57 protein-coding genes (2 of these 57 cut by a window edge) are annotated in these 57,671 nt (G+C 49.7%); 4 read left to right on the top strand and 53 right to left on the bottom strand.

Annotated features, from left to right (window positions below):
* The 4 genes from FKP33_RS05550 to FKP33_RS05530 form a co-directional block, all read right to left on the bottom strand.
* A protein-coding gene (locus tag FKP33_RS05550; RefSeq protein ID WP_141334118.1) for a ring-cleaving dioxygenase crosses the window boundary here: on the bottom strand, window positions 1–84 show its start. Its footprint begins 867 nt before the window's first position; 84 of the gene's 951 nt are visible here — the first part of the coding sequence; its start codon is at window positions 82–84; its stop codon lies off the left edge, out of view.
* 75 nt (window positions 85–159) lie between these two features.
* On the bottom strand, window positions 160–558 hold the full coding sequence (locus FKP33_RS05545; RefSeq protein ID WP_054799119.1) for a DoxX family protein: 399 nt from the start codon (window positions 556–558) through the stop codon (window positions 160–162).
* A gap of 76 nt (window positions 559–634) precedes the next feature.
* On the bottom strand, window positions 635–1,084 hold the full coding sequence (locus FKP33_RS05540) for a MarR family winged helix-turn-helix transcriptional regulator (protein ID WP_127606730.1): 450 nt from the start codon (window positions 1,082–1,084) through the stop codon (window positions 635–637).
* 525 nt (window positions 1,085–1,609) lie between these two features.
* Entirely contained in the window at window positions 1,610–2,911 is a 1,302-nt protein-coding gene (locus FKP33_RS05530) for an IS110 family RNA-guided transposase (RefSeq protein WP_141334116.1), read from the bottom strand.
* Window positions 2,912–3,734: 823 nt separating this feature from the next.
* Here FKP33_RS05530 and FKP33_RS05520 point away from each other — a divergent pair.
* Window positions 3,735–4,064, top strand: a complete 330-nt coding sequence (locus tag FKP33_RS05520) for an alpha-helical endospore appendage domain-containing protein (protein ID WP_054795758.1) — start codon at window positions 3,735–3,737, stop codon at window positions 4,062–4,064.
* Window positions 4,065–4,155: 91 nt separating this feature from the next.
* Here the strand turns inward: FKP33_RS05520 and FKP33_RS05515 are convergent, their stop codons facing one another.
* The 21 genes from FKP33_RS05515 to FKP33_RS05415 form a co-directional block, all read right to left on the bottom strand.
* Window positions 4,156–4,692 carry a hypothetical protein gene (locus tag FKP33_RS05515; RefSeq protein ID WP_054795757.1) on the bottom strand — a complete coding sequence of 179 codons (537 nt, stop codon included), beginning with the start codon at window positions 4,690–4,692 and terminating at the stop codon, window positions 4,156–4,158.
* A gap of 14 nt (window positions 4,693–4,706) precedes the next feature.
* The gene (locus FKP33_RS05510; protein ID WP_230876189.1) at window positions 4,707–5,009 is read right to left on the bottom strand and encodes an alpha-helical endospore appendage domain-containing protein; all 303 of its coding nucleotides are present in this window, start codon (window positions 5,007–5,009) and stop codon (window positions 4,707–4,709) included.
* Window positions 5,010–5,113: 104 nt separating this feature from the next.
* Entirely contained in the window at window positions 5,114–5,497 is a 384-nt protein-coding gene (locus FKP33_RS05505; protein WP_127606722.1) for a hypothetical protein, read from the bottom strand.
* A 65-nt stretch (window positions 5,498–5,562) separates the two neighbouring features.
* Window positions 5,563–6,528, bottom strand: coding sequence for an anti sigma factor C-terminal domain-containing protein (locus FKP33_RS05500; RefSeq protein WP_141334114.1), 966 nt, complete (start codon window positions 6,526–6,528; stop codon window positions 5,563–5,565).
* Complete coding sequence (locus tag FKP33_RS05495; protein ID WP_155615001.1) at window positions 6,515–7,012, bottom strand: RNA polymerase sigma factor; 498 nt, start codon at window positions 7,010–7,012, stop codon at window positions 6,515–6,517. The genes FKP33_RS05500 and FKP33_RS05495 overlap by 14 nt, the downstream gene beginning before the upstream one ends.
* Before the next feature lie 205 nt (window positions 7,013–7,217).
* Window positions 7,218–7,646 carry a threonine/serine exporter family protein gene (locus FKP33_RS05490; RefSeq protein ID WP_141334112.1) on the bottom strand — a complete coding sequence of 143 codons (429 nt, stop codon included), beginning with the start codon at window positions 7,644–7,646 and terminating at the stop codon, window positions 7,218–7,220.
* Window positions 7,643–8,419, bottom strand: coding sequence for a threonine/serine exporter family protein (locus FKP33_RS05485; RefSeq protein WP_127606716.1), 777 nt, complete (start codon window positions 8,417–8,419; stop codon window positions 7,643–7,645). Before FKP33_RS05485 ends, FKP33_RS05490 begins: the two co-directional genes overlap by 4 nt.
* Complete coding sequence (locus FKP33_RS05480) at window positions 8,391–9,443, bottom strand: ATP-binding protein (protein ID WP_141334111.1); 1,053 nt, start codon at window positions 9,441–9,443, stop codon at window positions 8,391–8,393. Before FKP33_RS05480 ends, FKP33_RS05485 begins: the two co-directional genes overlap by 29 nt.
* 341 nt (window positions 9,444–9,784) lie before the next feature.
* Window positions 9,785–11,515 (bottom strand): methyl-accepting chemotaxis protein, encoded by a 1,731-nt coding sequence (locus FKP33_RS05475; RefSeq protein ID WP_141334110.1) that lies wholly within the window; start codon window positions 11,513–11,515, stop codon window positions 9,785–9,787.
* 86 nt (window positions 11,516–11,601) lie between these two features.
* The gene (locus FKP33_RS05470) at window positions 11,602–12,876 is read right to left on the bottom strand and encodes a TRAP transporter large permease (protein WP_141334109.1); all 1,275 of its coding nucleotides are present in this window, start codon (window positions 12,874–12,876) and stop codon (window positions 11,602–11,604) included.
* Entirely contained in the window at window positions 12,873–13,343 is a 471-nt protein-coding gene (locus FKP33_RS05465) for a TRAP transporter small permease (protein ID WP_141334108.1), read from the bottom strand. The genes FKP33_RS05470 and FKP33_RS05465 overlap by 4 nt, the downstream gene beginning before the upstream one ends.
* An 85-nt stretch (window positions 13,344–13,428) precedes the next feature.
* Window positions 13,429–14,472, bottom strand: coding sequence for a TRAP transporter substrate-binding protein (locus tag FKP33_RS05460; RefSeq protein ID WP_127606706.1), 1,044 nt, complete (start codon window positions 14,470–14,472; stop codon window positions 13,429–13,431).
* 36 nt (window positions 14,473–14,508) lie between these two features.
* Window positions 14,509–15,291: a carbon-nitrogen family hydrolase gene (locus FKP33_RS05455; RefSeq protein WP_127606704.1), complete on the bottom strand. Its 783-nt coding sequence runs from the start codon at window positions 15,289–15,291 to the stop codon at window positions 14,509–14,511.
* A gap of 3 nt (window positions 15,292–15,294) precedes the next feature.
* On the bottom strand, window positions 15,295–15,978 hold the full coding sequence (locus FKP33_RS05450; protein ID WP_054799116.1) for a DUF2848 family protein: 684 nt from the start codon (window positions 15,976–15,978) through the stop codon (window positions 15,295–15,297).
* A complete protein-coding gene (locus tag FKP33_RS05445; protein WP_141334107.1) occupies window positions 15,978–16,646 on the bottom strand; it encodes a GntR family transcriptional regulator in 669 nt (222 codons plus the stop codon). Before FKP33_RS05445 ends, FKP33_RS05450 begins: the two co-directional genes overlap by 1 nt.
* 317 nt (window positions 16,647–16,963) lie before the next feature.
* Complete coding sequence (locus tag FKP33_RS05440) at window positions 16,964–17,308, bottom strand: cupin domain-containing protein (protein ID WP_054795747.1); 345 nt, start codon at window positions 17,306–17,308, stop codon at window positions 16,964–16,966.
* A 338-nt stretch (window positions 17,309–17,646) separates the two neighbouring features.
* Window positions 17,647–18,000 carry a Rieske (2Fe-2S) protein gene (locus tag FKP33_RS05435; RefSeq protein WP_054795746.1) on the bottom strand — a complete coding sequence of 118 codons (354 nt, stop codon included), beginning with the start codon at window positions 17,998–18,000 and terminating at the stop codon, window positions 17,647–17,649.
* Window positions 17,997–19,100 (bottom strand): amidohydrolase family protein, encoded by a 1,104-nt coding sequence (locus FKP33_RS05430; RefSeq protein WP_127606700.1) that lies wholly within the window; start codon window positions 19,098–19,100, stop codon window positions 17,997–17,999. Before FKP33_RS05430 ends, FKP33_RS05435 begins: the two co-directional genes overlap by 4 nt.
* Window positions 19,101–19,129: 29 nt before the next feature.
* Window positions 19,130–19,621 carry an aconitase X swivel domain-containing protein gene (locus FKP33_RS05425; RefSeq protein WP_141334106.1) on the bottom strand — a complete coding sequence of 164 codons (492 nt, stop codon included), beginning with the start codon at window positions 19,619–19,621 and terminating at the stop codon, window positions 19,130–19,132.
* Complete coding sequence (locus FKP33_RS05420) at window positions 19,618–20,898, bottom strand: aconitase X (protein ID WP_127606696.1); 1,281 nt, start codon at window positions 20,896–20,898, stop codon at window positions 19,618–19,620. The genes FKP33_RS05425 and FKP33_RS05420 overlap by 4 nt, the downstream gene beginning before the upstream one ends.
* Window positions 20,899–20,960: 62 nt before the next feature.
* Complete coding sequence (locus FKP33_RS05415) at window positions 20,961–22,292, bottom strand: FAD-dependent oxidoreductase (RefSeq protein ID WP_127606694.1); 1,332 nt, start codon at window positions 22,290–22,292, stop codon at window positions 20,961–20,963.
* A 326-nt stretch (window positions 22,293–22,618) separates the two neighbouring features.
* Here FKP33_RS05415 and FKP33_RS05410 point away from each other — a divergent pair, with 326 nt between their 5' ends.
* Window positions 22,619–23,518, top strand: a complete 900-nt coding sequence (locus tag FKP33_RS05410) for a LysR family transcriptional regulator (protein WP_141334105.1) — start codon at window positions 22,619–22,621, stop codon at window positions 23,516–23,518.
* Window positions 23,519–23,630: 112 nt separating this feature from the next.
* Here FKP33_RS05410 and FKP33_RS05405 read toward each other — a convergent pair whose 3' ends face one another.
* The 9 genes from FKP33_RS05405 to FKP33_RS05365 all read right to left on the bottom strand — a co-directional run bounded on the left by FKP33_RS05405 (window position 23,631) and on the right by FKP33_RS05365 (window position 32,082).
* A complete protein-coding gene (locus FKP33_RS05405; RefSeq protein ID WP_054795742.1) occupies window positions 23,631–24,452 on the bottom strand; it encodes an ABC transporter permease in 822 nt (273 codons plus the stop codon).
* The gene (locus FKP33_RS05400) at window positions 24,452–25,231 is read right to left on the bottom strand and encodes an ABC transporter ATP-binding protein (RefSeq protein ID WP_127606688.1); all 780 of its coding nucleotides are present in this window, start codon (window positions 25,229–25,231) and stop codon (window positions 24,452–24,454) included. Before FKP33_RS05400 ends, FKP33_RS05405 begins: the two co-directional genes overlap by 1 nt.
* A 24-nt stretch (window positions 25,232–25,255) precedes the next feature.
* The gene (locus tag FKP33_RS05395) at window positions 25,256–25,645 is read right to left on the bottom strand and encodes a VOC family protein (RefSeq protein ID WP_054795741.1); all 390 of its coding nucleotides are present in this window, start codon (window positions 25,643–25,645) and stop codon (window positions 25,256–25,258) included.
* Window positions 25,646–25,675: 30 nt separating this feature from the next.
* Entirely contained in the window at window positions 25,676–26,491 is an 816-nt protein-coding gene (locus FKP33_RS05390; protein WP_141334104.1) for an ABC transporter permease, read from the bottom strand.
* 77 nt (window positions 26,492–26,568) lie between these two features.
* Window positions 26,569–27,636 carry an ABC transporter substrate-binding protein gene (locus FKP33_RS05385; RefSeq protein WP_141334103.1) on the bottom strand — a complete coding sequence of 356 codons (1,068 nt, stop codon included), beginning with the start codon at window positions 27,634–27,636 and terminating at the stop codon, window positions 26,569–26,571.
* Window positions 27,637–27,750: 114 nt separating this feature from the next.
* Window positions 27,751–28,830 carry an ABC transporter substrate-binding protein gene (locus FKP33_RS05380; RefSeq protein WP_141334102.1) on the bottom strand — a complete coding sequence of 360 codons (1,080 nt, stop codon included), beginning with the start codon at window positions 28,828–28,830 and terminating at the stop codon, window positions 27,751–27,753.
* A gap of 338 nt (window positions 28,831–29,168) precedes the next feature.
* Window positions 29,169–30,341 carry a hypothetical protein gene (locus tag FKP33_RS05375; RefSeq protein ID WP_141334101.1) on the bottom strand — a complete coding sequence of 391 codons (1,173 nt, stop codon included), beginning with the start codon at window positions 30,339–30,341 and terminating at the stop codon, window positions 29,169–29,171.
* On the bottom strand, window positions 30,338–30,628 hold the full coding sequence (locus tag FKP33_RS05370) for a hypothetical protein (protein ID WP_141334100.1): 291 nt from the start codon (window positions 30,626–30,628) through the stop codon (window positions 30,338–30,340). The genes FKP33_RS05375 and FKP33_RS05370 overlap by 4 nt, the downstream gene beginning before the upstream one ends.
* Window positions 30,629–30,630: 2 nt before the next feature.
* Complete coding sequence (locus FKP33_RS05365) at window positions 30,631–32,082, bottom strand: hypothetical protein (protein WP_181410049.1); 1,452 nt, start codon at window positions 32,080–32,082, stop codon at window positions 30,631–30,633.
* A 318-nt stretch (window positions 32,083–32,400) separates the two neighbouring features.
* Here FKP33_RS05365 and FKP33_RS05360 point away from each other — a divergent pair, with 318 nt between their 5' ends.
* Entirely contained in the window at window positions 32,401–32,784 is a 384-nt protein-coding gene (locus FKP33_RS05360) for a hypothetical protein (protein WP_141334098.1), read from the top strand.
* A gap of 71 nt (window positions 32,785–32,855) precedes the next feature.
* Window positions 32,856–33,062, top strand: a complete 207-nt coding sequence (locus tag FKP33_RS05355; RefSeq protein WP_174817568.1) for a hypothetical protein — start codon at window positions 32,856–32,858, stop codon at window positions 33,060–33,062.
* A 154-nt stretch (window positions 33,063–33,216) separates the two neighbouring features.
* Here FKP33_RS05355 and pgmB read toward each other — a convergent pair whose 3' ends face one another.
* The 19 genes from pgmB to FKP33_RS05265 all read right to left on the bottom strand — a co-directional run.
* The gene (pgmB, locus tag FKP33_RS05350) at window positions 33,217–36,186 is read right to left on the bottom strand and encodes a beta-phosphoglucomutase (protein ID WP_141334097.1); all 2,970 of its coding nucleotides are present in this window, start codon (window positions 36,184–36,186) and stop codon (window positions 33,217–33,219) included.
* A gap of 31 nt (window positions 36,187–36,217) precedes the next feature.
* A complete protein-coding gene (locus FKP33_RS05345; protein ID WP_127606676.1) occupies window positions 36,218–37,558 on the bottom strand; it encodes an FAD-dependent oxidoreductase in 1,341 nt (446 codons plus the stop codon).
* Window positions 37,559–37,584: 26 nt separating this feature from the next.
* Window positions 37,585–38,427, bottom strand: coding sequence for a carbohydrate ABC transporter permease (locus FKP33_RS05340; RefSeq protein ID WP_127606674.1), 843 nt, complete (start codon window positions 38,425–38,427; stop codon window positions 37,585–37,587).
* A 36-nt stretch (window positions 38,428–38,463) separates the two neighbouring features.
* Window positions 38,464–39,366, bottom strand: coding sequence for a carbohydrate ABC transporter permease (locus FKP33_RS05335; RefSeq protein ID WP_127606672.1), 903 nt, complete (start codon window positions 39,364–39,366; stop codon window positions 38,464–38,466).
* Between the two features lie 163 nt (window positions 39,367–39,529).
* Window positions 39,530–40,858, bottom strand: coding sequence for an ABC transporter substrate-binding protein (locus FKP33_RS05330; RefSeq protein ID WP_127606670.1), 1,329 nt, complete (start codon window positions 40,856–40,858; stop codon window positions 39,530–39,532).
* Window positions 40,859–40,972: 114 nt separating this feature from the next.
* Window positions 40,973–42,571: a response regulator gene (locus FKP33_RS05325; RefSeq protein WP_141334096.1), complete on the bottom strand. Its 1,599-nt coding sequence runs from the start codon at window positions 42,569–42,571 to the stop codon at window positions 40,973–40,975.
* Entirely contained in the window at window positions 42,564–44,372 is a 1,809-nt protein-coding gene (locus tag FKP33_RS05320) for a sensor histidine kinase (RefSeq protein ID WP_141334095.1), read from the bottom strand. Before FKP33_RS05320 ends, FKP33_RS05325 begins: the two co-directional genes overlap by 8 nt.
* A gap of 220 nt (window positions 44,373–44,592) precedes the next feature.
* A complete protein-coding gene (locus tag FKP33_RS05315; protein WP_141334094.1) occupies window positions 44,593–46,164 on the bottom strand; it encodes a phospholipase D-like domain-containing protein in 1,572 nt (523 codons plus the stop codon).
* Between the two features lie 23 nt (window positions 46,165–46,187).
* Entirely contained in the window at window positions 46,188–46,349 is a 162-nt protein-coding gene (locus FKP33_RS05310; RefSeq protein ID WP_141334093.1) for a hypothetical protein, read from the bottom strand.
* Between the two features lie 253 nt (window positions 46,350–46,602).
* The gene (locus FKP33_RS05305; protein WP_141334092.1) at window positions 46,603–47,580 is read right to left on the bottom strand and encodes a LacI family DNA-binding transcriptional regulator; all 978 of its coding nucleotides are present in this window, start codon (window positions 47,578–47,580) and stop codon (window positions 46,603–46,605) included.
* A 96-nt stretch (window positions 47,581–47,676) separates the two neighbouring features.
* Window positions 47,677–48,600, bottom strand: coding sequence for a phytanoyl-CoA dioxygenase family protein (locus tag FKP33_RS05300; RefSeq protein ID WP_127606650.1), 924 nt, complete (start codon window positions 48,598–48,600; stop codon window positions 47,677–47,679).
* 433 nt (window positions 48,601–49,033) lie between these two features.
* On the bottom strand, window positions 49,034–49,921 hold the full coding sequence (locus tag FKP33_RS05295) for a carbohydrate ABC transporter permease (RefSeq protein ID WP_141334091.1): 888 nt from the start codon (window positions 49,919–49,921) through the stop codon (window positions 49,034–49,036).
* A complete protein-coding gene (locus tag FKP33_RS05290; RefSeq protein ID WP_127606648.1) occupies window positions 49,852–50,724 on the bottom strand; it encodes a carbohydrate ABC transporter permease in 873 nt (290 codons plus the stop codon). Before FKP33_RS05290 ends, FKP33_RS05295 begins: the two co-directional genes overlap by 70 nt.
* Entirely contained in the window at window positions 50,721–52,061 is a 1,341-nt protein-coding gene (locus FKP33_RS05285) for an ABC transporter substrate-binding protein (RefSeq protein WP_127606646.1), read from the bottom strand. Before FKP33_RS05285 ends, FKP33_RS05290 begins: the two co-directional genes overlap by 4 nt.
* A gap of 172 nt (window positions 52,062–52,233) precedes the next feature.
* Complete coding sequence (locus FKP33_RS05280) at window positions 52,234–53,157, bottom strand: phytanoyl-CoA dioxygenase family protein (protein WP_127606644.1); 924 nt, start codon at window positions 53,155–53,157, stop codon at window positions 52,234–52,236.
* A gap of 124 nt (window positions 53,158–53,281) precedes the next feature.
* A complete protein-coding gene (locus FKP33_RS05275) occupies window positions 53,282–54,232 on the bottom strand; it encodes an aldo/keto reductase (protein ID WP_164751772.1) in 951 nt (316 codons plus the stop codon).
* Window positions 54,233–54,427: 195 nt separating this feature from the next.
* Entirely contained in the window at window positions 54,428–55,918 is a 1,491-nt protein-coding gene (locus tag FKP33_RS05270; protein ID WP_258313381.1) for an ABC transporter ATP-binding protein, read from the bottom strand.
* Window positions 55,843–56,226, bottom strand: coding sequence for a 6TM ABC transporter family protein (locus FKP33_RS27600; RefSeq protein WP_258313378.1), 384 nt, complete (start codon window positions 56,224–56,226; stop codon window positions 55,843–55,845). Before FKP33_RS27600 ends, FKP33_RS05270 begins: the two co-directional genes overlap by 76 nt.
* Before the next feature lie 526 nt (window positions 56,227–56,752).
* Window positions 56,753–57,671, bottom strand: the 3' portion of a protein-coding gene (locus tag FKP33_RS05265; RefSeq protein WP_127606638.1) for a DJ-1/PfpI family protein. 467 nt of this gene lie beyond the right edge of the window; 919 of the gene's 1,386 nt are visible here — the last part of the coding sequence; its start codon lies beyond the right edge, outside the window; it ends in the stop codon at window positions 56,753–56,755.

Genomic DNA, 57,671 nt, shown 5'->3' with positions numbered 1-57,671 from the left:
AACACCCGCGTAGAAATCGACGTTCGCCTGCGGATTGCTTGCAAATGCGGTAATGTGATGAATGCCAGCCGTTCTTAGCGTCATGTAAAGTCCTCCCTTAATTCATTAATTTCCCCTACTTGTTCCTATCCATCCATAGGCCGTACCCATCATGCCGGTTTAGTTCAGAAGTGCATCCAAAGAATACGAGCCCGCGCCAGTCAAGGCGACTGCGATGGCGACCGCAATCAGAACGAGCGGGTATTCATAACCGTTGGTTGTCGACCAAACGCCGTTCTTGCCGTGTACTTTGACAATCGCGCCAAGCATAGTCACGGTAATGAGCGCAGCGGCCAGCGGAGTAAACAGTCCTGCAGCAAGCAGTGCGCCTCCAAGCAGCTCCATCAGCCCGGCCAACACGGCCATCGTAACTCCCGGCTTAATTCCTACCGATTCCATCCATCCGCCCGTTCCTTTCGGGCCGTAACCGCCGAACCAGCCGAACAACTTCTGGGCTCCATGCCCGATAAACAATAATCCAACGACCAGACGAACCACTAATAATCCAAGAGACAACATGACAATGACCCTCCATATATTTTAATTTCAATAATCTTTAATTTAAGATATTAGGCAAAACTATCGAGCCACGCGTCTAGCCATCCTCCGCCCCTTTTCCCAGCTTCTTGAGCAGTTCGATCGCGGCTTGCTTTTCATCGGGCGACAGAGCCTTCATGAAGGAGTCGATCACCGCGGCATGCTTGGGAAAAATACGGTCAAACCATGCATTCCCCTCCTCCGTAATTTCCGCATAAATGACCCTTCGGTCCTCCTTGCACGGTACGCGTTTCAATAGTCCCTTCTTCTCCAGCTTGTCGATATTGTAGGTTATGCTTCCGCTTGTAATTAATATTTTTTCCCCGATTTGCTGTAAAGGAACTTTCCCCTTCGTATACAACAATTCAAGAATCGTAAATTCGGAAGAGGACAACCCGTATTGCTTCATATCTTTGACAGCCCGGTCCATAACGGTCTTGTATGCTTTGGAAAGTACAACGAACAGCTTCAGGGATCTCAAACTGGAATCATCCAGATGAATCGTCATTGAAATCACCTCCCCTTAATATCTTAATTTAAATTATCTTTAATTAAAGATATATGATTATTCCAATCATGTCAATACGTTCAGCAGAAGATTTTTGGACAGCAGCAGCGGAACACCTTCACTCCCACTATAAAGTATCGTTTTCTCCTGTTTCCTCACTCATTCTCAGTATTTCAACTTTGACAGCCTAAGAGATAGTAGTGGAGAATGTACTCTGCACCTCGATTTCCGTAAGAGCGTAGGCGGGAACAGAGCTTAGGAATGACCTTCTTCCAAAACTGTGGATAATTGGTATGATCGCACAGTGGATCTCCATATTCACCCTCGGGGTTTACCCTCCCATGTCACACTGGGTCTATGCCCTTACATTCCTTCGTTCTACCTCTCAAGGGGTGGAGGCCGATTCTTGCTCCTTTACGGGGTCGTTGCCCTTACTGAATGTAGTACTTCGGCTTCTCCGTGCTTTCGTTGTCTAAGTTGTACACATGTGAATAAGTTGATCTGCAGGCCGTTTGTTTCCTTGCTTTAAGCAGCTTCTTGCTGGATCTGGAACTGCCTTACTGGACCCATAACATCGATTGCACTGTACTCTCTTTGCTTTGTCCCCAGCGTATGCAGGACTCGAATCAGTTTTCCACATAACGCGATGATCGATTGTTTCTTCTTCAGTGGATTCTGGCTCCTCGTCGTGTAATGCTTATGAAGCGTCTTGAACTCTTCGTTCTTCGCTACCATGGGCATCACCGCTCGGAACAGCAGCGCTCGTAAACGTGACCGTCCGCGCTTGCTAATCCCGGTCTTACCCTTCCGCTTTCCCGAACTATTCTCTTTGAGATTTAGCCCGGCAAGCCGGATAATCTGCTGGCCATGATCGTAGTTGTTCAAGTCACCGATCTCGGCCAGAAATCCAGCTACAGTAATTGCCCCAACCCCGGGTACGGTAAGCATTTCCTTCGTTCCTGGGATGTGTTCAAGGATCTCCAGCACTTTATCCATAATCTCTTCCAATTGCTTACTAAATAGATCATATTGACCCAGCAACGTGCTTAATTCCATTCGAGCCGCCATACAACCTTCCGTCAACCCAATGGAGACCGTTGCAGCGGCTACTAACTTCTCCGCGCGCTTGATGCCCACACCGCGTTTCACTTCCGTCTTCCAGTGTACTAGGACGTCTCTAGCCCCCTTGCCGACGATGTCCGCTGGCATCGGGAACGCCCGCATGGTCATGAGCGATGCCTTGCCCTCCCATTTCTTGAATACGCAAGCATACTCGGGGAAGAACCGGTCGAACCAGTTGCTGATTCGGCCTTTCACTTGCGTCAGGCTGGCTGATACCTTCTCCCGCAGATTCATCAGGATTCGCAGTTCCGCGTATTCCTTCGTCGGCAGTTTCGGTTCTGAGTATTTTCCATTCCGAATGAGATCCGCAATGACCTTTGCATCTTTGTAGTCGCTCTTCGTCTGCGAGTTATCCTCAAGCTCTTTCGTCTTGTTTACGTGATGCGGATTAACGACGACGACCTGGATTTGTTGTTGTTCCTGCAGATAGGCAGCTAACGGAAACCAGTAGTGTCCGGTAGGCTCGATGCCAAACACAATGTTCGTCTTCCCGTGTGCTTGACCAAGCTCCTTCATCCACGTTGCCAGCTTCGATAGTCCTTCCTGATCGTTGTGAAATACACAGTCCTTCCCAAGTTCAATGCCTCGGAAATCTACGGCACGTGCGACGTGAACCTTCTTCGCGATATCTGCACCGACCACCAGTGTCGATTCGGTAATTCGTGTAATCCGTTGATTCTGCTTTTGTTTCAGTTTATACTTCATATTGAGCGTCCTCCTTCAAATTAGGGCAGTGAATGGCCACCATTCCAAGACCCAGCATACAGGAGGCGCTTTTTGTTTTCAAAGAGCAAATTACTTCATTACAGGAATGGCTCCTTTTAACCGTACAACTCTTTTATTATGCGAAGCGCGCCAATGGTTTGTGTATATAGGTCCTGCTGGGCATCAGCCCAATCCGAAGAATTCATTCCTACATATACTGCTTTAGCCTAATTTAGAAAAGGAGTGAAATCGAATGGCGTTTATGCCTCCGCCTGGACCACCACCTGGATCGACTGGACAACAGGGACCAGTATTCCCCCCTCCACCTTTTGAACCACCCATTTCTGCTTTTGCTGTTGACCCCAGAGCGATTTCCCGTTGCTTGCATCGAAACACTTTTGTTTGGCTTACTAATGGGAACCGCTTCTGGTTTTATCCAATTTTTGTGGGAGGTTTTTCGGTTACTGGTTATTGGTGGACCGGTAGGTTTTGGATGCCCTTGGCACTTGGCTTTAGAGAAATTAGCTCATTTTCATGCTTTTAAATTTTCCTAACTTCTGCATTCTGTCCGTTTTGATTTGTAAAAACGATAAGTAACCTCTCCAATCAAGGAGCCGCGTGGCAGTAGCTGCTCCTTTTGGCTTGCTCACAAAAACTTTTGCACTTCATATTTTTCCCCGATTTGCCGCAAAGGAACTTTCCCCGTCCTATGCCTTGTACACTTATCTGAACGAAACAAATCCTTGGCGACTAAGGCATACGCCCGTGTCCAGATTGGAAATCCACCATATATATGTATTAACCTATAGAAAGAGGTGAGACCATGTCTCAGGCTGCTATTCCTAACCACACGATGACCTTGGATCAAACGGTACCTCTCTTGCTGGCTTCCATTGCTCAGGAGGAGTTTGCGCTTGCGTATATTATGAATGCAGAGGCAGAAAGATCGCAATTCCTAGTAGGAACTTTAACAACCAAGGCGGATGGCGCTGGCGCCAGCTTCTCGCCGACCGCTGTATCTTTATCCGACCTGCTAGCATTGAATGCCAGCGTGCGCAAAACCTTGCAGGATGTCATCAACAAAGACATGCTTCTGCACTACCGATTTGAGAATGTATTAAATCTCATTCAGGCAACGCCTAAAAATCGCTAATCGGGACATAACCAGCCAACCTATCGAATAGGAGGACACCCGGACCGGTTACCCTGAATGACTACAATACGTAATCTTGAGCATCCTGTCATCAGTCAACAACCGGTGCCTCTGTCCTGCTCTTCCTGTTATCGATCGGACTTCGCCAAACCTCTTCACTCTCGGTCATCCACGGACTCGCGGAAGGGGCATGACCGGGAGCGAAAGCTGTAAGCAGCTTGCGCTTCTTTTCGTAGTAGCCCATAAGCTGAGTCATGGTGTACACCAGATATTCCTGCCGGGAATTACCGGGGGCTATATGGGGGATCAGGCTGCGCACATTCCCTTGAAGCATCTTTTCTTTGTCCGCATCCCATCGCAGCCCGTCTTCGCCAAACTCCGATTGATGCCGCAACAGAACATGGAGCTTCCGGTACAGTATGCCCTGAAGATCAGTTACAACATGCAGCAAGAAGGCTGAGGTAGCCTCCAATGTATTGATGCTGCTGGATTCAGGGCTTTGGAACTTTCGCTCCCCGGACACTTTCGCCAGCAAGGCGGCGGCGCCGAGCATGTGGAATACGGCATCTTCCATGGAAAGATGCGAACGGCAGCAGCTTTTGAAGCTATTCTGTATGCTGTTCAGCAACGCACTCGTCCCCTTTACTCTTCATCCCATTCTTCCTGAACTTCAATCTGCAAGACATCCTCCAGTTTCTTAAGCAGCAGCCATTCCTTCATGACAATCGTTTCCATCATGCGGTTAACGGATTGGTTGACGGCTACTATTTCTTTGCTTGAAATAAAAGAACTATCTTTATATTGCCCGACGAACATCTGTATTTTTTCAGCCTCGGCATGAATTAAATGCGATAATGCCGTTTCTTCTAATGCAATAGATGCCAACAGATCGATTACGACTTCTTCAAGCGAGGGCCTGAACTTTTCTTCAGGAATTTGCGGCATACTCACAGCAGTCATCCTCCTTGCATCATATGATTCAGTGTATGATGAAGGTGTTGTAGGCGTCACACGATTTATAAGATTGTCTATGCCCCGGAATCGGAGCATCACTTCTTCCGGATTTCAAGGACATGGCCGTTCGTATCCTCGAACAGGATATAATCCTTGCTGTCCTTATCCGGGTGGTCCAAGTAGTTAATCCGGATGATGCTGCCGGCCTTTTTCCACTCGGTCATAGTCCAGTCAACCTCTCCGTTCTTGCCTTTGGAATCGCTGGATGCCTTCCATCCGCTGCCCGCCATTTCCAGGTCATAGTAAGCTTTGGCCGCCACCAGATCTCCGTCATTCAAGACGTACGAAGCTTTGCCCGGACTGGCTTCCATGGACGGAAACCAGGGCAGGTCGAAAGTCTTCGGTTCGGCCTGAGAGCTCGGCCCGCAGCCGGATATAACGGTAACAAATGCGGAGATGATGAGATAGAACTTTTTCATAGATGAACACAACCCTTTCCATCGTTAATAATCTGGCAAACTTGATGATTTAAGATTTCTTTCCTCTACATTTCGTCTGTCATGGCGCCTTGCACGGTGGCCCGCGCGAACGGGAGCCCCTTGAGCTGCTGCAGATCCTTGGCCGTCCCGGTGACGACAACCCCCAGAATCCGGATATCCTGGACCGTAGGTTCGGACTTGCCGGCACGCAAGTAATCATACAGCTTCTGAAATTCTTCGCGGTATTTCCTGCTTACTCTCAATCCGTTCTGTACCGCGAGGATGAAATCTTTCTCGCTGCCGTCCCCTCCTTCCAAGCCGCGGTCTTCAGCCTTAAATCCGTACACCGCCCCCGCATGTTCGGGGGACTTCCGCTCATCAACCGATTGCTCATCATAAGCATCCACCCAGTACCACTGCGCATGTACACCGTTCGGAAGCATGCCCTTGATCTGCTCTACCGTGTAAGGTTTATCGAAAGATACGGCGATCTCCGCAACCTTGTTCTCCTTTCTGTCGAGCTTATCGACGTCCTGGGCTATATAGGGATAGGGATGAGAAGGCAAGTAAAACCGCAATTCCCTTTGCGCCGTCTCTGCATTGAAGCTAATATGAGCCTCCTCCAGTCTCTGCGTGTCACGTTCGATTGGAATGGGTCTATTTAATGGATGAAAGGTGTTCCACATCGAATATTCATACAAGCGGTCCTCCCATTTAACCGGCTGTCCTTCGATCAGCTTATAGCTGCGATACTGAACGGTATTTCGGAAGAGTCCCTCACTCACCGTGGTGCTCTGCATAACCTCCACATTGGGCTGGGTAATGCGCTTCATCACGGCGATATCCCGCTCCAGTTGGCCGCGGCTTACTTCGTTTAGTAAATATCCCCTGGCTCCGATATATCCGGCTAACACGATCATCACGACCAACGCGGATATCCCGGCTTGTCTCCCTATGCTCTTTCTCTTCGCTTTCTTCAGCAGCCCGTCCATCCGATCGCTTCCCAGCTCAAATCGATCATCCGTGCTCATGTTGAACCCTCCTATAAAGTTGCTGAAATTGCTGCCGCGCCCGATATAAAGACATTTTCACTACCTCTTCCGTGGTGCTGAACACTTCGGCCATTTCCTTATAACTAAAATCGCATTCGTATTTCAAAATCAGCATGTGCTTATACTTCGGGTTCATTTGCTCCATCGTGGCCTGAATGTCTTCTTTGCACTCGTGGTTCAACACCTCATCCTCCAAGGAACGCTTGCTTATGAACTCCAGCGTTTCTATAGGAATTTCCGCTCTTCTTTTTCTCTTCCGGACCAGATCGATGTACTGATTGTAAGCTACCCGAAACATCCATGGACCGAGACGGTCGCGATCCAGCTCATGAAGCAGGAGGATGACCTTACAGAGCGTATCTTGAACCACATCCTGAGCATCGTCATGGGATACGCCCATCTTCCTCAGATAGCGAAAGATGCTTGTTGCTTTTTCCTTCAATACATCATCTAATGAATCCACCTCATACCGTTCCTCCTTTCTGAGTAGAACACGAATGAAGCCTGTTTATGTTAACACCTTTTTGCAAAAAAAAGGAACCTGTTCGCCAGGATCACACTTAAGCGCAGGTAACGTCCAGCACAATAAGCCCGCTGATCGTTTCTCAGCAGGCCCCGCGAGTTCGCTTTATCCAGTTTTCCCCACTCATCGTATCTTTCGCATAAGCCTACAGCCGCGACTTTCGGATCACGTGGTGCATCACCTCCGAAAAAACCAGACCCATGGCGATCGCCCCCGACAACATAAAGGCTTTGGCTGCCAGCTGCACGGCTAAATCATACTGGTTCTCGACCACGTTCCGCATCGTATCATAAGCCAATCCGCCGGGAACTAACGGGATGATACCCGCCACGCTGAATACAGTGATGGGGGTTTTATACATCTTGGCAAAAAATTGGCTCGTCACCGCAACAAAAAAAGAGGCAATCATCGTGGCCAAGATCGGATCGGCGGGAACCTTCAGCAAGGAAATATATAACAGCCAGCCGAACATCCCGACAAAGCCGCACTGTACCAGCGTCCCCTTAGGAACATTGAAGAGGATTGCAAAGGCCGCCGAAGCAATGAAGCTCATCAAGAGCTGTTCGCCGATCATCCGATCCCCTCCCCGCTGTAAAAAGAAAGAACAAAGGCGATGCCGGCTCCAATCGCAAATGCGGTTAAGAACGCTTCCGCCCCTTTCGAAACCCCGGAAACAAAATGCCCGGCCATTAAATCCCGGACGGCATTGGTAATCAGAAGTCCCGGTACCAGCGGCATGACGGAGCCGATGATCATGTTATCCAAATCATGACCGAAACCTGTTCTCAAGAACAAATAGGCCGTCGAACCAATGATTAAAGACGCCAGAAACTCGGCGAAAAACTTAATCGGCACCCATCGGTGAAAATAGACCAGGAAGGAAAAGCCCGCTCCTCCGCATAGAAAAGTAGGGATAAAATCACCCCATGCCCCGCCAAACATGATTAAAAAGCAGGCGCTTGCCACGGCTGCCGCTGCGATTTTGAACCAAAGCGGATACCCGGGGTTCGCCCCATCGATTTCTTCCAATAACCGATAGGCCTCCGTCACCGATAATTCCCCCTGGCTAATTTTTCGGGAAATGGCGTTCACGACCGTAACTTTACGCAAATCCGTTGAACGTTCGGATATTCGGATTAATCGGGTTGTCTGTTCCGGTCCGTCTATCGAAAATATAATCCCCGTCGGGGTTACAAAGCTGTGAGCATGCCGTACACCGAATGCATCTGCAACACGTGTCATCGTATCTTCCACCCGGTACGTTTCCCCGCCGTTCTCCAGCATGATCTTGCCGGCCAATAAACAGACTTGCGCGATCTCATAGGTTGAATTGGATAGTTGATTCATTCGCTAGCTCTCCTGGACTACAGATACTTTCACGACTGAAGGGAAACCTGACCACGAACGTTGTTCCTTCCCTGCCTGATTGTTTGACTTCTAACCTGGCCCTATGCCGTTCCGCAATGGAGCGGGACACGGCAAGCCCGAGGCCGGTCCCCGTTTCCTTCGTCGTGAAGAAAGGATTGAATATTTCTCTACGGACTTCAGGCGGGATTCCCTCACCTTCATCCGATATTTCTAAAATAATTTCTTCGGCCTCCGTATAAGTTTTGAAGGTTAAATGCCCGCCATGATTCATGGCTTCTATCGCATTCCGACTCAGGTTAAGCATCAATTGCCGAATCTCTTGTTCATCCAACATCAAATCGGGGATCGTCCCTAATGCGGCGATAATACATACATCCCCCTTACTAGCATCGGATTCGATTAAAGGCAGCATGTATTCAATGATGCTGTTTAGATTATGTTGTCGTTTCTCGATAAATTTATTATTCGCCAATGAAAGATATTGTGAAATGATGGCATTCGCCCGGTCCAGCTCACTAACCATTAAGAGGAACGTATCTTTATACGAACCCCAATCTTCTTTCTCCATCAGTAACTGCAGATATCCCTTCACCGTAGTCATCGGATTTCTTACTTCATGAGCAATACTTGCCGACATCGAACTAAGCAAATGATATGTATCGATATGAATTCCCGTTATATCCCGGCCGATCGCATAGATAAGCTGCGCTTCCCGATTGACTGAGCACGTCCATTGAATCCACTTGCAGGTTTGTTCCACATTCCGATAGCGGTTTAAAAAGGACACCGTCGCTTGTCCCCGGATGAGCTTCTGCACTTCCAACGTAGAATTATCCACATCGTCAGGATGAAGGCAAGCGAACACTTGTTCCAGTGAGGTCCATGATTCATTTTCCCCCAAAATTCTTGAAAACGAATGATTGACTTCGACAAGATTACCGTTGAAATCAATGATCATCATGATATCTAAAGATAAATCAAAGAAATCCCGAAAATGATCCACAAGATCCCCTCCGTTACCGAATTACAACTTCTGCAATTTTCCGCCGACACTATATATACCTAAAGAAAATACGATAAGGGATATTTTGGTTTTCCCTTCGCTTTCATCATTCAATTATCAACCTTAATGATACTTGTTAACCGCATAAATGTTTATGATCTATATGGTAAACGCCTATAATATATAAGCTCTATAAGGCGACCGGATACCGTTCCCGTAATGAAAGAGCCGAGGAGAACAGGGGGCAACCCCCGATTCCCGCTCGGCGCGTGAATAAGTTATGTAAGCTTGGGACAAAACGGTAATTTGCTGAGGTTATTCGGATAACGACGGGGAAGGCTTCAAGCCTCCGCTACGGAATCCGTAACAAACCGGTTCACGATGGTTTGCAGGCGATGGGAGAGCTTCGCCAACTCCTCAACGGAGCTGTTAACCTTATCCATCATGAGTGCCTGTTGACCGGACTTCTCCGAATATTCCCGGGTCACTTCATTCACACCGGCCGAATAGTCCTCGATTCGTTTCATGGAAATGTCCATCTGCTCGCTGCCTGCAGCCATTTCCTCTATGCCTGCCGAGATGTCCTGGATCATGCCGTTGATTCTTTCGATCCAACCGTTCATTTGCCGGAACGCCTCTGAGACTTCGCCCACCTTCTGCTGCCCCTCATTCATTTCGAGGATCCAGGCTTGGCTGGATTGAAGAAGGCTTCCTGTATCCTCCTGGATGTAGGTAACAACGCTTCGCACGTGGTCTGCGGCACTTCGGCTATGCTCGGCCAGCTTACGCACCTCATGAGCAACTACAGCAAAGCCGCTGCCCGCTTCCCCGGCCCGTGCTGCTTCGATCGAAGCATTGAGCGCCAGCAGGTTCGTTTCTTCCGCTATATTTTTGATTGTGGCGATAACGGTGTCAATTTCTTTGGAGCGGTCGGCCAATTGCTCGATCTTGCTTTCGGTTTCCCGTGATTTTTGCTCGATGAGCTGCATTTTCTCCAAGGTACCCTTAACGGAGGTTTGTCCTTGATTGGACAGCATCTCCATATCCGAGGACAGGTTGCTGACTTCATCGATGCTCGCTGCCATCTGCTTCAACCCGGCGGACATTTCTTTAATCACAACGACATCCTCATGAACCTTCTCTTTTTGCTCCCTGGAGTGATCAGCCGCCCGTTCCAGGCCTCCGTAAATCTCCTGGGAAGATTGAGCTGTCGTCAATGCGTACTCCCGGATGCCATCGGATACATGAGAGAGCGTGCCGACCGTTTGCTTCGTTTGGGACACAATAGAGGCGACGCTTTCCCTCATAATCTCAAACCCGTTTGCCAGCAATCCAAGTTCATCCCTACGCTGGATCTCGACAGGTTGGGATAGATCCCCTTCCTCCACACGCTTAAATGCCTTCAAAAGCTGGCGGATAGGCAGGACGATCGAATACGTCAAAGCAAGTCCCATCACACTGAAAATCACAATGGAGACGACCATCAGAATGAGGGTGCTCCGCTTCACTTCCTGATGTTTATCAATCGAAGATAGATATTTGGACTCCGCTTGCTGTTGATTCGTCTTGAGCAGCTCCTGGAAGATTTCTTCAATCCCTTCTTCCTTGGCCAAGAGCTGCTTATCAAACATCGATTTGGCCTGCTCCATCTGATTTTGGTTCACGAGTTGAAACACATTGTTAACGGTCGGCTGGAACGATTCCCACAATGAGCTTAACAGCTGCAGCTCGTCCTTCTCACCCTGCGTTAAAGATCCGTTATCCAAAGCGCCCAGTTTTTCAGTCACACTTTTCGTTTCCAAATCGACTTTCTCCAATTGCTTCTTTCTTGAATCCGCATCCGTCACCAGCAAATAACTGCCTACGGCGGTGTTGATCCGATGAATCGAGCCGGAGAGCTCATTCAGCTGCTCAACCATGCTCAAATTATTTTCATAAATATCAACCAAATTGCTGTGAATCGTCTGTGTATTTCTCAAGGAACCGATATTAGCCACTATGAGAATGATTAAAAAAGCAATAAAACAAACAACAAATTTCACAGGAATTTTAAGATTATGAAACCATTTCATTTGAAGTTTGCCTCCTATATAGAAAACTGATAAAAGTTGGAACACTCATAGGCGGGCTCCCGAATGGGAAACCCGCCTGGAATCTACTACCCGCCGAACAAGTGAGGCAGGAACAAGGATACCTGAGGGAAGTACGTTATGATGATAAGCACAACAAGTAAAACTAAAAATTGCGGCAACAAAGGTCGAACCATTTGCGCCAAATTGACTTTCGCAATCGAAGAAGTCACGAATAAGCAAACGCCAAGCGGCGGTGTAATCATGCCGATCGTCAGGTTAACCACGATGATGACGCCCAAGTGAATCGGGTCAATGCCGGCTGCCAGAGCGATAGGCAGGAACAGCGGAGTAAAGATGGTCAACGCCGAGATCGTATCGATGAACGTTCCCGCAATCAGAAGTACAATGTTGATCAAAAGCAGGATTACCCACTGCTGATCCGAGATGCTGCTTACCAGCGCTCCGAGTTGATCCGGAATGTCGTGGAATGTAAGCAACCAAGTGAACAGCGTCGCATTGGCGATGACGAACAAGATCGTTGCCGAGCTGAGCGCGGAATCAAGCAGTGCCTTCCGCAGCTTTTTGAAGTTCAGCTCCTTATAAACAAAGGACCCGATAATCAGCGCATAGATGACGGCGATGACACCGGACTCCGTCGCGGTAAACATCCCGGAACGGAAGCCGCCTATAATAATAACCGGGAGTAGCAGCGCCAGGAACGCATCCTTGAAGCCGGCAACAATCTCCTTGCGGGAAGCCATCTTATCCCGTCCGCGAATGTTGTTTTTCTTACCGTAATAGTACACGTAGATCATGAGTACGACAGCCATCAGAATCCCCGGTGCGACACCTGCCAGGAACAAATCGCCGATCGATACGCTGGCCATAACGCCGAACAAAATGAACGGGATCGACGGAGGAATAACGGGACCGATGGTGGAGGCCGAAGCGACGAGAGTCGCCGAGAATCGGCGGTCATACCCCTGCGATACCATGGCCGGAATCAAAATACCCCCGATGGCAGCTGCATCCGCTATCGCCGAACCGGAAATGGCGGAGAAGAACGTACAAGCCAGTACGGCGACCATGGCCAGACCCGCCGGCCAATGGCCGACAAGCAGCGACGCAAAATCGATGAGGCGCTTGGAGATGCCCCCCACCGTCATAATTTCACCCGCCAAAACAAACAAGGGAATAGCGACCAGCGTGAAAGAATCGATGCCGGAGAACGTTTTTTGGGCAATAATAACCAAATCCGTATCGGTCAGCCATAACCCGACCAGAGAGGTAATACCAAGTGCGAACGCAATGGGCACCCGAAAGAAAAAAAGTACGAACAATAAGCCTAGAAGCCAAATCATGCTACTTCGCCCCCTTGCCGTTTCCCGCGAACTTCTTGGGCAAACGCCTTAACCAAGTAATACAGCATCAGCACGCCGGAGATTGGCATGATGATATACATGTACATCAACGACACTTGAAGCGTCGGTGTCGTTTGCAATTTGGAGTTCATCGTGTGAACCCAGCCGTAATAGGTGAAGAACGCGACGAAAGCAATCGTAACCACATATCCGACAGCGGTCACCGCAGTGCGGATTTTCGGCGGAAGCTGATTAATTACGTCAACATTCAAATGACTGTGATATTTCGTGCCGAGCACGGCGCCGATAAAGGCCATATAAGCAAACGCAAAGCGTGTGACTTCCTCTGTCCAAGGCGTTGGAATTTTGAGTACAAACCGGAACAGCACTTGCAGAAAGGTAACAACGACAACAACGGCCAGACAGCTGCCGGCGATGATCTCGAGCCAATGACGAAGCCATTTCATAACGGGATGTCCCCCTCTCTTCTTAAAAAGAAGGATACCAAAGTATCCTTCTTTTTCTTTTTTTAATAAACGTTACCAGATTCGCTTACTTCGCAGCAGCTTTAATTTTTTCGATCAAATCTTGCGGTACTTTGTCAGCTACAGCTTTGGATACATCCTTCGTTACAGCTGTAAACGCTTCGGCATCCGGCTTCGTAATGTTGACGCCTTTCGTTTTCAGCTCTTCCAGAGATTTGGTTTCAGCATCGGCAAGCGTTTTACGTGCAGAGGCAGTCGCTGCTTGAACCGCTTCCTGGACCCATTGTTTCTGTTCGTCGTTCAAGGAATTCATAAACTTTTTGCTCGCAATAACAGCTGCCGGAGTATAGGTATGGTTCGTCAGCGCCAATTGCTTTTGAACCTCGTAGAACTTCATGGACATAATCGTGGCGATCGGATTCTCTTGGCCGTCGACAACCCCTTGCTCAAGCGCACTGTACAGCTCGTTAAAGTTAACAGGCGTCGGGTTAGCCTCTAAAGACTTCATAAACTCGTTCCATACCGGAGCCGGCTGAACGCGAATTTTCAAGCCTTTCATATCCTCCGGCTTCACAACCGCTTTATTTTTAGTTGTCACATTACGGAAACCGACTTCCCAGTATCCGAGGCCGACCATACCTTTTTCATCGACCTTCTTCAGTAAGGATTTCCCGATTTCACCATCCAGCACGCCGTACACATGCTCTTTGCCCTTGAAGAGGAACGGGATCCCGAAAACGTTCATTTCCGGCACGACATTGGCCAGGGAGCTGTCAGCAGCTAACGTCGTCATATCGATCGTGCCGTTCTGCACGCCTTCAACGGCGTCCTTTTCGGAGCCAAGCTTAGCGTTAGAGTAGATTTTAACCTCCATGGCGCCCTTGCTCTTTTCTTCCAGCGACTTTTTAAACGCTTCAGCCGCAATATTGTACTGGTGCGTGTCCGAGCCGGTATGAGCGAGCTTAAATGTCACTTTAGGCGAATTCGCCGTTTGATTCCCCGCTGCCGCATCCTTATTATCGGTGCTCGAACCAGAATTGGAGCCGCAGCCCGCCAGCAAACCAGCCATCAATGTAGCGCTCAGAACTATCAAACCTGCTTGTTTTTTCATTTTTCTCATCCTCCTGATTGGCATGTTTTTTTATGATTAATAAAGATCAAATCTCTGATCATCGAAAACAGGAATTCGTTTGCGGATTTCATCCACTTTGGCCAGATCGATGTCAATCACATAGACCTGCTCCGTGCCGTCGCCTTCGAGCAAAACCTCGCCCCACGGATCGATAACAAGAGAATTCCCCGGGAATGCAGTCTCACGGCTTGTCCCGCAGCGGTTAACGGCAATCATGTAAGATTGGTTCTCGATCGCCCTGGAAATGACGAGCGTTCTCCAATGGTCTACCCGTGCTGTCGGCCATTGGGCCGTATTGATGATCACTTTGGCACCTAAGGAAACCAGCTTGCGGAACAAGAGAGGAAAACGCAGATCGTAGCAAATCATCGTCCCGATACCCGTACCCTCATAATCAAACAGCCCGAAGCTATTGCCGGCCTTCAGATATTGATCCTCGTCCATCAGACGGAACAAGTGCACCTTGTCATACCGCAATACTTCATCGCCGTTCCGGTCGAAAACAAGCATCGTATTGGTGATGTCCCCGCTGCCTGAATCTTTATAAAGAACGCTTCCGCCCACAATCATGACGTTATGAGCTTTAGCGTAGGAGGAGAAGAGGGCTCTTGTCCTTTGACCGTCGGCATCCGCAAGGGCGTCGCCTTGTTCCAACGCATAGCCTGTGTTCCACATTTCCGGAAAAATAATGACATCCGGCGATTGAGCCATCGCTTCATCCAGGAAGCGCTCGACTTTCCGGTAATTCACTTCCGGCTCCCCGATTTGTACGTCCATCTGAACCAATGCGACCTTCATCGTTTAACCTCCTGTAATAACCGAATATTCGCCCCTCAAGCTCCGGCCCAGCACGGGATCGGATATTTCATATTCAAATTTGCTTCCGTATACGAACCCTTCCAAGGTCGGTACCGTTCCGGAGAAAAAGACGGTATGGGAAATGTCCGTATACCCGAACTCCTCTAATTTCTCTAACAATTTCGAGAATGGAAGCAGTGCAGTAAGGTCGTGCTCCTGATACAGCCGTCTTCCCCCTTCATCCGTGATCCAGGAACGAAGCACCAGTTGATCCCAATGATCCTCCACATCTTTAATTCTCCAGAATGTGGTGATGAAAGGCTTAGGACAGGCCGCTTTAGATTTAGCGATATCTTCTTTCTCGAGAAGACGATCCGTATGATCGCTGCCGATGGTCAGCAGCCAGTCGTCGCCGTCATGGTAAACCACATATTCCACTTCGCCGGATGTTTCCTTGCCGGGAACGGTAATCGTCTGCTCGTTTGTCAGTACGCTGATGTCTTGCGGATATAAAGCTGGAATGGTCGGTGGCGGAGCCACTCCGATCTCGGCAAGCTCATGAATATGCTCGTGCACCTTCTCGATATCTCTGCCCATGTAGCCCATAACAAGCACTTTTTGAACCACAGTCTCTTTCTTCGTCATGCTTCCGTCTTTTTCTTGAATGGTAATTGGATAAGTGCGCATTAATCTGTCTCCTTTTTGGACTTTAGGGAAGCTAGAACAGCCGTCCGTGTGTGTATGATATGTTCATGCATGGCTTGCTTAGCGAGCTCCACATCGCGCTTCTTCAATTGTTCGATAATCGCCCGATGCTCCTTCAAGGTTCTTTCCACCCGGTCTGTCGTATCCAACGCCACGATACCAAACCATCGCATTTGATCGCTTAATGTGTGCATAAGCTGGATTAATCGATCATTGCCCGTTAATTCAGCCATATGCATATGAAAATCTTTGTCCATCAAAATAAAGGATTGGTTATTCCCTGTGTGTTTTTCCTGCTGCACAAATATTTCTTCCAGCCGCTCGATGTGAGCGTCCGTGATCTTGGGGATCAGCAGCTCTACAACAAGGGCTTCATTGGCCCCCCGAAGCTGCAGCACTTCTTCGACGTCCTTCTCCACAATATGGCTGACGAAAACTCCCTTTCGCGGAACAGACTTCAACCACCCTTCCATCTCCAGCAGCTGGAGAGCCGCCCGAAGAGGGGTACGGCTAATCCCCAATTTCTCGGAGAGGTCCCGTTCGTAAAGGACATCCCCTTGAGCAATCACATGATTGATAATTGCATTCTTGATTTCATCATAAGCATGATCCCTAAAGGATTGGGGTTGTTGAATTTTCGTAAATTCCAAGGTTATGATCCCACCTTCAGATTGCAACTTGTAAGTATTTGAAATGCCACATCTGGTATGTGGTATACCAACCAGACCGAAAATAAGAACCGTATTACGCTGTGGCATCTTTCATTCGTTCGAATGAATAATGCTCTGCTTCGTTCCGAATTGGATTGATACAAATATAACGGATGGCACATTTCATGTCAATATAGTTATCATTTATTTTAGGAAAATATGATAGAAACCGATTCCATTCCGTTACGACCATATAAATAAGAGTTTTTATGTTATATTACTTTACAAAAAATTAATTATGAATCTGCATTTCGAACTCATTTCGCGTAATAACGTACTTCAAACAGTTTACAACCGTTCGGAGTTATCCATGGACCGTGCTTCATTCCCGGCGGGCGGCAGGCCACCATGCCTTGCGTAAATTCCTGATTGAGCGTCAAATCAATCATGGATCCTTCGATGATGTAAATTTCCTCCCAATAATCATGAGCCTGCACACCGTTCGGAGACGTATCCGTTCCCGGAACATAGCTAAGAATTCGTGTAACCATTCCGTTATCCGGATCTCTAGCGATGATTCTTTCCGTTATTCCTTCGATTCCGCCGACTGGAAGTTCTTCGAATTCATGATAGTCGATAAATTCCCGTTCTGGTTTGGCCATCGTCTGGTTATCCTCCCGCCGCTGATCATGATGCTGGTATGTGGTATACCAGTTCGGAAATAACTAAACATTCAAAATTTCCAGAATCCTCTAATACTAAATGCTGAAATCAGTATATCTTCCATTTTTAGTCATGTCAACACTTTTTATAACCGCTTACAAGGAGCGATTGGATACCTGTTTCCACCATGCCAGGCAGCCATGTTATTATTGTTTACATGACCGTTCCTTTACCGGTAGACTGCTATCCATAGGCGATCGGCCGCCCCTTTGACTAGAAAGAGCGGCCGAAATGCCTGATATCCCCTGCGCGGTAACTTATGGCATCAGGTGGATACTTATTTCATCAATACGTAAACATCTTCATCATCCGCTTCGACGGGAAACCCTCTCAGCTTGACCGACGCATCCACCAGGTGATGGCCTGTTTTGAGATCGAATTCCCAGCCGTGCCAAGGACATCGCAAAATCTCTTGATCACGGCCGTGCTCGTATTCATATACCATCGAAGGCAGACGCGTCCCGGATACCCGGCCGACACAAATAGGTGCTGCCGCATGCGGGCAAACGTTGCGCCACGCATAATACTGGCCATCCACCAGGAAAATCCCCAGCTCCATCCCTTTAACCTCTACGATCAGTCTCCCTTTTTCACGGAGCTCTGCGACTTTGGCTACTGCGAATTTATTCATCCCGCTTCTCCCTCCGTGCCGGCTGCATCGACTGTTTGATCCAGACCGTACAGCTGAATGGCATTTTTGGCACCAATTTTTTCTCTTAGCTCGCGCGGAAACAAGGAGAGCACCATTTTCGGGTTATCGTAGTCCCAGTGCGGATAGTCGGAAGAATACATGATCATATCCTCGGCGCCGCTCATTTTAATAATTTGAACAAGGTGTTCGGGATCGGCAGGCTCCTCAATCGGCTGTGTCGTAAGTACTACATGCTTGCGGATGTATTCGGACGGCAGCTCTTTCAACCAGGGCACCGTATCCCGCAGCGCCTTGTAATTTTTATCCATACGCCACATCAAATGGGGAAGCCAGGAGATTCCCCCCTCGATGGCGACAAATTTCAACTTGGGGAACTTCTCGAAGACGCCTTCGCATACCAAGCTGTTCACTTGCGACATATAGTTAATTGGAATAATATTCTGCCATTCCATATAGCGGGTCGGGTATCCGGATGGCGTCGGAGGATACGAAGGACCGATTCCTTCGTTGCCCGGATGAATGGCTACCGGCAATCCGTGCCGTTCAGCCGCTTCGTAAATCGGATGGAAGAACCGCTGTCCGAGCAGTGTTCGCGACACGCTGCACATCATCACTTGAACGATATCGGGATGGCCGGCCAGCCGCTCGATTTCTTTGACTGCTGCGGCCGGGTCGGTATGGCTAACCAGAATCGAGCCTTTATAACGAGGGTCGGCTTTCAGCCAAACTTCATTCTGCCAATCGTTGTGAGCCGACGCTACGGCATTGGCGTAATCAGGATCGTAGTTTAAAGAAATGCCGATCATGGAAGCGTTCCCTGTCAAAATCGCATAATCGATTCCATACTTATCCATGTGGTGTTTCAATGCGAATACGGGGTCGCTGCCGGGTTTGCTGCCTATATCAGAGATGGCGTCCTTCCGGATATACCCGACGGAGCTCCATGGTTTTCCGCCAACGCCGATCCCGCTCTCTAACCATTGTTGATGAAATGCTTTTGGTAAAAAGGGAAGGAGATCTTGGGGACTGGAAAGATCATTGTGAAAGTCTGTATCAATCAATCGAGGGGCTACACCCATTTGTTTCACTGCTCCTTCTTCGTTATTGTTTATACGCTGGCGGCTTCACTGCGTTGTTCGGCCGCTCCAAGCCGCGAGTCCGTTGTGGTTTTGTCCCGTTGGATGTCCTTTTTTTTAGTGATTTCGACGATGCCGTTATCGGCGTCCACCTTGACCCAATCCCCCGTTTCAATCATATCCAGCGGGTCCTGATCCAGATCGGTCACTGTAGGCGCATGTGAAACTACGGTACCTAAGGCCGCCTTCGTCGTCATGATATTAAAAATCATGGCTTTAGGGGCCGCACCCACCATTCGCGCCATGTGAAAATAGGCGGACCAGCCGGAGGATCCCTTGGCACCGGGGAATACAAGAACTTTATCCTTAAAGCTCTGGCCTTGCAGCTCATGCTGCAATTCAATAATCGTACCGGTCATCGGGTTGATGCCGCCCCAGCCTGAAATCGTATCCCGGGTCACCAGAGCCTCGCCTTCCGCGCAGCCGCCAACTACTTTTCTTCCATGCAATACGATCTTTGTCATCTCAGCCCTCCACTCCACTTGCCGGTTACAGCCGCATCGATGCAATCCTTCAGTGATCCAAACCAGCATTGTATCCCCATGATCGCCGGCAGGTAGTGGGCTTGCTTCGCCGAATCGGTTGCCACCACTTTCGTTCCGGGCGGTAACACTTGCCCAAGTGCAGGGCATGTATCGCTCATCAAGAAACCTCCGGCTTCGGTAATGATTTGGGTATAACCGTTCCGGTCCGCCAATTCCCGGATAGCCCTCGGCGTAAAAATCCACAGCTGCGTACCGCTGTTTACGCGTTTGCCTTTCAGCAGCTTGCAGATTTCCCAAATCTGCTCGATAGACGCGTGCGGGCAACCGAGCATAATAAAGTCTACATTCGTGTCTTTGGCCGAAACGTTCAAGCGATCATACGCCTTTTGCCGCTCCGCCTTTCCAAATTTGAAGGTGTACTGCGGCTTTCTCTTTCCTAAAGCATCTTCGATGGATTGCGCCTCAGCCGTTATTTTAGGGATATGATACATTTCAACTCCGCCCGATGACGCTGCAGAGGCTCCGAAATGCTTGATGCGATATGAATTTGGAACATGTCGGACGCCGCTAAGGACCGGTACCCGATCGCCCACGACCTCTCCGACATAGTACCCGAGCAGCCCCCAATCGGTCATGCTCTCGACTTCCCATTCGACTTCGACCAAGTCTGTAGCTAAACGATTCTCGTCGATATGGTATCCCCAGTATGGAATCCGGCCGGTCAGCATGGCAGCGCCCGTGCTTTCCCTTCCTTCACAATTCGTGCGGGCCCCGAGCACCGAGTTGATATAGATCACGGCGGAAGATTCCATCCACGCGCAGTGCTCTCCTTTCACCGGTATGTTCCCGACCTGATAAGGAGCGCAGGTGCTCATGAGCTGAATGCCGATCCCCGCGTTATATGCCTCGTGCTCCTTGATGGATTGTACTCTTTCAGGCGTACCCCCGAGCTGCTCCCAGTGGGCGGCATCAAAGCCGGTAATCAGCTGACAGGAGTGGGTTTTCACCATGGGAATTTCGACAGCCTCCTGACTATCCAGATTGAATTCGGAGAATAAGGCGTCGAATCCATATTTAGCTGCATACTCCCGCATTAAGCCGCTCGAGGCGACTACCGTCGTGCTTACATTGCTGGTTTCCACCAGTTTTTCCGCTCCTAATGCCTCACCGTAACGTACAAGTAAATCCATTGCCTTTTGTACGGCACGACCATCCCGGCCATCGAGCATATATTTCTCTTCATCGCTCAATTTCATGGTGAACCTCCATTATTTCCTACAGTTTGAGCATGCCTAAATCCATGTACGCCGCTTCTTCCTTATGGAACAAGTGACTCGGTTGAACTGCGTTTATCGTTGCGCTCCAGGTTATCCCTCACTCGCTCATGCAGCGCATTGATGTCGATTTCATGCACGCTTCCCTCACCTGCAAGATCCAGCGCGTGAGCTGCGGCCGCTCCCATTGCAATGCACGGCCCCATTACGCGTACGCTTGAAAGGGCGGCTGTATCTGCGTCAATACAGCGTCCGGCAGCAACCAGGTTATCGACATCGGGGGGCGTCATGCTCCTGAGAGGCACATAATGAACATGGTCTTCGTCGAAAGTTTCCCATACATAACCCTCTAAATGGCTATGAAGCTCAATCGGCCAAGAGGTGCGCGCTACGGCATCGGGAAAGCGCGTACCCGCTCGCACCTCGTCAACTGTCAGCTGCTTGCTGCCGACAATCCAACGCGTTTGACGGATACCCGGCAGGCCGTAACCGCGGACGCGTGCCTGGCCGAACGCCAGAGGGAATTCCGTTTTCAAGAAATGAATGTACTTATCAGCCTGGGCCTTGCCCTGCAGTGCGCTGGCCGAGGCCGCCACCGGTTCAAGAGGTGTTTCCGTATGCGTCATGTTGACAAGGGCTGTACCACGTCCCGGGAAGGAGAATGCAAAGCCGTCTTTACGTCCAAGCCCGTACAACTCGCCCTTTTCTTTTTGATGTGCATACACTTCTTCTCTGGTTGGGTAATGGCTCTCATCCACACCTTCAAGCACGACCATCTGGGTACCGTACACCGAAACCTCGGCCGGTTCCTGGCAAGGCAGCCCTGCTTGCCAGGTTAGCGCTGCGTCACCCGTCGCATCGACAAAGCCGGTTGCAGTGAGATGGATGTCGCCGTAACGCGTGGAAAGATCAATCGAAGTAATGCGCCGTTCTTCACGTGTAACCTCCCTCAGAACAGCACCGAGAATGACCGTGATGCCGGCCGCTCGCACGGCCTCTTCAATCCACCTTGACAAAGCGATTTCGTCATACATGACGGAGTTCCATTCTCCCCAGCGATAATGCAATTTTCCGGCGGCGCCAAGATCCCGGATGATTTCGTCGGCAATCCCGTGCGTGAGCTGGTATCCGTTTTTTCCATTGGAAAACAGTCCGCAGAATATGCCGATGATCGAATTGACGGCCTGACCGCCCAGGGCTGGAAGCCCGTCGACCAAAACAACCTTGCGCCCAAGGCGCGCTGCCTCCAGCGCGGCCGAAATACCGGAGATTCCTGCGCCGACGACACAGATGTCCGCTGCTATTTCTTGTACAGGATTCGCATTGTTTTTCCGGACCACGCGTGTAGCTGTGCTTGCTTTTGCTCCTTCAATCATGTAAACACTCCTCCTGATTAGTTGTTAGGGTTAACTTCATGCCAACATTTTTGTAAACGCATACAACTTTGATATACACAAAAATTAACAAAAAATATTCGGTAATACAATTTGTTTTGCGTATACAATGTATTGTAAAAAACGATAGCTTCAGCAAGCGCCTAAATTTCTCCGGCTGCCCATAACGAAAATAGTATTGGTACCGCATTTTAGATATTGTATACTTGTAGTAAATAGCCTCTAGCGTCTCCTGTACATCCGTAACAAGTCACAAATAATCATACGTAACGATTCACAATTCTAACGCTGCTTACGAGGGAGATACAATGGAAATTCATCAGTTGGAATACTTTCTGGCCGTGGAGAAATACAAAAACTTTTCTGCCGCCTCATTGGAAATCTCGATATCGCAGTCCACCTTGTCACAGCAGATCAAGAAACTGGAAGAGGAATTGGGCGTGAAATTGTTCGTGCGCCATCCGCGTTCAGTTCGTCTGACTCCCGCTGGAGAAGAGTTTCTCGTTCATGCACGAACCATCGTTGCGGAGATTAAACAATCCCTTGAAACGGTGCAGAAGTATACGAATTTTGATAAGGGGAATTTCAAAATCGGGGCATTTCCCCATGCTGAATATTTGGGGCTGAGCAAGATCATTATCGACTTCATCCGATGCTATCCAGGTATTCATGTAGAGGTTCACTCTGCCAGTACGGATGATTTGCTGAAGGAATTGCGTGAGAAAAAAATTCAGGCTGCGTTCATCAATTCACCCTTTACGGGCGATTATGACATTGATTTCAAGCCCTTGATGAGCGATCGGGTCGTCATGGTCGTATCGGCTTCCCATCCATTGGCCAAAGAAGAAAGCGTCGACCTTCGCGATCTGTCTCAAGAAAATTTCTTAATGGTGAAAACCAGTCCTTGGCTTCGCAATGCTTTGCTGCATGTGTGCAGCGAAGCCGGGTTTCAACCCAAAATCATTTTGGATTGCAGCCATGTGGAAACCATGCGGGGTTTTCTGGAGGAAGGCCTTGGTGTAACCTTACTGGGGAGCCGGGTTGCCCAGCGCTTCGTCAACTCCAAAACTTCGATTGTGCCCATTAAGCAAGTGCTTGAACGGCATAGCGGTCTCGCTATTCCGAAATACCCTTTCTCCAAACCGCCGCTTGCTACGAATCTTTTCCGGAAATTCACCCTTGATGCGCTCTCTAAAGCCCCGAAATAGATGAACAGCCGGCGGATTCATAGCCGTCAAATCAAATGCACCCCTTAGAATATGGATTGGATTACCTTCGGATTTTTCCAATCTCTATTCTAAGGGGTGCGCCTGCATGGACCTATTTCCACGGCAGCAGCTTACGCTCCGCCCAGCCCAGTGTACGGTTAAACAAAAGTCCCCACACGGAAAGAATGACGATGCCGACCATCAAGTGTGTAGTCATCATCATATTGCCGTAATGCAGAATCATCGCACCGACGCCCTTGTCGGCGGCAATCATCTCCGCTGAAATAAGCAGCAGCATGGTATAGCCTGCCGACAGTTTTAACCCGGCAAAAATCATCGGCAGGGAAGCCGGCAGGATCACCTTACGAATCACATTAAGAGGCTTCGACCCGAAGGTCACCGCCGCTTTGATTAAAATCGGATCGACGTTTCTTACTCCGGAGTAGGTGTTGATGACGACAGGGAAAAATACGCCAACGGCAATGATTGTAATTTTCGGCGTTTCGCCGATGCCGAGCCATAGAATAAACAGCGGCAACAACGCGATCTTCGGGATGGGATAAAGCGAATAAATGATCGGTGTCAATATGGCGTCTATCCACCGGAAGAATCCGAGAAGAAGTCCTACGACAATGCCGATGCATACGCCTATAGCATAGCCTGAAGCTATCCGGTACAAGCTTGCCAGCACATTCTGGTGAATTTCCCCCGAAAGCAGCATGCCCCAGCCAGCTGTAACAATAGATATCGGCCCCGGTAAATACGACGATGACACGACCCCCAGACGGCTGAGCACTTCCCATACAACAAGAATTCCAAGTATCCCCAGCACTGAAACATATCCCGGTGTCTTTTTCTCCATAAAGGCTACGCGGTTACGGATAGCTTGCTTCGTAGACGGCGGAACGACTGGTCTGGAAACCGCTTGCTCCATCACTCGGCCTCCTTCAAGGCTTCTTGAGCGTCATGCCGAATAAGCTGCCAAATCTGATCCGCATAACGGTCAAATTCGACACGGTATTTTTCTTCATTACGCCCGGTTTTCGGCAGATCGATCGGAATAATACTCTTAATCTCTCCCGGCCGCCGTGACATCACAATAACCCGGTCAGCCAAATATACCGCTTCCTGGATGTTGTGTGTAACATAAAGCGTACTCAGCTTGGTACGGTTCCAAATCGACAGCAGCTCTTCCTGCATAATGGTACGTGTCTGTGCATCAAGCGCCGAGAACGGCTCATCCATCAGCAGCAGATCCGGTTCGACGGCCAGTGCCCTTGCGATCCCGGCCCGCTGCCTCATCCCGCCCGACAGCTGCTTCGGATACGCGGATTCGAACCCGCTCAGCCCGACCATCTCGATATACCGTCGTCCCTTTTCCCGCTGCTCCTCTTTGCTGGCCCCCCGCTCCTCCAGCCCGAACACTACGTTTTCGTAGACGGTTCGCCAAGGGAACAGCGCAATTTCCTGGAATACGATGGACAGGAGGGGCTCCTTGTTCCCCTTTACGCCCCCAAAATAAACTTCGCCCGAGCTCGGGCTCATCAGCCCACCGACAATATTTAGTAAGGTTGATTTGCCGCAGCCGCTTGGCCCGACCAATACGACAAATTCCTGCTCTGCTATCGTAAAATTGATGTTTTTCAGGGCCGTCACTTCTTGCTTGCGCGAGTCGATGAAGCGCTTTTCTACGTTTTCAACGATGATCTTCATGATTACTCCACCACCCTTTCAAGCTTATAGCTCCACATAATTAGATAGTTCGATTAGATTGTTGTCCGGATCGCGGAGATACACCGATTCCATGAGTCCCATTGCTCCCGGACGGGATATTGGGCCCAGCTCGATCGGAACGCCGCAGCTTTCCAAATGCTTGATCACTTCAGGCAGAGGCGTTTCCGCAATAAAGCACAGATCTCCGGCACCTGGTACCGTCACAGCCGCTTTGGGCTCAACTTCACTGCCTTGCTCGAATAAATTGATGCGATTTTTGCCGCATTGCAGATATTTCCTCGTTCCTCCCGCAAATATTCCCACTTCCATGCCTAATACGTGCTGATAAAATTCACAAGTGGCGGTTACGTCACGCACCGTCAATACAATATGATCCATACGATCAATTTTCACAGGACGTCCCTCCAATCTATGATGCCGGAATTACTTCCACGGCAGCAGCTTACGCTCCAGCCACTCGAGCAACCGGTTAAACGACAGTCCCAGTACGGACAAAAGCATGACGCCAACCATCAAATTCATGGTCATCATGAGGTTGCCGTAGCGCAGAATCATAGAGCCGACCCCGCTATTGGCGGCGATCATTTCCGAGGTAACCAGCAGCAGCAGTGAAATGGATGCGGACATTTTCAAACCGGCGAAAATCATGGGCAGCGAAGCCGGCAGGATCACCTTGCGAATCACATTGAAGGGCTTGGCGCCAAAGGTGACTGCGGCTTTTATCAGAATCGGATCGACGTTTTTCACGCCGGCATACGTATTGATTACGGCCGGAAAAAATACACCGATCGCAATAAGCGTTACTTTCGGCGTTTCGCCAATGCCGAGCCACATAATAAACAACGGCAGCAGCGCAATCTTCGGAATCGGGAAGATCGAGAATACGACCGGTGTCAGAACGGCATCCAGCCATCGGAAGAAGCCGAGAAGGAGTCCGATGATAATGCCGACGGACGCGCCGATTGCATAACCTGCGCCGATCCGGTACAAGCTCGCCAACAAATTTTGATGGATTTCCCCTGTCGTTAACATGCCCCAGCCCATTGCAACAATAGCCGTTGGCGCCGGCAGGTATAAGGCCGGTACCAATTCCATACGGCTTATGAGCTCCCAGACGATCAATATGCCAAGTATCCCCAGCACGGAAGCATATACCGGTGTTTTTTTGTCCAGAAAGGCTACCCGATTACGGATGGTTTGACGTGGCGCTGAAGCTGCTTGTTTCGATACTTGTTCCATCCTATTCAGCCTCCTTTAGCGCCGCTGACCGTCATCCGGTCAGCGGCCGGATCTTAATTGTTTCGTTTATCGCAGGCTTATTTCTCCAGTGTCTTTAACGCTGCATTGTACAATTCGGTATCCACGATTTCCTTGCTGTCCAGCGGCTTGGTAATCAATTTTTCTTTCAGATACCAGTCGATTTGCGTCTTGATGTCGTCCGCCGTCAGCTTGGCATCCCGATCCATATAAGGGAAGGATTCCCTGATAATCTCCTCCGGCTGCTCCGTATATTTGGCTACGATTTTTACGACTTCGTCATAGTTTTGGCCTTTGACCAATTGACCGTCCTTTTTAGTCAGTACGGCGTCATGATAATAGCGTGTCCCTTTGATGTAGGCCCTCATAAACCGTTCGGCTACATCCTTATCGGCTGTAAATTTCGGCGAGGTCAGAATTGCCGTCGATTGGTAGCTCATCTCGTCCGCCACGTTAGCCAGAACTTTGCCGTACCCTTCCTTCAAGGTAATCGCAATGTTCGATGACAGAAGCATAACCGCGTCCACATTTTTACCCTTCAATGATTCCATTTGAGCTCTGGTCGAGTTCATCGAGATCAGTTCAATGTCCTTTAACGACATCCCGTGCTTCTCCAGAATATTTCCGATCATATAATGGCCTGCCGAACCTATCGAAGTAACGCCTACCTTTTTACCCTTTAAATCCTCAATTTTCGTAATGGGAGAGTCCTTGTGTATGACTACGGCCGATAGCTGATAGCCTTTCTCCTCTTTCCCCTTGTCGGCCACGATGGACATCTTTTGGCCTGCCGCTACCATGTTGTACAAGTCTGCGGTCAACCCGTTTGCAGCTACGTCGATGCTGTTCGATGCTAAAGCTACGTTAACAGCATTGGACGAATCGAACCATTTGTGCTGGACATCAAGATTTTCTTCCTTAAAAAAACCTTTCTCCATAGCGATATACAACGGGGCCCCGCCGGTCAGCTTCAGCAAGCCCAATAAAACGGTAGCCTGTTTCTTTTCAGCCGGTGACTTGGAAGCGGGCGAAGCGTTACCCTGATCCGCTTCCTTCTTCCCACAGCCAAAGAGCGCCGTGGCGAGGAACAAGAGTACAGCTAGTGCGAATATCGATTTTTTCTGCATGCGTGTCGGCCTCCAAATCATGTTGTTTGTAACCGTTATCATCTTAAAGCTACCAAAACTATGAGGTTATTGCAATTTGTTTAAGATACACGCTCCATGATTAAAGCGATAACGTTAGTTTTTTAACGTTTTCAATGCTTCATCCAGCAGTTCAGTATTCACGATATCCTTGACCTGCAGCGGCTTGGGCATCAATTTTTCCTTCGTATACCAGTCGATCTGTGTTTGGATATCGTCAACCATAAGCTTGCCGTCCCGATCCATATAAGGGAAAGACTCTCTAATAATATCTTCCGGCTGCTCCGTATATTTGGCCACGATCTTTACGACCTCGTCATAATTTTGTCCCTTTACCAATTGGCCGTCCTTTCTCATCAGAACTGCGTCGTGATAATACCGCATTCCTTTCACATATGCCCGTAAAAAGCGTACTGCCGCATCCTTATTTTCCGCGAACTTCGGTGAAATGAACGTCCCCGTCGATTGGTAGGTCATTTCATCCGCCACATTGGCCAGCACTCTGGCATACCCTTCTTTCAGCGCAACCGTAATGTTGGATGTATTCAGAATAATCGCATCCACATTTTTTCCTTTAAGGGCCTCCATCTGGCCTCGGGTCGTATTCATCGGAACCAGTTCAGCATCCTTCACGGTCATGCCGTGCTTCTCTAAAATACGAATCGACATATAATGGTTGGACGAACCGATCGTCGTTAACCCGATTTTTTTACCCTTTAAATCCTCGATCGTCTTGATTGGAGAATCTTTATGCACGAGTAAGGCTGACAGTTGATAACCCTTTTCTTCTTTACCTTTATCGGCCACGATCGATACCTTTTGACCGGCCGCTACCATATTATACAAGTCTGCGGTAAAACCGGCCGCTCCTACATCCACATTGTTGGACGCGACGGCCACGTTGACCGCATTGGATGAATCGAACCATTTGTAGTCAACGGTAATGCCTTCTTCTTTAAAAAAACCTTTTTCCGAAGCAAGGTATAAGGGCACACCGCCGGCCAGCTTCAGCAAACCTACAGATAATGTAATCGGTTTCACTTCAGCCGGTGGATTAGACGTTCCCGCCGCCTGTCCCTTGGTATCTGCTTGTACGGGCTCATTTTTACTACAGGCAACGAGTGCAGTACTGAGAAATAATATAAAGAGCATCGCTGATAGTGCATGTTTTTTCATTGTTTATTAACCCCTTCCGCGCTTTAAAGTAATATTTTTTTCCTGTTCCTAGGCAAACCATGAACAAATGCGCGTCCTGCATCTCAATGATCTATCGTTATTCGGTGATACCCCCCCTTGAATGGTAACGGTTTCAATACGTTGCGAAGTTAGCAAACCGTTTATCTGAAAAGTAACAAATATAGGGAGGCATTACAATTTGTTTTGAATATACAAGGTATCGTAAATAGCGATAGCTTAAAGGAGAAATGGCACCATCCACACCTTGGTAACAGCCTGTCCATGTTCTTGCCAACCCGAATTTCCGGCAAAAGAAATGTCAGGTTGTATGGGAATCCCTACACCTTCAACAAGAAGGAACGGGACATCTCATACCGGTTTCCATATCCGTCAAGAGCTATCGTTGACAGCGTATTTTTACCCGGCTTTAACTCTTCCATCCCCAGGTGCCGCCGGAGCGTCAGACCAGATGGCAGGCCTGAGGCGTCGAATGTCCGGTTTTCCTCGAAGAAGAAAGTGGCCATAGGCAGCACCTTATCGTTCAAGTAAACGGCAAGGAGGGCCGGCCATCCATCGGAGTTTGGAACAAGACCCGGATAATGGAGCACAGCTTCCAGTACCCGATGTGAACCACCGTTACGGACCAGATGGAAGAAAATCAAGGGGGCGTTAGATCCGGGCGCCGCCGGGTACAGCTGCCTCGGGTTCATCCTGAATTGATCGGTTAAGGCGTTCATTTCGCTCTTGAGACTATCGATTTCTTTTTCCTTGTTGAAGACAGGCACCACATAACGGACGAGAACCTCGAACAGTTGACCAAAGTTAAACTGGTTCTCGAATGCCCGCATCACCTCATCAACAATTTTGGCGGAGGGGGGTCCGATACGTCCAAGCCGGACATTCTCCTTGAGCTTAAACGGCGGGAGTCCGGGAATGGGACTGGGAATTTCTATCGATACGGGGACTGTCAGGTCAAAACCAAGATTCGCCGATTGAATCTGCCGTGTCACATGTTCGCGAAGCTGGCTCGTAATCGTGCGCTTAAAAGCATCAAAATCCCCGTTGTTTCGAAACGCATCCAAGATCGGGCCCGGGTCAAAATCAATCGTCCGCAATGGACCCAGAACGGCCGGCAAAATCACTCGTTCGACGCCCGCTTTGACTGCATTCGTTAGTTCACGTTCGACGGCATTCCGAATCTGCGGCACCAAGGACAGGAAACCTAAAGCTCTTCTGGCCTCCACAAGGAACAGATTGGTTAATTGATCCAGAACGATGGTTCGAATGAGATTTTCCAGATATTCGCCAATTTTGTTAATCTCCTTCTGGAATTCCTTAATGAGGGCTTCCAGCTCTGCAAGGACTTTGTCAAGAACAACCTTAAAGATCATTTGCAGCAAATCCATCGAAATTTTGTTCATCCGCCCGAACAGCAGTGCCGCCAGTTCCTGCCCTATTTGTTCAAGTGCGTCCTGCTGCGGAACCCATTCAGGCCGCCGCAATTCATTCATAAAGGAGAGCGGCTGATACCTTCGAGAGGCGTTACAACTCTTTTTAGCAGCCCGAATATGCGGGCTTGGGAATCCTGTGGGAAAGGGCCGAGGTTGGCCCCGACGATCTTCAAGCTTTCTTCCAGCAGCGTATCCAACAGCTCGACCTCGGGGCCTCCGCCCATGCCTTTCAAAACATCCATGATGTCCGAGATTTGACCCGCTGCACGATTGAGGAGACTTGCCACATTTTGCTGTACCGCGGTAAGAACGGTTTCGATCAAGATCACCATATTCCGGCCGATCATGGTCAATAGAATCGAGGATAGGGCTTCCTGCACTTCCTGCTTGCCGGTTCCGCCTTGGAACCCCGCAGCACCTCGGGGAGCACCGCTTCATTCATCAATTGCAGGGCGGGGAGCAGTGCATGGTCTAATAGAGCGGCAATCTCCGGATTTCCTCCCAGAGCCCGCCTCACTGCAGGAACGAGCTGCCCGGATAGCAAATTCCCGGCGAATGACTGGAACTCGGGAAGTATCGCTTGCAGTAGTTCCTGCGCCGACACGGGGGTGCTTCCCTGGAAAGAAAATAGAGAGGCGGCAATGGTTTGCGGCGTACCGGTGAAGGCAGCGCCGAACACGCGAAGAAACGCCGTCGTTTCTCCGGACTCCTGCAGCAGTAAAGCAAGCGGATTGCCCATAAGAAACGTGATCAAGTCTTCTTTCCGCAAGGCCTGTTCCGAACCTTGGTTCAGTTGGAGATTGATCCAGCTTCTGACGGATGCCGGAGGCTGTGCGGCGAGATTTCCTGTAAACGTGTACAGCGCAGTATCTGCGGAAATGTGCGCAGCTGCATCATGATTCAAGGTGACTGCGGACCATGCCATAGACAAGGTTTGCAGCCATTGCTGCCTCTTGTCTCCTTCCGGAAAGGAAGAAATCAGGTTTTCGCTTGCTTGTAATATTTCATCCCAATCCTCTTGCGCGAGCACGGGTTCAGCAGCCTTCCCGCTCAGAAGGTTAAGGAATTGGCGGCTTTGCTCCGTCTGGATATTAGCTTCCTGAAGCAGGACCCGGAATCGCTCTACCGCAAAAGAACTGACTTGCGACAGAATCCATCTTTGCGCCTCCTGGACCATCACTTGAACAGAGCGCTGCCTCCATTCATCTGCAGTCACCGTATTGGCGTCGGACAAAGCTTTACCGATTTCATAGGCAAGGCGAACGGCGATTTTTAACACCGCTTCTAGCGAAGCAAGATCCCGGATTGCCCCTGCCGATTGCTCCGCCGAGCGAACCAGTCCGGAAACGAGGACGTCCGATATCCGGGCCACCAGACGACGGGCTTCTGTCATCTTCAAATCGAGGACCACCCGATATCCTCCGCCGGCTTTGAAACCCATCCCCATTTCGAAAACCATCTGAAACCCGGGTTCTTTTACCTCGTCACTGCGAAACAAAGATCCGGTTACAACCAGATTGGCATACGCCATCACAGCTATCGCCGCCTGGGCGTACAAGGCTCCTTCGAGGGAAACTTCCTCCAGAAAAATATCCAGCAAGTTTCCGAAGAGCCCCTGCACTTCCGGACGCTGCTTCAGCAGCTTCAGCAGGTCTCCAACGGTCATATCCAGGCTGAGCCCGACACCGGCAGCCAGCCGCGCTATCGCTTGAAGCCGGATCGCGAGTCCCGCCTCCCTGAACATATTCAGGGGAGTCTGCGCTTGAGCTTGCACCGTCGCTTCCGCGCTTATATGGGACAAAAAGCGCACGCTTCCCCATTTTTTCATCAGGCTGAAATACGCAAAAGCGTTCGCATTTAAATCGAAGCCTCTCCTTGTGTTCAATGCCGAAGAAACAGCTTGATGCCCCTGTATATCACCCCAAGGCCGGGCTCCACTGAATGCTTTCCGAAAGATTTGTTTGTCCAGATCGATGGAGGGGCCATGCTAAATATGCGTTATGATTGGCGGGGGATGATTCATCCGATGGGAGATGGGAGATGTCAGATGTAAGGTGAACCAAATAGCCCACCCGGGCATACTTTATGGGGACTATCCCTATGGAAGGACGTTGAAAATATGTACAATAACCCTTGGTATCCCGTCTTCTACGGAAACCCTTATTATGCGAACAGGTCGTTCATGCCCGTCTATCCCCAACCGGATGGATCTGCTCCTTATGGAGCCGGACTCTGGAATAGCCAGATTCCTATTTCGCGGCGGGAAGTCATTATTGAACATAACCGGGTCACGATTACGGGTCCTGCCGGGCAGCAGATCGCGGATAGAATCAGGAACGCGAGCCCCCGCTGCGCCTTGGCCTTCTTGTTCAGATGTCCCAGTGACGGAGTAGGACCCGCTCAGCCCGGACAAATGCAGACGGACGGACCCCCTACGCCCGTCACCCCTGGACCGGAAACGATGCCGGTGATCCCGATGCCGTATCCGCCCTACCGTTATTAAATGACATAAGAAAACGGGCACCCTAAAGTGCCCGTTAGCCACCCATGCCCCTCTCGGGGCACCACAGAATAATGAAAATTGAGCTCATCCATTTTATACTATTCTTACTTTCCATCATGACGATCGCTTACCATTTGCTGACCCGGCAGGAAGACTACAAAGACTTAGGGGCGGATTACTTCGAGAAGCGACACCAAGACGCCATCGTCAGACAGACCGTTCGAAAGCTCGAGAACCTTGGCTTTACCGTAACATTGGCCACACCCGAAGCATCCTAATCCATCCCCACTCAGACTAAGAAAGAAGACGCAGCTTTTTTAAAAACCGTTTAAGCTGCGCCTAGTTTCGTGTTGTCTTTTTTGAACTTACCCTATAAGTTATTTTCAAGATAGTTGTAAGGTCATGCCCTAAGCCCTGCTATGGGAGCGCGGCTTAAGCCCGTGCTTCGTAAACTTCCTTCAAGCGGCTCCAGGTGAGCTGCCCGGTGGAGGCGACCACCGTATCCGCAATGGCCAGCGTCTCCGGATGGCCGACGCCGACGGATACCATATTCGCCGCATTCACAGCTTCAAGACCCGAGAAGGCGTCCTCAATGCCGATGCAGTTCTTCGGCCGTACGCCGAGCGCTTCGGCGGCTTTCAGAAATACTTCCGGATCAGGCTTGCCCCGTTCCAAAGCCCCGGCATCGACAATGTGGTCGAAATAATCCGTGATCGCCAAAGCTTGCAGGATGGCCTGCGCGTTCCGGCTGGCCGAGGCGACCGCCATCTTGATCCCGTTGCTCTTCAATTCCTCAAGCAGCTCGGGGATGCCCGGGAGCAGATGCTCGGGCCGGATCGTGCGAATGAGCTCCTGGTACCGGCTGTTCTTGCGGGCCATGAACTGTTCCTTCTCCGTCTCGGAGTAGGTACGGCTCGCTTGCTGCAGGATCAGCTCGAGCGACGCTCTCCGGTCGACGCCCTTCAGATTCTCGTTATACGCCCGGTCGAACGGAATCCCGAGCTCGTCAGCGAGCTCTTTCCAGGCTTGGTAGTGGAACTCCGCCGTATCGGTCAGAACGCCGTCCAGATCGAAGATCACGGCTTCCAGCTGCCGGTTCGGCAAGCTGACCTTCCGATCGACACGCACCGCTTTCCCCACGTGGTGGATCGTCACAGGGATGCCCTCGACCAGCTCGTAGGTCGTTTGGTCTTTCCGGACGCTAACGGCCAGCACGCTTCCGCGGTACACCATACGGAACGTGTAGCTTGGCCAATTCGCAGGAATGACGGGTTCAAAATACAGCTCTCCGTCGTACTGTCTCATGCCGGCAAAACCGTTGACGATCATTAACCAGCCTCCGGCCATCGAAGCGGTATGAATGCCGTCCTTCACGTTCAAGTGGTAATCGTCCAGATCGACCCGCACCGTCTGCATGAAGTAATCGTACGCTTCATCCACATACCCGAGCTCGGCTCCTACAATCCCGTGAATGCACGCGGACAACGACGAATCGTGAGTGGTTAACGGCTCGTAGTACTTGTAATTCCGCTGCTTCTCCCAAGTCGTGAACCGGTTTCCCTGCAGGAACAAGGCCATGACCAAGTCGGCCTGCTTCAGCACCTGGTGCCGGTTGATGACGAGCGCATGATAATGCAGCATTAACGGATAGTTTTCTTTCGGCGTGCCTGCAAAATCCCACTTCGCCTTGGTCAGGAAGGTGTCGTCCTGGCCGATCAGCCCCTTCTCCCGGTGCACGTACATATGCTCGGCGGCCTTGGCCCAGCCTTCCACTTCTTCTTCCGTGAGACCCATCGCCTGCTGAAGCTGGGCCCAGCGCTCCGGCTGCTGCGCACGCAGTTCTGCCGCTACCTTCACGGCGTATTCCAGTTGGTCCTTCACCATCACATTGGTGTACGTGTTATTGTCAATGACGGTCGTGTATTCATCCGGGCCGGTTACACCATTGATGCAGAAGCCCCGTCCTTCGATCCAATCGCCCGCATCCGCAAAGAAGCGCGACGTTTCGAACAGCATTTCGGCCCCTTCCTGATATAGAAAGGCTTGATCGCCGGTCGCTTCCACATACTTCTTGAGCGCATAGGCGATGTCCGCATTAATATGATACTGGGCGGTGCTGGCCGCATAGTAGGCCGACGTCTCCTCGCCGTCGATGGTACGCCAAGCGTAAAGCGCTCCGGCCTGGGACATCTCCGCGGCGCGATCTTTGGCCTTCGGCAAAATATGATGACGGTAGCGCAGCAGCTGCTTGGCGATATCCGGCTTCGTGTATAGGAAGAACGGCAGCATATACGTCTCGGTATCCCAGAAATAATGGCCGTCATAGCCTTCGCCGGTGATCCCTTTCGCGCCGATATTCGTCCTGCCGTCACGGCCTACCGACTGCAGCAAGTGGAAAGCGTTGAAGCGCAGCGCCTGCTGAAGCGCCTCGTCGCCTTCTACGAGGATATCGGCCGTTTGCCAGAATCCGTCCAGAACCTCGCGGTGCGCTTTAGCGATAGCGTCGAATTTGGCCTTCTTGGCATCCTCCAGCTCCCGGGTCGCCTTCTCCAGCAGCTCGGCTTCCGGGTAATCCTTGGAGGAATAGTACGTGATGTACTTCTCCAGCACGACCGTCCCGTTCGCCTCCGCCATTACGTGGAACCGCTTCTCCAGCCGCTGCCCTTCCAGCCGGGTGTCCAACCGGTACGGATGGCTCAATTGATGCTCCATGCCGCAAACGAGCGAGAACTTCGTCATCTGCGTCTGTTGAAGCAGAGCGCCGAACGTATGGTTCTCATACGATTCCTTCGTCTGCAGCACTTGTCCGCCGAAGGCCGAGCCGGCACGCGGATCCCCGGAGGCGATCTGGTTCGTCACTTCTCCGTTGATCGCCGAAACGAGCTGAAGCTCCCCGGAAAAATTAAGCGGAGTCACTTCGTAGCGGATCACCGCGAGATGCTTATTCGTGAAGGAAGCGAACCGTTCCGTCCGAATCCGGACGCGCTTACCGGTTGCGGTCTCCCATACGACCGTACGGGTCATCGTGCCTTTGCGCATATCCAGCCTGCGTTCATACTGCTCATGCTTGCCCGTAAACAGGCTGAATTTTTGTCCGTCCACATAAAGCTCGATGATTTTGCCGTCCGTCACGTTCAGCATGGTCTGATGGTATTTCGCAAAGCCGTATTGACGCCCCTTGCTGTAAGCGATCGGGGAGGAATCATAAAATCCGTTCAAGTAGGTACCGTGAAGCGAGGTCCCCTTCGGACCGTCATAGCCCTCCTCGAAGTTGCCTCTCATGCCGATGTATCCGTTGCCGACGGCAAACACCGTCTCGTCTCGTTGATTCGTCTCTGTATCGAAGGAGCTTTCCGTGATCGTCCACGGCTCGTAAGGATAGATGATATGACCTGTTCGCATCGGTTTCTCGCTGTCTCCTCTATGTTCTTCTTTAGTCTAACAGGACGCCGTCCTGACGAAGCTGCTGCTGCAGATCCTTCACATTCAATTCATGCGGGCTGACGCCCTGCTTCACCGCCATACCGGCTGCGGTTCCGGCCGCCTGCCCCGTCGCCATGCAGCTTGGGGAAAGACGCGTCGTCGCCAGCGCTTCGTGCGAAGTGGAGATGCAGCGGCCTCCCGCAAGCAAATTCGAAACCCCTTTGGCCAGCAGGCTGCGGTAAGGAATATCATAGGCGCCGTCGCCGGCGATCCAGGCCGCGGTGACGCCTTTGTTCTTCGGATCGTGGATATCGATCGGGTAGCCGCTGCGGGCAATGCAGTCCTCGAATCGGCGGCCTTCCGTCACATCCGAGATTTGCAGGCTGTACACGCCGTCCAGACGCCGCGTCTCGCGAATCCCGATCTGCGCGCCGACCTGCGAGATCGATGCTTTCTCAAACCCCGGGAGATGCTTGACCATAAAATCGGCGACCATCAGCACTTGCTTGCGGCCGAGCTCTTCCGCTTCCGTTAAATCCTCCACGCGGGTTCCGTCCAGCCCCTGCACACGCGTCGTATTGACCAGCACCTCGTCTTCGCCCGGACCGGTAAAGAAGAGCACCTGATCCCGGTTGATCGGCAGCGCCGCTTCCTTCCAGTGCTTGTAGAAGCCTTGAACCGCCGTCAGCGGCAATTGATCCAGCTCATCGATCGGCGTTTTCTTGTAAAACTCCTCCGGATGCTCGATCATGTACTGCTTGACCCGGGCCAGATCGACGCCGCGCATGCGAAACTTCATCGTCATCGGCTGGGTGAGCTGATCCTCATCCCGGCCTTTCAGAATCGGCGCACCGGCCAGGTAAGCGACATCCGCGTCGCCGCTCGTGTCGATGAACATCTTCGCTTTCACGTCGATCTTGCCGGATTTCGAGGTGAGCCGAACCGATTCGATCCGTTCGTCCTTCACCGTCACGTCGTCCACAAAGCTATGCAGCAGCAGCTTCACGCCGGCCTCGCGAAGCATATCCAGCACAAGCACCTTATAAATTTCCGGATCATACGGCGTGATCGTGCTGACGAACCCGCAAGTATCCCGAACGTGTCCCGGAGAGGCGTTCAGCGCCATCAGGCGGTCGATGATTTCTTGGGCGATCCCGGCGATCACCTGTTTCCCGTCCATCGTATGATAGGTCATCCAGGGATACACGAGCGCGATCGTCGACATCCCTCCCAAAAATCCGTATCTCTCGATGAGCAGCGTCCGCGCACCGCTTCGTCCGGCTGCAATGGCCGCGTTGATTCCTGCCGGCCCTCCGCCGACGACAACAATATCCGTTTCGATAGTTTGCATGTAGAAGCAGCTCCTTTTCGTATGCCTTATCCCTTAATTCCCGAGCTGGCGATCCCTTCGATAAACCATTTCTGGAATATCGACACAATGGCGATCAGCGGCAGCAGCGCGGAAACGGAAGCGGCCATAATTAACGTATAGTTCGTACTGTTCTCGTCCACGTAGTTCGTGAGCGCGAGCGGGATCGTATACAGTTTGTTGTCTCTAAGAAAAATAAGCGGATTCTCGTACTCGTTCCAGTGCCAGGTGAACGTAAGGATCAGCAGCGTCACTAGAGCGGGCTTGGTCAGCGGCAGCGAAATTTGCCAGAACATCCGCCAGTAGCCGGCGCCGTCCACCTTCGCAGCCTCCAGCAATTCATTCGGCAGCGTGCTGAAAAACTGACGCATGATGAACGTGCCAAGCACCGTGAACATGCCCGGCAGAATCAGCGACAAGTGCGTATTGAGCATGCCCAGCTTATCGAACAGGATAAACCGCGGCACCAGCAAAATCTGGCCGGGAATAATCATCGTGGCCAGGTAAAGGACGAATAAGAAATCACGTCCCTTGAATTTCAGCTTGGCGAAGGCAAACCCGGCGAGCGCGCTTGTAATGAGACATCCGCCTACCGTGATCGCGGTAATTTTGACGGAGTTCCAATAGTAGAGCAGGAACGGGTACTTGCCGAACCAAACCTCTTTGTAATTGTCGAGCACGAATCGCTCCGGAATCCAATCGATCGGGTATTTAAAAATATCAGCTGGCAGCTTGAAGGAAGATGAGATCATCCACAGGAAGGGCGTGACCATGACCACGGCCAACGCCGTGAAGATCACCGTCATGACCAGCTTCAGGCCGACCTCTCTCATTTTTAATGTCGTATTCATGGGATGTGCGCTCCTTTACCGGTTACTCGGAAGTTGTTAGAACTGATCTTGCCATTTTTTCTGTTCCCGCCACTGCAGCATGGTGATCACGAAGATAATCAGGAACAAGACCCAGGACATGGCGGCGGCGTAGCCCATTTCGTAATATTGGAACGCCTGAACGTAAATGTGATAGGCGAGCACCATCGTCGAGTTCAGCGGCCCCCCCTTGGTCATAACGGCCACGGCCGCGAATACCTGGAAGGTCGAGATGATCAGCGTCACGGCGATCAGGAAGCTCGTAGGCTTCAACATCGGAATCGTGATTTTGAAGAAGCTTTTCACGCCTGTAGCTCCGTCGATCGAAGCCGCTTCGTACAAATCCTTGGGCACCCCTTGAAGGCCGGCCATGTAGAGCACCATCGTATAGCCCGTATACGTCCATACGACCATGATGATGATCGCTGTCAGCGACCAATCGGGACTGGCGAGCCAGCCGGGCAAGTTCTCGACGCCTAACGAACGAAGCGCTCCGTTAATCGGTCCGTTCGCCGGGTTGTACATAACGCTCCACACGATCGAGATCGCTACGATACTGCTTACATAGGGCAGGAAGAACAACACGCGGAGGAAATTTTTCAAATAGACGAACTTGTTCAGAATGACCGCAATGACAAGACCGATAGCCATCGCCGCGGGCACCGTCACCGCCGTAAAGATGAAATTGTTTTTCAGGGACTGCAGGAAATACTCGTCGGTCATCAGCTTTTTGAAGTGCGCCAAGCCGACCCACTCGATGCCTGAGAAGCCCATCATGTAATCCCAGTCAATAAAGACCATGACCAGACTGAATAAAAGCGGAAACACGACAAATAAAAAGACCCCGAGAAAGTTAGGCAGGATAAACAGATAGCCCGCCAGATTCTCCTTGAAGTTTTGTTGGTTAAATCTACTTTTCACGTGAAGTCACCCTCTTTTCTTGATGCTCTCATTGTAAGAGACCCGGCCCCCGGACAGAATGGCGAAAGCTTTGCACTTTAAGGGTGATTCTTGGTTCGGGTCATGAGAAAAACGCCCCCATCCTAAGATAGGGGCGTTCGTCGGCACGCTTATGGGCGCAGCCTTATTTCTTCTCCGATTGAATAGCCTTGTCGGCGCGGGACTTCAAGGCTTCCATCGTTTTGTCGATGTCCTGCACGTTCATGAAGAACTTCTCGGATTCTTCCCGGAGAATCGTGTTCAGCTGCGGGAATGCGACCGAGTTGAACCGCGTTGCAAAGGTCAGGTTGCCCTTGATCAGCGCCGTCAACGATTCTTTATCAATGATCTTCTCATCTTGTCCGATGATCAGCTCTGTAATTTTGTTAAAGTCTGCTTTCTTGTTCGTCGGGATGCGTCCGCCGGCAACCATATCCATGTTGCCTTCCTGCAGGTACCAAGCCATGAACTTGAACGCCGCTTCCTTGTTGGCGCTGTTCTTGTTAATGGACATGAAGTCGTTCACACCGCCGTTGTTGACGTTCGTCCCCTTCGCAAACTGCGGAGTAGGAGCGAAAGCTACCGCGAAGTCGCGCGGATATTTGGCCGTGTCCTTGATCGTGCGGAGCATGTACGTGCCGCCGTAAACCATCGCGGCTTTGCCCGTCAGAAGCTCGTTCGCCGGATCCAGCTTGTTGGCTACGCCTTCCGCCCAAGGCACCATGGAGCCCTGGTCATACAACGCTTTTTGCAGCTCCAAGCCTTTTTTCACAGCAGGGTGGTTGAAGTTGGACAGCCCGTCCGCCGTATAGAAAGCATCCTTCGGCTGTACGGTCGCCAGCGCGAATTTGCTGATAAACAAGTCGGAGCCCGGCGTAATGAAGCTGCCCTTCCGTCCGTCCTTCGTCAGCTTTTGAGCCAGCGCTACATACTCGTCCCACGTCCACTCGGCAGGCACCTTGACACCGGCTTCATCAAGAGCTTTCTTGTTGATGACGATCATGTCGATAATCTTGTTCGCCGGCAAATAGTGGATTTGATCCTTGAATTTCTGGATGTTCTCCATGCCGATGATCTCTTCGACATTGAAATTTTCTTTCTTGATCAGCTCGTCAAGCGGAGCTGTCATGCTCGCATTCAGGCGGCGGTTCAGGTTGGCCTCCCCGTAGCTGACGAAAATATCCGGAGCGTCGGACTGCGTCATCAATGCCGTATCCAGCTTCGTATTGCCTGAATCGTCGTTGACGTAGCGAACATATTCCATTTGAATATCCGGATGGCTTTGGTTCCACTTGTCAATCACGGCTTTCGGCCCGTTCTCTTCCGGAACGGCGCCCCACATGCGCAGTTTCACCGCTTTCTTCTCGCCGTTTGCGCCGCTGTTCGCTTGCGTATCGGTATTGCTTCCGCAACCGCTAACAATTAAGGACGCGGACATGACAACGGCAGCCGTACCCATAACCCATTTTTTCATAGCTTGAACCCCTCCATGGTGTATGCTTTAGCTTTCGAACCTCAGCTTAACAAAGATGGACCTGCGGCAGAAGGGGTGATTCCTGCTAAAAACCGTCTCATTCTTGGTTGCTGCTTATTTACGGCCCAGCACCGTTTTGCGGTATTCCAGCGGATGAATGCCCTCCACTTTTTTAAATAGCTTGCTGAAATAGTTCGTATCGGTATACCCGACCTTCTCCGCAATCTCGTACACTTTGTAGTGCTGGTCCTTCAGCAGCTCCCTCGCTTTATCCATCCGGATCCGGGTTATGAAGTCCATGATGGTTTCCCCGGTTTCCCGTTTAAACAGCACGCTCAAATAGTTCTCCGTAAACCCGATTTCCTTAGCCAGCTCCGATACTTTCAGCGGTTCGTCGTAATGCTCGCGAATTCGCTGTACGACCGCTGCAATCTCCGGTCTCCACTGCTGCGTAGCCAGCGTCTTGTAATATTGAAAATATCCGCCTATCCATCCGCAAAACCACGCGTAAAGCTCCTCCAGCGTTTCGATCTGGCGAACAGCGTGCAGCGGATACCGGTTCCGGTGCGGAGGCACGGCGTATAAATCGCCTTTCAGCGGGCGCAATCCGTGACCGAAAATGTGGACGAGCTCTACCCATTCCTCGCGCAGCATATCCGGGCTCCGGAAAGGCCCTTCGCGCAGGCTGTCCGTCCACCGGTCCAACAGCGCGAGCACCGCGGCTTCATCCTGCTTCTCAATCAGCTGGATCCATTGCTCTTGCGTCCATGGAACGTGTGTCTCCAGGGGACTCGCATATTGCAGCGAATCGAAAGCGATGATACCGCCCATCCCCCGGTAAAACCGGTGCTCCAGCGCTGTCTTGGCTTGGAGATAGCCGGTGTACAGCTCATCGGTCGACATCAGCGAATCGGAGTAACCCACACTCACGGAAAGCTTCAGGAACGTGCGGACCGCCTCCTGCATTTCAAGCAGCATGTCCGCTTCCATATAATCGGTGATGACCGCAAACCGGCCGCCCTCGATTTCCACCAGCTCGCCGTCGTCGTATTTGCGCAGTATTTCGGTCAGAATGTTGGCCACGGTATAAGTCAGCAGCTTCTCGGACTGGAAATTATTTTCCTCCAGCACCTCCTCATAAGCGTCCAGCTGGAGGTTCACAATACGGTAGGGGGGGTTGAGCGCCGGTATGTGAAATTCCGCGAAGGTGGCCCGGATCTCCCCCGGCGTGCACTGCTTGGTCAGCAGATCCCTCATCCGTTTCTCTTTCACTTCCTTGCCGTACAAGTGTGCCTGCATCTCCAGCCGCGTCGCTGCCGTGGCGGTCAGCCGCTGCGCTTCAATCTCTTCCTTCAGCCGGACCAGCTTGGCCAAGAGCTCCTCAGGCTCCATGGTCAGCTTCAGGATATAATCGACAGCGCCCAGCCGCAGCGCCTTCTGGACGTATTCAAAATCGTTATGGCTGGAAAGAATCAGGCACTTGGCCGCAGGAAACTTTTCCTTGATGCGTTCGATCAGCTGCAGCCCGTCACAACCGGGCATCCGAATGTCCGTCAGCACGATATCGCAAGGGGTCCGCTCCATGATCGCCAGAGCCTCATTCCCGTCCGAGGCTTCCCCGACGAGTCGAAACCCGTTATCCTCCCAAGGAATGATTGTTTTCAATCCGATCCGGACCAAAATTTCGTCGTCCGCAATCAACACGTTAATCATGCTGCGCCGCCTCCTTTGCAAGCGGAAGAGTGACCGTCACGGTCGTCCCTTCACCGGGTACACTACTTAGGTGGAGCCCATGTCCGGGTCCGAAATGCATCGCGATCCGCTCGTGCACATTCCGGATGCCGATGCCGGTCGATTTGGCATGGGACGGCGCTCCGTCCGTGAACAGGCGTTCGAGCTGGTCAGGCTCCATCCCTTGTCCGTTATCGGAAATCGACAGCACCAGCTTGTCCCCTTCCTCATGGGCGGTGATGGAAACCTTCAGCGGGGTACGATTCCCGTGAATGATACTGTTCTCCACAATCGGCTGCAGCGTAAATTGAAGAATTCCGCAAGACATGAGCCGCTCCGGCACGTCGACGTGAACGTGAATATTATCGTGAAAGCGCAGCTTTTGCAAATCCATATACATCTCCAGATGACTCAGCTCTTCACGCAGCGTCGTACGCTCCCGATCCGCTCTCATCGAGATTTCAAGCAGCTTGCCAAGCTTTGTAATCATCTGGCTGACGTGCTGCGCCCCGGAAAGCATCGCTGACCACTTGATGGAATTCAGCGTATTGAACAGGAAATGGGGATTGATCTGCGCCTGGAGCGCTTGAAACCTCGCTTCCTCCTTGCGCCGCTGCTCCTCGGACAGCCTCAGGATCAGATCGTCGAGTCTTCCGACCATCTCATTGAAGCGCAAGCCAAGCTGAGATACCTCATCCGACCCGCGAACGGAAACCCGGGAGGAGAAGTCCCCTTGTCCAACCCGGTCCATCGAATGCAGCAGCCGCCCGATCCGTTTGGCAAACTGCAGCATCACAAGCGCAAACGCACACGTGAAAATCAAGAACCAAACAAGCAGCCAAAGCAGCGATTGATTTTTGATCTGTCCCAGACGCGATTGCAGCTCCTCTTCGGGGGCCAATTGCACCGCGGTCCACCCCAGATGCGGCATGAACGCCTCATTCAACGCAAAGCGCTGTCCTTCGGCTTGAATGCTTCGGTATTCCTCTTGGCGGGAAAGCGTGTTCGCCCGAAGGGCCAGACTCACGACCTCCTGCGGCAGATCAGGCCCCCGCTGGTCGAGCAGCTGCCCGTCCTTCTTGATCAGCAGCGTCGCCTGGTCTGTCCCCGGGGCATTCCCCGGGAGGATGCCCGTCCCCATCGGGGACGGCAGCCCAATCAACAAAAGCCCTGCCGCTTTGCCGTCCGAGCTGTCTTTAATCAGCCGGGACATCAGGAACAGCGAGCTCTCTTCCGCAGCCTGCGACGGAGGAAGGAGCGTTCCCTGATACGCGAGCTGCCAGTAGGGCCAGCCTTCTAATCGAAGAGTCTCCTGGACCCAGGCTTCCTTCTGGAGCTGCTCGTACAGCCCCGACTCCTCGGAACCGGGCGCTGTGGACAAGACATGTCCGCCAAAGTCCAGCAAAGCGACCACCGCATTGCTGTCGAGCAGAATGTCGCGAATATTCATCAGCTTCTTTTGAACCGACGTAAATCGCTGGAACGACGGATAATCGGTCATCCAGCCCTGCCGGTCTTTCATCTGCAAATAAGCAGCCACTTCGGTATCGTTGACGATCAAATGAGAGGCGTTGAGCATCCGCTCAGCCGTCCCGTCGATGCTGCTTGCCGTATGGCGAACCGCTTCCTGACGGCTCTGATTCACTTCGCGGCGCACGACCTCCTGGCTGGATACATATACGTTATAGATGATAATGGTGATAGGAATAAAGATGAGCAGGATAAAGGAAAGTATGATTTTTCCCCGAATTGAAGATAGCGGCGATTTTATCCACCGGAGCATGCAGGGTATCCTCCTCTCCGCGATTCACGTTAACGTGGTACGGGATCAACTTTGTAATATAGCATATCCTTCATTCGATGAAAATGAACATATCTTGGCGCTTTGAGGGAAATTCTTGCTAACCGCACCATAAACCGCAGCCCGTGCGACCCATGTACCTTCTGAAACGCAAAGAAGTCCCGACGCATACATCGGGACATGCCGGCTGCCATTCGATTCATTAAAAATCGAAGTACGCGCTTCTCTTATGTTGGATAAGAACAAGATCTTCCGAATAGGTAGCGCCTTCCGATCTCGTACCGTCCACAAACTCGCCCTTAAAGGAGAGGAAGTTAAAGCTGCCATCCACGAAATACCGATTGTCGCAGATGAGCAATTTCTGGTGGGTCTGGCCGTACTTCATTTTGAATAAATCGCCGTACCTGCTAAACTTCTTGACCAAACTGGCGGCCAAGGGGACGGTTTCGTCCGGTTTTCCATATTGGCGGGAAGAGGGGTCGCTAATTCCGTACAAAATCTTAATGCGAACTCCCCGCTTCAGGGCTTCTTCCAGCATGCGAATAAAATCGGCGTCGACGACTTTTTTGGTAATCCAAGGGCTGATGATGTTGATTTCTTCCTTCGCCTCCTTCAAGGCAGCAAGGAAGATCTCGCGGATCTCGTGATTTTTAAGCGAACGCTGCTTGGGCAGCGCCCGTTCCTCTTTAATGGTGGCGATCACTTCTTTCTTAAGCGCAGCTACGATTTCTTTCATGTCCACTTCAGGCTTTGGACCGGGGGTCGCTTTCCTCTGCCTTTTTACCGGCTCAGGCTTCGGTCTTTCTGCCGGAGCCTTGCGCGTGATGCTGGCGGCGCGGGCAATCTTCGGCTTATGATCGCTTGCCAAATCGGCGAGCGCCTCTTCCAGCAACGCGATGCCGCTAACCTGCTGTAAACGCTGGACATGAACAGGCTCCAGGTTCAATCCTTGAATAAAGGTCCCGTCCAAATCAAAAAATTGAATCGATTCGTCCTGCTGCAGCTCCTCTAAGCCCACTTCCGATTCGATAAACTGCCTCGCCTGCAAGGCGTAATGCGCGTTGATCTCGAAGAAGGCCGGGAGCTCGATAAAGGGCTTGATCGCCTGCATATACATGCTTCGTCTCTCCGCCGCTTCCTTCGCAGAGGGCTTGCCGTACGTATCTAAGACGAAATAGATCGGTTTATTACCGTTCGTTTTACCGAATCCCTTCGCCTGCAGCTTCTCGATATAGTCGGTCAACATGTCCGTAGAACGGAAATATCCCCAGCTCATGTTTAGAATAATTAGCACCATGTCCGCGCCTGTAAGGTCCGGCAAACGGTAAAAGTCGACCTCTTCGTCTGAATCGGGATATGTAATTTGAGCCTCTTTATGTGTTGTCCATAAGTTAATGTTACCCATCAAGGCAAATTCAATCCCGTTTACTAAAGAAGCACGGGTCCACTGGATGCCTATCTCCTCGTAGCTATACGAAAGGGTTATATCCCCTATGGTCAATCCCTTTGCGCCAAGCTTCTCATGCAGCAAGTCCCGCAGATCGTTCGGATGCATCCGCCTGCCTTTCGGCGGATAGGTTTCTACAGGCAGCCCCTGATACTGGTGATGCGTGATCTGTAAGGCCGGCCGCTGCGAATGTTGGATAAGAATCCCATTGCCATGTATATTTTTATCCGGCAGCAGCCTATAGCCTAGCAGCGCATTCATGACTCTTGCCGTAGTTTCCTCTTCAACTCCCAGAACGGCGACTCTATAATTCGCTCCCGCTTCCATATATGCATATCCCCTCCGTGTGATTAGTACTGCAACCCCGTAATTTTGACAGCAAGGAAGGTCATGTCATCATCGAGAGCGACTTGCTCCCGGAAGCCCCGGACATCCTCCACAATGGCGGCAGCCAGATGTTCGGCCGAAGCGGCCTGGGCCAGCTGATGCTCGAGACGGTCGAATCCATACATGCGGCGCTGGCATAGGTTAATAAGCCTATACCCAGCGTTACGGGTATGGGGGACGCTTCATCCCCGGTCATCCTCGGCTATGAGCACGCGAATGTCTTCCATACTTCACCTTCCTCTTTAACATTTCAATTCGCCCTACTCGCCCAATGATAGATTCTCGGATAGATCTCTTTGATTATAAACGCAAAAAAACAAAGATGGACACTTTTTTGAAAGTCGCCCACCCTTGTTCCTGTTTCAAAATGAAAGTCAATTAAACTGTAGATCGCTCGATAAGTCGAAAATCAAATTCCCGATATTCCGGTTCGGTTTTTTTCTTCGCGATTTGGTCGTGGACAATCCGAAACGCACAGCTTCCCATTTCCATAAGCTGATTATCTATTGTAGTCAGATCGAAAACTTCTGCGATGGGTTGATTATCAAACCCGATAATGGCAAGATCATTAGGCACTTCGATCCCGTTTTTCCTTGCTTCCATAATGATTCCTGCAGCAACCTGATCGCTGGTCACCAGGAGGGCGGTAGGCCTTTGTTCCATTGTTCTCAGTTTGTTTAACACCTCTACCCCATCTTCAATTCTATAGCTTTGATAAAACATCCATTCTTCCCGGAAAGGCTGATTTATGGAATGAAGCGCATCCTTGTACGCTTTCAAACGTGATTGACTGTTAGCGCCGCTATTTCTGCCTAAGCAAAGACCAATATATTGATGTCCCTTTTCAATTAAATAGTTGATACCGTATTTAAAACTGGTGTAGTGGTCGAGGTAGACCGAAGAAACGGGCGATTGATTGACATCCTCACATGCTACAATAGGTCCGTATCGGGTATAGGGTTCAATTTGCTCCAAGGGCATGCTTTTTGAACAAATAATGATGCCGTCAATTTGCTTCATTTTCAACATTTCCAAAACGGCTGTTTCATTGCATAACTCATAATTGGTCTGACATAATATTAATTGGTAATTCTCCTTGAAAGCTTCAGCTGAAATCCCTTCCATTAATCTGGAGAAATAGGCATGGTTAATAAACGGCATCATGACCCCGACCAGATTGGTCTTTCCCTTAATTAAATGAATAGCATTCATATTTCTGGTATATTCCAATTGCTCGATGGCATCGAATATAGCTTTCTTTTTATCTTCACTTACGTACGGCTGATTGTTTAATACACGTGAAACCGTAGAAATTGAAACATTAGCCAACTTGGCAATATGTTTAATATTGGCCATCTGACCTCCTCCTTGCTGTATGCTTCCACTAACGATTGCAGCTCTACTTAACCTTATTAAGTTTAAGCAGAGCTGCTCGGCTCCATTATTTGGGAATCACCATTTCTTCAATCCTAGCAGCTTCTCGCCTAACTCCGTAAGAACAGCCCGCTCGTATTTTTCCCGTTCCCAATTTCGGGGGTCTCCCGGAAACGCGAGTCCCTCCGGAGTCAATCTCTGATCCCAGGAAGCTATTCTCGAATGCAGTAACTCTTCATCATGCTCTTGTGCAGGGAACATGGAAATATATTGAGAAAGGCAGGGTTTGCTAGAAATGTTTTGACGAATGCCATGAGCCAATTTACTGTTAAATATAAGCAGATCGCCAGCTTTCATAACCAATTTCGTCGGAGTAAATCCGGTTGTATCCGGTTTATACGGATTCCTGTCTTTAGGCTGCGTTTTCACCCATTCGTCGAAATTTCGGTATAGCTCAGGAACGACTTGTAATCCTCCCATTTCTTCGTCCGTATCCACTAAGAAGAGAATACCCTGAACATTGACAGGAATAGGGTCCAACGCAGTGTTTACATCCCAATGGATAAACCCGTTCCACTCAAATCCCGGCTTAACAGGAAAATTGATGTTGCATCGATCAATGGTTACCCATAATTTTTCATCTCCCCATATATCCACGAATGACTCATACACCTTTTGCGACGTACGATTGTCCCATAGATACTGATGATGATACAACTCAACCATACCCGTGCCCTGCAGTTCTTTCATTTGAATTTCGCGCCGAGGCGGCGTATACCAAGTGGAAGGATCGCTCGGATTTTTTTCTTCAAATTCCCACATGAGGTCTACCATGCGATCGATTTGATTCTTTGGAATGACATCTTGAATAATGACATATCCGTTTTCATTCCAGAACTGCCAATCCTCTTCGCTAAGGACCTTCAGTGGTTCATTGTTTAAACGCTGATTGAATGGGGTGGTGATTTCAACCATGTTATTGACTTTATTATAAGGTTTCATTCGATAACCCTCCAAGTAATAAGAAGTTTTTTCAATATTAGAAAGGACTCTTTTTTTGACAATTTACTGTACATTCAGGGTTGGTATTGGAGCGCTTGCAAGCTAGCTTACACTTATGTGCAAATTCGCACGAGGCTTGTAACTTGATCTCCGGATTCATCACATGCAGCAGCTCCTTATTTGGTTGTGCATGTTTATCGCAGGATCGGTTATGATCCATCCTGACTTACCTCCTAGTGTGACAAAGTAAGATACTGTCTGGCTGCTCCAACCGGCCGGTTATAGGTTTCGAGCTGCTGTATTTGTATCTTATTTTGTGAAAAGCATACCATGTCAAGAACCTTTTATTGCTTTTTATCAAGCATCCAATGGCTTCCCTTCCCCTATAAAAATAGGGGTGCAAAGCGTTCCTTTGCTCCCCCTACGGTTATCTCTATTTTACGGCTCCCATACTTAAGCCCTTCACCATAAACCGCTGAAAAATAAAAGCGACCATGATAACCGGAATAATCCCCACCGTAACCGCTGAAGAAATTTCGCCCCATAAAATGGCATGCCCCGTCATAAATCTTTGCCCCGCCACGGTAAATGTTGTTGCATGCAAATCCGAGAATACAAGGGAGAAAAAGTATTCGTTCCAGCAAGCGGCGAACGTTAATACCGCTACCGCAATGATACCTGGAGCTGTCATTGGAAAAATGACGCTCGTCATGATCTTAAAAGTAGAGGCTCCATCAAGCCCGGCAGCCTCATCAATTTCGTTCGGAAGTTCCCGTACGAATCCGCGAATAATCCAAATGGCGAGCGGCAGATTAAAACTTAAATAGATCAAAATGAGACCAAGCGGGGAGTCGACTAAACCGATAACACTAAACAACACATACGTAGGGATAATGAATACAGCCCCGGGCAGCATGCGTGTTGATAATAGCCAGAGCTCATACTTCTCGCCTCCGGTATTATGCCTAGCCATCGTGTAGGCCGCAGGAAATGCAATCATGATCGTAAGGATCGTACCAAAAACAGAAGTCAATATACTATTCTTCAAATAAAACCATACCGGGAAATTCGCATCCTGAAAAATTCGTTCATAATGCTCGATGATGGGTGCAAAGATCCACACGGGCGGTTGAGTGATGATTTGCTGGTTCGTCTTTAAAGAATTTAATAGTGTAAGTAGAATCGGGACATTGAAAACAAGGATAAAACCAGCTATGAGAACATATGCCCATCCATTCTTTCGTATCTCGTTCATGTTGTCTCCTTCTTGGCGGAAAGTGTGCGGCCCATCAATATTCGGAACATGATACGAACGGCCCACGATAGAAGCAGGAACAGAATAAAGGTGACGGCGCTCGCCTTGCCAAAATCTCCGCCTTGAAAAGCCGTTTGGTAAATATAAATGGATAAGGTCCCGAAGCCATCGGCTCCGCCTTTAATAATATAGAGATGGTCAAACGTTCTTATTAAATCCAGGGTACGAAAAATCATCGCTACAGCAAGTGCGGGACGTACCAATGGGAACGTAATCTTCCCAAACATTTGCCATGCGTTCGCTCCGTCGATCGTTGCCGCTTCATATACATCAGAGGGAACCGCTTGAAGGGCCGCGTAGACTAACAAAAAAATAAACGGCGTCCATTGCCACGTATCGATCAGAATAAGAACGATTTGTCCTAACACCCCTGTAAGGAGCGGATCTGAAATACCCAGCAGCGTTTGAATATAATAAGCTAAATTTCCCGTCAACGAATCAAAATGACCAAGATACATAATCCCCACCATCGCCGGAGCAATCATCATAGGGGTCAGGAGAAACGGGAACCAGAATTTCTTCCCGGCCGTACAACGATTAACAAGCAAAGCCAAGGCAAAGCCGAATACGGTTTCCAGCAATAAACAGCCTGCCAAATAAACGGCGCTGAAATTCAAGGTGCTCCAAAAATTCACATCCAGGAATAACCGGCTATAATTGTTCAGCCCGTTAAAGCGGGGTTCGTTAAAGTTATGAATGTTTACGTCCATAAGGCTAAAAAACAAATTAAAAACAAAAGGGTAGAACGTGACACCAAAAAGAATAACGGAAGCAGGTGCCAGCATGCTAATCCTTGCCAGTTTACTCATTTCATTTCACCCTGTTTCGTTTTCTCTAATTGAGTTTTCATATCTTTTTCCGCGCTGCTCAATGCTTCATCCACGGTTATGGCACCGCTCCAAGCAGCGTTTAACGCTTTATTCATGATGTTCGAGCTGATATAGGTCATTGGAAGGATGGGGGGTTCCGATTTTCCGTGCTTGTCTACCTCGTTTGCCAGGAAAGAATAGTAATCGCCATACACTTCTTTCACTTTATCGCTTTTAAATATAGATTGACGTGGAGTTGATCCCCCTCTTAGCGTGTATTCCAGACCCCCCTCTTTTCCAGAGAGGTAAGCGATAACTTGAAAAGCTTCACTTTTCTTCTTAGAGCTGGCATTGATGGCCAGTGTGATCGAATGAACATGGTAACTTCTCTTAATCGATCCGTCTTGTTGCTTGACGCCCGGAATTGGAGCATAACCGACTTTATCCGCTACCAACGGAGATTTATTTTTATTGGATAAATCAGCCCATGCCGCATTCCACTGCTGAATAAAGGCTACCTTCCCCGCTTGAAAAGCACCCAAAGTTTGCGGATACTCGTAGTTGGTATAGTCTGCCGGCACCCATTTATTTTTGACCAATTCGACGCCATACTGCGTCGCTTTCTGTCCAGCTTCATTGTTTATGCTTGGAGCGCCTTCTTTATCAAACAGCTCTCCACCGTATGCCCAGAATAGCTCTTCCCACATATGCATCGGTTCCGCAAACCCTGCCGCAGCGTATAACGTTGTACCGAATTGTGTCGGTGAATCCGAATTCGTGCTCTTGGAAAATTTCCTGGCCGCTTCCAACGCCTCGTCCCATGTTTGCGGAGGGACCGGAAGTAAATCTTTACGATAAAAGAGGACCGGTTCTGACATATCGACGGGAATGCCATATTGCTTCCCTTTATATTTCCCGGTATCCAGACCGGCTGTAATAAAGTCTTGGATGGCGAAATTCGAATCTTCAGCGATATAGCTATCTAAAGGTTCCAAGAAGCCCCCTTGTGCGTATTGGGGTACAAACCAGCTCATGGGATATACAATGTCGATAGTATCGTTTTTGGATAACAATTGACTTGTCAATTTGTCCGCGTACCCGTTCCTTCCGAGCAATGAAAGATTAATCTTAATCCCCGTTTCTTTCGTCTTCGTTTTATTCCAGGCATCAACAACGGGTCGCATAGCTTCACCTTCAGGACCTTCCCACATCTGAAGATTAACTACCGTTTCCTTTGCGGAATTATGTCCAGAAGATGCCGTTTCAGGCTGGGGGCTGCACCCCGTCAAACCTAAACTAACGAATAAAGCCGAAATCAATAGTTTTTTTGCTTTCAATTCAAATTCCCCCTGTAATGAGTTGGTTTCAAATCATTTCTTCCTTTATTTTTGTAAGCGATTTCATTTTTGTTAGATCGATACGCTGCTGCCCGAATTTAGCTACCGGTGTTCCCACGGTATTAAATTCGCAGCAGCAGCGATGATCCCTATCCTAAGAAATGACTATACGTTACCATGACTTCGAGCCCAGCAATTTTTCGCCTAATTCGGAAAGTACAGCCCGTTCGTATTTTACTTGTTCCCAGTTACGGGGATCTCCCGGAAACGCCATGCCGCTAGGCGGGATTCTGTCGCTCCAAGACAAGATTCTGGATTTTCTTAATGCTTCATTTTGCTCCTGTGCCGGGAACATCGATACGTACTGGGCGATACGCGGCTTCGTAGAATGATTTGGACGAATGCCATGTGCCAGCATGCTGTTGAAAATAAGCAGGTCCCCGGCCTTCGCCGTTATTTTCGTTGGGGTAAAGCCGGTTATATCAGGTTTATGCGGGTCTCTGTCCGCAGGTTGAGTCTTCACCCACTCATGAAAATCCCGATACAGCTCGGGAATACATTGGAACCCTCCCATTTCGGCATCCGTATCCACCAGTGACAATACACCTTGAACATTGACTGGAATCGGATTCAAGGAAGTATTAACATCCCAGTGTATGAAACCTTTATATTCATGACCGGGTTTTAACGGGAGGTTGAGATTACATCTGTCGATGCTGGCCCACAGGTGTTCGGTTCCCCAAATATCAACGAAAGCGTTATATACCCGTTCATACGAACGGTTATCCCACAAATACTGATGGTTATACAGCTCAACCATGCCCGTATTGGCCAGCTCCTTCATCTGAATTTCGCGGCGTGGAGCCGTATACCAGGTTTCCGGATCGTTTGGATTTTTTTCTTCGAATTCCCAAATCAGGTTAACCAGTCGGTCGATATTTTCTTGTGGAACGGCATTAGGAATAATAACGTAACCATTGTCTTTCCAGAACTTCCAATCGTCTTCGCTCAGCACTCGCAAAGGTTCATTATTCGGACGTTGATTCAATTTAAAATCAGTTTCAAGAATATTATTCACTACATTTTCCTTTTTCATTTTACTGTCCTCCTAAGAGAAATTAAGATCGCCGTGCCTTACAAAATGAAGCGTAATTGATGAAAACGTTCTCAGGTCAAGAAGTTTTTTTCGTTTATTTAATCGCATTAACAGTCAAGCAGGCTTAATTGTTTTGTTTGTCAGGTTGTTCAAATAGAGCATTTATTTGTGAAATGTGTTCCGTATGCAGCGAGAAATTCAAGTCAGCGCAGCTTTCAGAAATTTGCTCCGGTCTCCTCGCGCCGATGATGACGGACGGAACCATATCCCAACGCAAAGCCCAGGCAATGACAAGCTGGCTTATGGAACAGCCATAGCTTTCGGCGATGGGACGGAGCTGTTCAACGGCTGCGAGACTTTTAGCTAATTGTTCCTGCTTAAAAATCTCTTCTTCGCTTCTCCAGTCTCCCTTCTCAAAATGCGCTACCCCTTTAAATTTCCCTGTCAGGATTCCTCTGCCTAGTATTTTATAGGGCAGAATCGAGATCTGACCCTTAGAAGCGTATGGAATCACTTCATTCTCGGGCGACCTCTCCAACAGACTGTATTCAATTTGATTCGAAACAAGGGGCAAATACTTGCCCGCTTCTTTCATCTCTTCCACAGAAAAATTGGATACACCCACGTAGCGAACTTTACCTTGATCTACTAATCTGCTTAATGCTTCCATCGTTTCTTCAAGCGGCGTCTCAGGATCCGGCCAGTGAAGCTGGTACAGGTCAATTCTATCTGTTTGCAGCCTTTTTAAACTGTCCTCACAAGCTTGCCTAATATAATCCGCTCGCAGGTTTTTTCGAAGATTCCCCTGATTGTCCCACTGCATGCCTACTTTGGTGGCTATAATCACATCGTCTTTATGGTGTTTAAAAACTTTCCCCAATAAGGTTTCTGCATACCCGAACCCATACATATCAGCGGTGTCAAAAAAATTAACGCCCCTATCCCGAGCATGAAAGAGGGTATGCAGAGATTGTTGTTCATCTGCCGAACCCATACCATGCCCGGAGATCGGCCACGTTCCAAAGCCTATTTCAGAAACCTTTAGTTCGGTTTTGTTGATATAATTGTAGTTCATTTCCCCTAGACCCCTTTCAATATCGTTTTTTTCCATAAAATAACGTAAGGTATGAAATGCTTTTCAGGTCAAGTTTCTTTTAAAACAAAGAACAGCAGTCCAGAACAATAAAAATCAGTTCCAGACTGCCGCTTGCTTTATTTTATTGAACGATTACCGTACAGCACATAATCGTTACAGCCTTTTTCCTATGCGCTAGGCATGCCTTACAGCTCCGCTTCGTACTTCTGTTCGCCTAAAGCCGGACATCGATGGGGAAGACAAAACTCCAACAGCGTTTTGCCCGTTATACAATTCTTTGTAATAACCGTTCAGCTCCATCAAATGCTTGTGATTGCCGCTTTCGACAATGCTCCCGTTTTTAACAACAAAAATCGTATCGGCTTCAAGCACCGTTGAGAGCCTGTGTGCGATCATAATGATCGTTTTTTCACGACCTATTTGATAAATCGATTTCTGGACGAGCTTTTCACTTTCATTATCGAGTGCGCTGGTTGCTTCGTCTAATAGAATCAGGGCCGGATCCTTTAAAAAGACGCGAGCGAGTGCAAGCCGCTGCTTCTGTCCACCGGAAAGCTTAATGCCTCTTTCGCCGATTTCGGTATCATACCCGTTGGGTAAGGCACAAATAAAATCGTGAGCGAAGGCTTTCTTCGCTGCGGCAATCACCTCTTCATCTGCAGCGTCGAGCCTCGCCATTCGAATATTGTCTTTCACCGAAGAGCTATATAAAAAGTTATCCTGTGTAACGATCCCCATCTGATTCCTTAGACTGGAGATCGAATAGTCCTTGATGTTAACGCCGTCGATAAGAATTTCTCCGCCGTCTGCATCGTACATCCGGGTCAAAAGCTGTAAAATCGTACTTTTGCCGCCTCCGCTCTCGCCGACAAATGCGTAGGTCTTCCCTTTTTGAAGCGTGAAAGACAAGTCCTTGATCACCTTATCCTCATTATTGTAGGAGAAAGAAACCTGATGGAATGTAATGGAGTCCGTAAACTCTTTTAATTCATAAGGACGATCTTTTTCTTTGATGGTGACGGGAGTGTGTAAAAATTCGAACATTCTTTGCAGAGCAACGCTTCCTTCCGTGATCGCAGGAAAAGCTTGAACCAAGGCCGTGACGGGGCTTCTCATTCGATCTACATAGGCAAAGAAGGCAATTAAAGTTCCAAGGGTCAAACCGCCGTCTATGACGTATAAGCTGCCGACCAGCACAACAATAAACGGAGTCACATCGCTTAGAACGTTAACCGAAGCTAAGGATATCGCATTCATTCTGGCTTGATGATCCGTAAGACGTTCATAATGAATCAAGTGTTGATCGAGTTCTTCTTTATCCTTTCTTTCGGCTGAGAACAGCTTGGACCAAAAGGCTCCCTGGATTTTTTCAAATATAAATCCACTGAGAATTGAGCGATAGCTCATCATCTGGCGCGTAGTGGTTTTTAACCGCCTGGAAAGGAGGTGAGCGAGCGCAAATTGAATCCCGACCAGCAGAACGGCAAGCAAGGTTAACTTCACGTTCAAGGTAAGCATCACGCTGACGACGAAACCCAGCACAACCGTTTCGATCCAGATGTTGGAGAAGACAGCGGTCATGAACCCTCTTATTTTTTCGATATCGTCGAAGAGACGCGACCCGACTTCCCCGCTTTTATTCTCTGTAAAATACTTCGTATCCAGGGAATGAATTTTATGAAAAGCATCGGTACGCAGCGCCTTGATGATATTGTTATTGGCTTTATGACGTATTCCATCGGCCCGCGAATTAGGAAGAATACAACAAGCATAATAGCGGCAATGAGAAGCAATTGTTGTATCTTTGCTGCATAGGACAACGTTTCGTTCTGAAGTAATTCATCAAATAAATATTTAATAACCAAAGGTACGCAGAGCGGGATCAGAAACCGGAATAAACTGCCGACAAATCCTAATATATAAAGCTTCTTTTGTTTGCTGACATAGGGTAAAAAGTGGTTGAAGCTGCTCAAATGAATAACCCCCTCTACGGAATAAATTTACTCCCAACTCTTCGGTTCCTATAAATCTCCAACAGGTAAACAGCGAAGGTGAATACCAGCATCGTCAGGAAAACGGCTGTGGATATACCCACTATGCGCTTAAGTTCTTCGTTTCCTGTAAGCTCCAGGCAAACGGCCGCACAAAAACATAAGAGTAACCCGATCTGGCTGACAATCCCCATCCAATCCAATATTTGATCTCGCTTCATGGTCCCGCTCCTTATTCAAGTAGTTCTGTTGCGTATTTTTTCGTTAACACGATGCTGTTCCTATAAACATCTTATCGTGAAAGGAGACCGTGCAACGCGCAAACAATGACCAAGGCAGCGCAAAAGATTGCGGTCTGCACGCAAATGTTGAGGAACCGGCTCTGCAAAAAAATCCCCTCCGGCAGCAGCTTTGGAAAGCCGTGTGCCCGGAGGGGAAAACAGATACCTATCAAGTCCGTCGCCTAAGGCTCGCTTGCAGCGATTCAGCCATGCGGCATGGAGACTTTTTAACTTAGCGTCTTGCTGCGATGAGCACAGCACGGTAGCTTTCGCTTCAGAATGAATCGTCTGTCCATATAAACCGCGGCCAGAACAGCTACGGCTAAGGTTAGAAGCAGCGCTCCATAAGTTTCAATAGGGAACGGGTTGCCTTCAAGACGGAAATCGTCAGCCCGAAACTCAAGTCGTTTCACCGCATGTTTAGCGGTTAGAAGGTCCTCTTGCTTCGCTAAATCTTCGAGCTGAACCTCGAACAAAAATCGATTCGGGGAATCGGCATGAACGAACTGGAGTTCCATGGCATTGCCCCTTTCGTTCCAGCTTTTGATTTCCTCCGTTGCCCGTAATTTTGCCTCGGTGCCCGGAACGATCATTTTATCCAATTTCGGGAGATTGGACATCGTATGTCTGGCGATCACGTTCAAACCGTGTTTCGTCACAAGCGGCTGATCCGTTCTTGACACGGACAGAACTCTAGTCGTTCCGGAGTCGGAATAAATATCAAATACGGAAGCCACCGCCATTTCCCCCACACCGTCATACAGCAGCACGCCTGCCTTTGTCTTGTTCCACTGGAAAGCATTATTCAATACATAGGTTGCATAGCGGTAATCGAGATAAAATGGCTCTATTTTCGGGTTTTGAAGGAAGTGGTAAGAAGGATAATTCATTTCCTTCGCTACTTTTGCCGCCATCGGTTCGCCCAGCTTTTGTGAAATGACATAGAGAACGGCATCGATCCCTGACGATATGCCTGCCGAGGATATCATCTTATCGCCATTCGTCACATAACGCTGATCCCATTGCCAGTTTACTTCAGGATATTTCTTGGTAAGGATCCACTTCGTTTGCCAATGCGATGCTGCAATCTTCCCATTCAATAATCCGGTAGCGGCCAGATTGTCCGATCCGGCGCATATGCTTAAC

It is taken from the genome of Paenibacillus sp. tmac-D7, assembly GCF_006519665.1.
GTDB classification, from domain to species: domain Bacteria; phylum Bacillota; class Bacilli; order Paenibacillales; family NBRC-103111; genus Paenibacillus_G; species Paenibacillus_G validus.
This window is presented reverse-complemented; position numbering and strand designations above follow the sequence as displayed.

What these genes read in the sequence shown, in the direction of transcription:
- FKP33_RS05545 (WP_054799119.1), bottom strand. Translation starts at nt 558, where the DNA reads ATGTTGTCTCTTGGATTATTAGTGGTTCGTCTGGTCGTTGGATTATTG.
- FKP33_RS05540 (WP_127606730.1), bottom strand. Translation starts at nt 1,084, where the DNA reads ATGACGATTCATCTGGATGATTCCAGTTTGAGATCCCTGAAGCTGTTC.
- FKP33_RS05530 (WP_141334116.1), bottom strand. Translation starts at nt 2,911, where the DNA reads ATGAAGTATAAACTGAAACAAAAGCAGAATCAACGGATTACACGAATT.
- FKP33_RS05520 (WP_054795758.1), top strand. Translation starts at nt 3,735, where the DNA reads ATGTCTCAGGCTGCTATTCCTAACCACACGATGACCTTGGATCAAACG.
- FKP33_RS05510 (WP_230876189.1), bottom strand. Translation starts at nt 5,009, where the DNA reads ATGCCGCAAATTCCTGAAGAAAAGTTCAGGCCCTCGCTTGAAGAAGTC.
- FKP33_RS05505 (WP_127606722.1), bottom strand. Translation starts at nt 5,497, where the DNA reads ATGAAAAAGTTCTATCTCATCATCTCCGCATTTGTTACCGTTATATCC.
- FKP33_RS05500 (WP_141334114.1), bottom strand. Translation starts at nt 6,528, where the DNA reads ATGAGCACGGATGATCGATTTGAGCTGGGAAGCGATCGGATGGACGGG.
- FKP33_RS05490 (WP_141334112.1), bottom strand. Translation starts at nt 7,646, where the DNA reads ATGATCGGCGAACAGCTCTTGATGAGCTTCATTGCTTCGGCGGCCTTT.
- FKP33_RS05485 (WP_127606716.1), bottom strand. Translation starts at nt 8,419, where the DNA reads ATGAATCAACTATCCAATTCAACCTATGAGATCGCGCAAGTCTGTTTA.
- FKP33_RS05475 (WP_141334110.1), bottom strand. Translation starts at nt 11,515, where the DNA reads ATGAAATGGTTTCATAATCTTAAAATTCCTGTGAAATTTGTTGTTTGT.
- FKP33_RS05470 (WP_141334109.1), bottom strand. Translation starts at nt 12,876, where the DNA reads ATGATTTGGCTTCTAGGCTTATTGTTCGTACTTTTTTTCTTTCGGGTG.
- FKP33_RS05465 (WP_141334108.1), bottom strand. Translation starts at nt 13,343, where the DNA reads ATGAAATGGCTTCGTCATTGGCTCGAGATCATCGCCGGCAGCTGTCTG.
- FKP33_RS05460 (WP_127606706.1), bottom strand. Translation starts at nt 14,472, where the DNA reads ATGAAAAAACAAGCAGGTTTGATAGTTCTGAGCGCTACATTGATGGCT.
- FKP33_RS05455 (WP_127606704.1), bottom strand. Translation starts at nt 15,291, where the DNA reads ATGAAGGTCGCATTGGTTCAGATGGACGTACAAATCGGGGAGCCGGAA.
- FKP33_RS05450 (WP_054799116.1), bottom strand. Translation starts at nt 15,978, where the DNA reads ATGCGCACTTATCCAATTACCATTCAAGAAAAAGACGGAAGCATGACG.
- FKP33_RS05440 (WP_054795747.1), bottom strand. Translation starts at nt 17,308, where the DNA reads ATGGCCAAACCAGAACGGGAATTTATCGACTATCATGAATTCGAAGAA.
- FKP33_RS05435 (WP_054795746.1), bottom strand. Translation starts at nt 18,000, where the DNA reads ATGAATAAATTCGCAGTAGCCAAAGTCGCAGAGCTCCGTGAAAAAGGG.
- FKP33_RS05430 (WP_127606700.1), bottom strand. Translation starts at nt 19,100, where the DNA reads ATGGGTGTAGCCCCTCGATTGATTGATACAGACTTTCACAATGATCTT.
- FKP33_RS05425 (WP_141334106.1), bottom strand. Translation starts at nt 19,621, where the DNA reads ATGACAAAGATCGTATTGCATGGAAGAAAAGTAGTTGGCGGCTGCGCG.
- FKP33_RS05420 (WP_127606696.1), bottom strand. Translation starts at nt 20,898, where the DNA reads ATGAAATTGAGCGATGAAGAGAAATATATGCTCGATGGCCGGGATGGT.
- FKP33_RS05415 (WP_127606694.1), bottom strand. Translation starts at nt 22,292, where the DNA reads ATGATTGAAGGAGCAAAAGCAAGCACAGCTACACGCGTGGTCCGGAAA.
- FKP33_RS05410 (WP_141334105.1), top strand. Translation starts at nt 22,619, where the DNA reads ATGGAAATTCATCAGTTGGAATACTTTCTGGCCGTGGAGAAATACAAA.
- FKP33_RS05405 (WP_054795742.1), bottom strand. Translation starts at nt 24,452, where the DNA reads ATGGAGCAAGCGGTTTCCAGACCAGTCGTTCCGCCGTCTACGAAGCAA.
- FKP33_RS05400 (WP_127606688.1), bottom strand. Translation starts at nt 25,231, where the DNA reads ATGAAGATCATCGTTGAAAACGTAGAAAAGCGCTTCATCGACTCGCGC.
- FKP33_RS05390 (WP_141334104.1), bottom strand. Translation starts at nt 26,491, where the DNA reads ATGGAACAAGTATCGAAACAAGCAGCTTCAGCGCCACGTCAAACCATC.
- FKP33_RS05385 (WP_141334103.1), bottom strand. Translation starts at nt 27,636, where the DNA reads ATGCAGAAAAAATCGATATTCGCACTAGCTGTACTCTTGTTCCTCGCC.
- FKP33_RS05380 (WP_141334102.1), bottom strand. Translation starts at nt 28,830, where the DNA reads ATGAAAAAACATGCACTATCAGCGATGCTCTTTATATTATTTCTCAGT.
- FKP33_RS05375 (WP_141334101.1), bottom strand. Translation starts at nt 30,341, where the DNA reads ATGAATGAATTGCGGCGGCCTGAATGGGTTCCGCAGCAGGACGCACTT.
- FKP33_RS05370 (WP_141334100.1), bottom strand. Translation starts at nt 30,628, where the DNA reads ATGATCGGCCGGAATATGGTGATCTTGATCGAAACCGTTCTTACCGCG.
- FKP33_RS05360 (WP_141334098.1), top strand. Translation starts at nt 32,401, where the DNA reads ATGTACAATAACCCTTGGTATCCCGTCTTCTACGGAAACCCTTATTAT.
- FKP33_RS05355 (WP_174817568.1), top strand. Translation starts at nt 32,856, where the DNA reads ATGAAAATTGAGCTCATCCATTTTATACTATTCTTACTTTCCATCATG.
- pgmB (WP_141334097.1), bottom strand. Translation starts at nt 36,186, where the DNA reads ATGCGAACAGGTCATATCATCTATCCTTACGAGCCGTGGACGATCACG.
- FKP33_RS05345 (WP_127606676.1), bottom strand. Translation starts at nt 37,558, where the DNA reads ATGCAAACTATCGAAACGGATATTGTTGTCGTCGGCGGAGGGCCGGCA.
- FKP33_RS05340 (WP_127606674.1), bottom strand. Translation starts at nt 38,427, where the DNA reads ATGAATACGACATTAAAAATGAGAGAGGTCGGCCTGAAGCTGGTCATG.
- FKP33_RS05330 (WP_127606670.1), bottom strand. Translation starts at nt 40,858, where the DNA reads ATGAAAAAATGGGTTATGGGTACGGCTGCCGTTGTCATGTCCGCGTCC.
- FKP33_RS05325 (WP_141334096.1), bottom strand. Translation starts at nt 42,571, where the DNA reads ATGATTAACGTGTTGATTGCGGACGACGAAATTTTGGTCCGGATCGGA.
- FKP33_RS05320 (WP_141334095.1), bottom strand. Translation starts at nt 44,372, where the DNA reads ATGCTCCGGTGGATAAAATCGCCGCTATCTTCAATTCGGGGAAAAATC.
- FKP33_RS05315 (WP_141334094.1), bottom strand. Translation starts at nt 46,164, where the DNA reads ATGGAAGCGGGAGCGAATTATAGAGTCGCCGTTCTGGGAGTTGAAGAG.
- FKP33_RS05310 (WP_141334093.1), bottom strand. Translation starts at nt 46,349, where the DNA reads ATGTATGGATTCGACCGTCTCGAGCATCAGCTGGCCCAGGCCGCTTCG.
- FKP33_RS05305 (WP_141334092.1), bottom strand. Translation starts at nt 47,580, where the DNA reads ATGGCCAATATTAAACATATTGCCAAGTTGGCTAATGTTTCAATTTCT.
- FKP33_RS05300 (WP_127606650.1), bottom strand. Translation starts at nt 48,600, where the DNA reads ATGAAACCTTATAATAAAGTCAATAACATGGTTGAAATCACCACCCCA.
- FKP33_RS05290 (WP_127606648.1), bottom strand. Translation starts at nt 50,724, where the DNA reads ATGAGTAAACTGGCAAGGATTAGCATGCTGGCACCTGCTTCCGTTATT.
- FKP33_RS05280 (WP_127606644.1), bottom strand. Translation starts at nt 53,157, where the DNA reads ATGAAAAAGGAAAATGTAGTGAATAATATTCTTGAAACTGATTTTAAA.
- FKP33_RS05275 (WP_164751772.1), bottom strand. Translation starts at nt 54,232, where the DNA reads ATGAACTACAATTATATCAACAAAACCGAACTAAAGGTTTCTGAAATA.